Here is a 55997-nt window from a genome sequence, read left to right as displayed (position 1 = left end):
GGTTGAAGTCGATACGGAAGTAGCGAGAGATCTGCTCCCACCACTGCTTCAGGCGATTTTCCGTATCGGTGGTCGAGCGCCCTTCGGCAGCAGGTTCGGTGAGCTGATACTCCGGTGCGATAGCCGCAAGCGCCACGACCTGATCACGCAGTGCGGCCAGTTGCAGGTACAGGCCGGTGCGGTCGGGTTGCTCGGTACTGCGCAGCGCGGCAAGGCTCTTGGCCAACTGCTCACGGGCGGCGTAGGCGCCTGGGTCACTTTGTTCACGCAGAATTTCGTCGGCACCCTGCACCAGTGACTGGGCGCTGTTGATGTCCTGCAAGGCAGACAGACGCAAGCTGGCCAGGCGGATCAGGTGTTCAGCTTCGGCCAGGCGCCAGTCTTTGCGGCTGGCGCCCAGCACGGTTTCCAGGCGTTGGCTCAGGCGCTGCTGGTCACCCTGCAATTGGGCGACCAGCCGGCGGCGCTCCTCAAGCTCGTCCGCCCCAGGCAACTGCGCCAGGCGCGCCGCCAGTTGTTGCTGACTTTGCTTGAGGGATTGGGATTGATCATCAAGGGTCTGCACCTGGCCCAGCTGTTGCTGGCTGCTGGCTTGCAGGGCACGGACCTGCCAGATCCCCCAACCGCCGGCGGCAACGCCTGCAGCACCGAGCAACAGGGCCACAACCGCCAGGCCATTGCCACGGCGTGGCGCGGCGACCTGTGACTCAACCGGCGCATCAAGTGCGGGTTGGGTTTCATCTTTAGGCAAGGCTGTTTCGCTCACGTATCCGTCCTTTGCGTATCAGAGAGTGGGCGCCGCATGCCTTAAGAGGCAGCGCTGCGCAACGCCACTAACAAAGCCGCGGCACTCGCGCCGCGACAATCCACAACTTTTTCTGCACCAGCGGCCCGCGCCATGTCAGACACGCGAGGGCTGGGCACGAACAACGGCAGCTGCGCCACCTTCGGCCAATCGGGGCCGGCCAGGGCTTGCAGGTGTAAAAAACCCTGCCCACTGCTGACCACCAGGCCGTTCAAGCGTTCCAACTGGATGCGTTGCATCAGCACCCCGGCAGCGTAGGCCGGGAGGAAACGCCGATACAACTCCAGATAATCGACACTAGCACCTTGCTCACGCAAACGCTCAGCCAGCAACTCCCGGCCGCCCTCGCCACGCAGGATCAACACCCGCGCACCGGGCCGTGCGACAGCCTCGCGCAAGGCCGGCAATTGAAGCAAGGCTTCGCTGTCGTCGCCGGTTTGCGGATAGTGAACGGTGAGACCGTGATCGGCCAGAACCTGCGCGGTGGCAGCGCCCACGCTGAACCACGGCAACGATGGCCAGGGCTGCTGCAACTGCTGCACAGCCAGGCGTGCCGCCGGCTTGCTCACCACAATCACCGCGCTATAGCGGCCCAGCTCAGCAAAAACTGCCTGTTGCTCGGGCGTGACGGGCAAGGCTTCGGTATCCAGCAACGGCAAGCTGCTGCTGAAAATACCGGCTTCGGCCAACAACGCAGCCACGGCCGCCGACTCTTCGGCGGGCCGCGTCAGCAGCACGCGCCAATCCGTCACTGTGGGCCGGCCTCGCCATAGACTTTTTCCAGAATGGCGCCGGCGCCCTTGCCCAGCAGCTCCTCTGCGACCAGGATGCCCAAGGCCGTCGCGTCACGCTGAGGCCCACGCACCTCGGCGGTGAGCAGCGTGCCACCGTCCGGATCACCGACCAAGCCACGCAGCCAGAGGTTTTCACCTTCAAGCACCGCGTAGCAGGCAATCGGCACCTGGCAGCCACCGTTGAGGTGCTTGTTGAGGGCACGTTCAGCAGTGACACGCACTTCGGTGTCGTGGTGGTCGAGGGGTTTGAGCAAAGCATGTATTTCGCTGTCGGCGGTGCGGCATTCAATGCCGACTGCGCCCTGCCCGCCGGCGGGCAAGCTGTCTTCAACGCTGATGGCCGACGTAATACGGTCTTCAAAACCCAGGCGGATCAGGCCGGCAGCCGCAAGGATGATCGCGTCATATTCGCCGGCATCCAGCTTGGCCAGGCGGGTGTTGACGTTGCCGCGCAAAAAACGAATCTGCAGGTCCGGGCGACGGGTCAGCAATTGGGCCTGACGACGCAGGCTGGAGGTGCCGACGATGCTGCCCAGCGGCAGGTCATCCAGGGACGCGTAGGTGTTGGAAACAAACGCATCACGCGGGTCTTCGCGCTCGCAGATGCAAAAAAGGCCCAGGCCTTCAGGGAAGTCCATGGGCACGTCTTTCATCGAGTGCACGGCGATGTCGGCTTGGTTTTCCAGCAGCGCGGTTTCCAGCTCCTTGACGAACAAGCCCTTGCCGCCGATCTTCGACAGCGGCGAGTCGAGCAGCTTGTCGCCGCGACTGACCATGGGCACCAGGGACACTTTGAGGCCTGGGTGGGCCTGTTCAAGGCGCGCTTTGACGTATTCGGCCTGCCACAAGGCCAGGGCGCTTTTACGGGTGGCGATGCGGATTTCGCGAGAGGACATGGATCAATCCGTACTGAATAGATACGGCAGATAATAACAGCTCAGGCAAACACGCTTTGATTTGAATCAGCAAGTGCGGGGCCTCCCTGGCCACATCGCACCGGGATAAAGGAATGCAGGCCTCGCTACAGCCCTTGGGCTAAAGCTGCTGCATCATCTTGCGCACGCCGGCGACATGGCGTCGGCTGACGATCAAGGCATCGCCGTTAAGCCCTTTGAGGAACAGCTGGAAGTGCCCCAAAGGCGTGCGCTGCAGGCGTTCTATTCGCTCGCGGGCCACCAGTGCGTTGCGGTGGATGCGTACGAAGCGGTCGCCGAATTCATCTTCAAGGGCCTTGAGCGGCTCGTCGAGCAGGACTTCGCCGGCCTCGTGTCGCAGGGTCACGTACTTGTGATCGGCAATAAAGTAGACCACCTGGCCCAACGGGATCAGTTCGATGCCCTTGCGGGTCCGCGCGCTGATATGGCTGCGCGGCCCGTTGCCACTTTGGGCAGCCGGCTGGGTCAGCGCAGCGAGTTGCACGCGGTTCGGGCGCTCGGCCTTCTTGAGCGCCTTGAGCAATGCTTCACCCGTCACCGGCTTGACGATAAAGCTGACACCGCTGGCTTCCAGGGTCTCGGTGGAAAACTCTTCTTGTGCGGCGCACAACACCACGGCAGGTGGCGACTCTCGCTCACTCAAACGGGCGGCGACCTGCAGGCCATCAAGGCCCGGCAAGCGGATATCGAGCAACACCACGTCCGGCTTGAGGCTGTCGATCAGCGCCAACGCCTCTTCGCCATTGGTGGCGCTCGGTTCAAGGACTGTATAACCCTCGAGTTCACTGACCAAACGGCTCAGTCGCTCGCGGGCTTGGGGTTCGTCATCAACGATCAGGACATTCATATTGCGCTGGATTCCTGCGTGAGTCTCGCACAAGGATAGCGTAGACAGGTGCGGTGACTTGCGTCACAGCGATCCACGCTAAGACTAGCGCGAGCGGCAAAAAGTGCCCCGGCAGCGGCACCCAAATTTACCCGGACCTGTTCAATTGCGCCCAAGACCTGCTGCCTTTGGGCATCGTCGTAGGGTTTGCTGATACACAATCCGAATACCCCCCTTTTTTAATGGATAGTCTGGGCTATGACCGCATCACCCGACTTTGGTGCATTCATGCTCTATCAGTGCAACTGTAGACGCTCGCTGAGACGATATTGCTCAATCGTCAAATATCGTTTCAATTAACGCCTGCCTCCAGTCTCGTCCCGGATGCGTTCGACGGCAAGGCACTTAGCCATCCTTGGCGCAAATAAAAATGCCGATCACCCGCAGCATCGCCTCCACGGGCAACCCTGTTATTATCGGCGGCACACCTCCACGCCTCTTTTAAGCAGATCACGAGCGAATCCATGAGCACCGACAAGACCAACCAGTCCTGGGGCGGCCGCTTCAGTGAACCCGTCGACGCCTTCGTCGCGCGCTTCACCGCCTCCGTCACCTTCGACCAGCGCCTGTACCGCCACGACATCATGGGCTCGATCGCCCACGCCACGATGCTGGCCAAGGTCGGCGTGCTGACCGACGCCGAGCGCGACAGCATCATCGACGGCCTGACCACCATCCGCGGTGAGATCGAAGCCGGCACGTTCGACTGGCGCGTCGACCTGGAAGACGTGCACATGAATATCGAAGCGCGCCTCACCGATCGCATCGGTGTGACCGGCAAGAAGTTGCACACCGGTCGCAGCCGTAACGACCAGGTGGCCACCGATATCCGCCTGTGGTTGCGTGACGAGATCGACCTGATCCTGGCCGAAATCACCCGCCTGCAAAAAGGCCTGCTGGAGCAGGCCGAGCGAGAGTCCGGCACCATCATGCCCGGCTTCACCCACTTGCAAACCGCGCAGCCCGTGACCTTCGGCCATCATTTGCTGGCCTGGTTCGAAATGCTCAGCCGCGACTACGAGCGCCTGGTGGACTGCCGCAAGCGCGCCAACCGCATGCCGTTGGGCAGCGCCGCGCTGGCCGGCACCACTTACCCGATCGACCGCGAATACACCGCGCAACTGCTGGGTTTCGACGCCGTGGGCGGCAACTCTTTGGACGGTGTGTCGGATCGCGACTTCGCCATCGAATTCTGCGCCGCCGCCAGCATTGCGATGATGCACCTGTCGCGTTTCTCCGAAGAGCTGGTGCTGTGGACCAGCGCGCAATTCCAGTTCATTGACCTGCCGGATCGCTTCTGCACCGGCAGCTCGATCATGCCGCAAAAGAAAAACCCCGATGTACCGGAGCTGGTGCGTGGCAAGAGCGGCCGCGTGTTCGGCGCGCTGATGGGCCTGCTGACCTTGATGAAAGGCCAGCCTCTGGCCTACAACAAGGACAACCAGGAAGACAAAGAGCCGCTGTTCGATGCCGCCGACACCCTGCGCGACTCGTTGCGTGCGTTTGCCGACATGATCCCGGCGATCAAGCCCAAGCACGCGATCATGCGTGAAGCGGCGCTGCGCGGTTTCTCCACCGCCACCGACCTGGCGGACTACCTGGTGCGTCGTGGTCTGCCATTTCGTGACTGCCATGAAATCGTCGGCCATGCTGTTAAATACGGCGTGGACACCGGCAAGGACCTGGCGGAAATGAGCCTGGAAGAACTGCGTCAGTTCAGCGACCAGATCGAACAGGACGTGTTCGCCGTGCTGACCCTGGAAGGCTCGGTGAATGCCCGTAACCACGTGGGCGGCACTGCGCCGGCGCAGGTCAAGGCAGCCGTTGTGCGCGGCCAGGAACTGCTCGCCAGCCGGTAATCCCCTAAGACCAACTCGGTCAAAATGTGGGAGCGGGCTTGCTCGCGAATGCAGAGTGTCAGTCGCCAGAGATGTCGACTGATCTACCGCTTTCGCGAGCAAGCCCGCTCCCACATTTGATTGGGCCGTGGGCGACTACTTCTTGGCCGCAATCATCGCCATAAACGACGGCATCGCCGCCTCCCTGTCCGCCGCCACCTTCTTGGCGTTGGGCATCTCATGCAGGCGCTCGAGCAACGCCTTGGCCTTCGGCAAATCCGCCAGCAAATCCACACCAAACAGCTTCTCGCCCACCGCGCAGGCGAGGTTCACGCTGTACATGAAATACAGATCGGCAATCGTGAAACGCTCACCCGCCACATAGGGCGCGAACTTGCCGTGCCGGCCCAAAGAAGCAACCCCCAGCAGCAACTCAGTCTTGGTTTTTTCCTTGATCGCGTCCGGCACCGGCATACCAAAGAACGCCTCGGCAAAACACGCGCGGGCGGGCAACTCGATGTACAGCTCGATCTCCCGGCACAACGCCAGCACCTCGGCGCGCTGATACGGGTCGGCGGGCAGCAACGACGGGCCCTCCTGGGTTTGCTCGATGTACTCGAGGATCACGCTGGTTTCGTTGATAAAGCCTTGTTTGACCCCCAGCACCGGCACCTTGCCGCGCGGGCTGACGGCCAGGGCTTCAGGGGTTTGGCCTGCGTAAAACGGCACTTCTTCGAATGGCAGGCCTTTCTCCAGTAACGCCAGTTTGACCATGTTGTAGTAGTTGCTGACCGAAAATCCGTAAAGCTTGAGCATTGCGAATGCCTCCATGCCGGGCGTGGGGTTGGCTGCAAGCGTTATAGATCCCTGCAGCCCGCTTGACCAGCAGCATCAGTTGCCTGAATGGCGGTAGACTGGCGCCCTTTCCTTGAGGAGCCTGCCATGAGCGAGCCAACCGATATCGACAACGACGAAGAAGAATTCGCCGAAACCACCCTGATCGAAGCCATCGAGAACCAGATCGAAAGCGAAACCCCGCCAGCGGCCAAGGCCACCTTCAACAAGCTGACCCTGGTGGGCTACGAACGTGAAGAGATCCTGCAACTGATGGCCCACGTGCTTGCAGTGGAGATCGACGCCCTGCTGGAAGAGGACCGAGCCTTCAATACCGAATGGTATGAAACTGCACTGCGTGCTCTGCCGGAATTGCCGCCCGAAAAGCAATAAATCCAACAAGCGGCAACACACTGGACAGTTCGACAAAGTGCGTTCACCTTATGGCCTGCTAGCCTCTAATAAATTCTTAGAAAGTCTGGAGTCCTTATGTCGTATACCCCTGAGTTGGTTGCCGAACTGGAAATCCTTGCACTCTTCAATCTGGACAGCACCAAGGAAGGTCTGAAAGTCCACCAGACCGCCGCGTCTACTGCCATCGCCGCTGCCAAACGCCTGCATGCCAAAGGCCTTATCGACCAGCCGGACGGGGGCTACCTGACCAGCCTTGGCCGGGACGCCGCAGAACAAGCGCAAACCCTGCTGACCATCTTGACTACCGCTACCACCAAAGAAGCTGCCTGACACCTTACTTTCGCCCATGGAGTCCGTCTGCTGCGGACTCTGAGGGCGTTGCTGTGGGCGGCATAAAATTCTGACGTCAAAAAGCCACATATCATCTAAACCTCCTACGCTTCTGGCTGTAAACTCCTACACGGCCGCCCACGTCGGGCTCTGCGAGCCAACGACTCAGACATGACCCGCACCCATGAAATCCGCCCCGACCTGGACGAAGGCATCGACCGCAAGGTGCTGGCCCAGCTGCGCGCGCGCTTTATGGCCCTCAATGCAGGCCGCATGGCCCGGGCCGTCGAAGGGCTGACGCCACGCCAACAGAGCGTGCTGACCGTGCTGCCGTTGTTTTTTCACGTCAACCACCCGCTGTTGCCCGGCTATGTCTCGGGCAGCACGCCAGCGGGCCTGTCAAACTTCGAACCCGACGCCCAGGCCCTCACCGAAGCCCAGCGCCTGACCCGCTCGTTCTCCTACAAGCCGCGCCATGGCAACCCGCCGCAGCCGATCCATGGTCTGTTCCTGATGGGCAGCCTCGGCACCTTGGCCCAGGCGGACCAGAGCGACATGGACGTGTGGGTCTGCCACGCTGCGGACCTTGGCGAGAGCGAACTCGCCGAGCTGCGCAAAAAGTGCCAGTTGCTGGAAGCCTGGGCGCTGACCATGGGCGCCGAGGCGCATTTCTTCCTGATCGAGCCGACGCGCTTTGTTTCAGGCGAGCGCGACACCCAACTGAGCTCCGACGACTGCGGTACGACTCAGCATTACCTGTTGCTGGATGAGTTCTACCGCACCGCCATCTGGCTCGCCGGACGCACGCCAATCTGGTGGCTGGTACCGGTCTATGAAGAAACCCGCTACGCCGAATTCACCCACGCGCTGATCTCCAAACGTTTTATCCGCGCCGATGAAACCCTGGACCTCGGCCACCTGGCGCACATCCCGCCGGGCGAATTTATCGGCGCGGGGTTGTGGCAACTGTTCAAGGGCATCGAGTCGCCTTACAAATCGGTGCTCAAGCTGCTGCTGACCGAGGTGTACGCCAGCGAGCACCCCAACGTGCACTGCTTGAGCCTGCGCTTCAAACGTGCGGTGTTTGCCAATCAGATGGACCTGGATGAGCTGGACCCCTATATCGTGGTCTACCGCCGTATCGAGGAATACCTCAAGGCGCGCAATGAACCCGAACGCCTGGAGCTGGTGCGCCGTGCGCTGTACTTGAAGGTCAATCGCAAGCTCAGCGCCGGCCAGCGCAGCACCAGCTGGCAGCGGCTATTGTTGGAACGCCTGGCCCATGAATGGGGTTGGGACCAGCGCCAGCTGGCCTTGCTTGACAGCCGCAGCCAGTGGAAAGTGCGCCAGGTCGCCTCAGAGCGCCGCGCACTGGTCAGCGAACTCAATTACAGCTACCGCTTTCTCACCCAGTTCGCCCGCACCGAGCAGACCGTCAGCCTGATCAACAAGCGCGACCTCAATGTACTGGGTCGGCGCCTGTATGCCGCGTTTGAGCGCAAGGCCGGCAAGGTCGAGTTCATCAACCCCGGCATCGCCCCGGACTTGGCCGAAGACACCCTGACCCTGGTGCAATCGCCCAACCGCAAAGAACCCGGTCAGCACCACTGGGGCTTGTACAACGGCAACCTCACGGCGCTGGAATGGGAGCACTTCGCGCCGATCAAGCGCAGCCGCGATCTGCTGGAAATGCTCACCTGGTGCCATCGCAACGGTGTGATCGACAGCAGCACACGCCTGGCCTTGCACCCAGGCGTCAGCGACATGACCGAATTCGAGCTGTTCAACCTGCTGGGCTGCCTGCAACAGACGATCGCCCTGCCCCTGGCCAGCGTCGATGAAGACCGCCTGCTGCGCTCGGCGGTACCGGAAGAGGTGCTGTTGCTGGTCAACGTCGGCGTCGACCCGCTCAAGCATCACCGCGACTTGAATATCCTGATGACCACCGAGCGCACTGATTCCCTGAGCTACGCCGGTGTGCGCGACAACCTGGTGCTGACGCTGGATCAGGTCACGCTCAACAGTTGGAACGAGGTATTGGTCAGCCGCTACGACGGCCCTCACGCACTGCTCGACTGCCTGCGCGACTACCTCAATCAGCTGCCGCCGAACCACCTGCCACGCCTGCGGGTGCGCTGCTTCTGCCACAACCGTGCGCAGTTCATTGCTCAGCGCGTGGAAGAAATCTTCGATACCGTGCAGAACCTGCTGCTTGGCCAGTCCAATCATCGCTACCTGCTGCAGGTGCAGCAGCACTATCACGTGATGGAACTGACGCCGGGCCAGGCCACTCACGTGCCCCTACCCAACCAGGATGCGCTGATCGCCTACCTCAGCGAAGAGTTGGCCAGCTACAGCCCGTTGCACCTGGACGCCATGGCCCTGGAAGACCACGAATTGGCCCTGCTGCTGCCCATGGGCCTGGCTGATTGTGTGCAGGTGTTCTACCGGGTCAATGAAGGCTTCGCCCAGCTGTATGTGCTGGATGAGTTCAACGCGCTGTGGCAGCAACGCTTGCCGTTTCATGATGAGCAAAGCCTGCTGGCGCCACTGCAGCGCTTCCTGCAAACGATCATCTATCGCCGCGAAGCGCTGGCGCCGCTGGACGCACAACAGCCGCTGGGTGAAGTGCAGATTTTGTATTACCAACTGTTGCCGTCTGGCAATCAACGCGCGCGCGGCATTGAGCCTCGACCGGCGCCGCAGAACCCGACCAACAAGCCGTTTTATGACGTGCAAGCGATTATCGGCAAAGCCGCACCCGGCCAGGTCGGCATCACGCTGTACTGCAATCAACGGGAGTTTTCCGAGTTGGAGTTCGGCGACCAACTGTTTGCCATAGTGGCCCAGGAAATCGTCGGGCAGCGCCGGGAGACCGAGCGTTACCGCTGCTACATCACCGACCTGGACCTGTCCGGCCTGCTCGGTGATGTGCAAAGCCCGAGCAACTTGTATCTGCGTTACAAGGCCGAGCTGGAATTGTCGCTGAATGCGGCGCTGAGCCAGATTTAGAGAGGGAAGGCGCCGCCATCCTTGGGCTGGCCTTCAACGCTGAGCAGTTCAAGCTTCAGCGTCTTGCCGCCCGGCGCCGGCCAGTCGATGTGCTGGCCCACTTGCAGGCCAAGCAAGGCGCTGCCTACCGGTGCCAGGATCGAAATTTTACCTTCGTCGGCGTTGGCATCCTTGGGGTAAACCAGGGTCAGGTGGTAGTCCTTGCCGCTGCCTTGCTCACGGCAATATACGCTGGAGTTCATGGTCACGACACTTGCAGGCACTTCATCGTGGCCAACCACTTCTTCGGCACGGTCGAGCTCGGCTTGCAGCGCGACAACACCCGGTTGAGTCTCGTCCATGCGGTCGATCAGTTGCTCAAGACGCTGCACGTCAAGACGGGTAAGAATGATGGAAGGTGCGGTCATGATTCAGGCAGACTCCTTTTTTCTGCACAAAAAAGCAAAACCCCGCCAGGAAAAGGCGGGGTTCTCACGGGCCTCGATGAGTTGAGGCGTATCCGGACACTACCACAGCGTCACAAATAAACAAGACGGCCTCAGGCGCGCGCCCTGCGCTGTTCGGCCTCGGCGCAAATCACGCGGCGCCGGGCATCGTCGGCGGAGCGCCATTCACGGATGTCTTCCACGTGCCGGTAGCAGCCGAGGCAGACTTTTTGCTCGTCCAGGCGACACAAACTGATACAAGGTGACGGCACTGCCGGGCTGACATTGCTGAACAGCGGCTTGGGCGGACGTACAGGTGCAGGCTGGGTCACGATCAGATCTCGTCGAAGTCCAGCTTTTCGCCGGCCTGTTCCCAAACCAGGCGTTCAAGCATTTCGCCCAACAACTCTTCACTTTTGTCACATTGCCACTTGCCGCTCTCTTCGTCGTATTCAAAGTGAATACCACCCGAACGCGCCGCCAGCCAAAGCTGACGCAGCGGCTCCTGACGGCTGAAGATCAGTTGGGTGCCGTTTTCAAACTTGACGGTCAGCACGCCAGCCGAGTTTTCCAGGTCCACATCCAGGCCGCTGTCGTCGAAAATATCTTCCAGCGCCTGCTGGGTCGAATCCACCAGGTCGTGAAAACGGGCTTCGGTCAAACTCATTGTGGGAACCTCGAAAAGTGTCTGGTCACGCTCAAGCGGCGCACGATACGGACGCGCCATGATGATTGCAAAGGATACCGATTTCATTACCCGCAGCCGCGTGAAATATCCTCATTTAGCGTAGGCCGAATCGCGGCATGCTCGGCAAACCCCCGCCGGACGGGTATTACGGCGCATAGGCAAGCTGGCGGGTGGTCGGTATACTCGGGCGCAATTAATGCATATTCAAGGATTTCGCCATGAAGCGCCTGATCTCTTCCCTTGCTGCGCTCGTCGCGGTCGCTTGCCTCGTTAGTGCCTGTGGTCAAAAAGGCCCGCTGTACCTGCCCGATGACAGCAAAGACCCGAACGACCAGGCACAGTCGTCGCAAAAAGCTGCAAAAGCGCATAAGCACGACACTTACTAAGGGAACATCATGGACGCTTTTAACTACCGGGACGGCGAGCTGTTCGCGGAAGGCGTGGCGCTGTCCGCGATTGCCGAGCAGTTCGGCACCCCGACCTATGTGTACTCGCGTGCGCACATCGAAGCCCAATACCGCTCGTTCACCGACCCACTGCAAGGCGTTCCACACAGGGTGTGCTACGCGGTCAAGGCCAACTCCAACCTGGGTGTACTGAATGTCCTGGCGCGTCTCGGCGCTGGTTTTGACATCGTTTCCCGTGGCGAGCTGGAACGTGTTCTGGCTGCCGGCGGCCAGGCCGACAAAATCGTCTTCTCCGGCGTCGGCAAGAGCCGCGAAGACATGCGTCGCGCCCTCGAAGTGGGCGTGCATTGCTTCAACGTCGAATCCACCGACGAGCTGGAGCGCCTGCAAGTGGTCGCCGCCGAGATGGGCGTTCGCGCGCCGATCTCCCTGCGCGTCAACCCGGACGTCGATGCCGGCACGCACCCGTATATCTCCACCGGTCTCAAAGAGAACAAGTTCGGCATCGCCATTGCCGACGCCGAGGACGTGTACATCCGTGCCGCACAGCTGCCGAACCTGGAAGTGCTGGGTGTCGACTGCCATATCGGCTCGCAACTGACCACCCTGCCGCCGTTCCTCGATGCGCTCGACCGCCTGTTGGCACTGACCGAACGCCTTGGCGAGTGCGGCATCTATCTGCAACACATCGACCTTGGCGGCGGCGTGGGTGTGCGTTATCGCGATGAAGAACCGCCGCTGATCGCCGATTACATCAAGGCTGTGCGCGAGCGCACCGAAGGCCGTGGCCTCACCCTGATGTTCGAGCCGGGCCGTTATATCGTTGCCAACGCCAGCGTGCTGCTGACCCAGGTCGAATACCTCAAGCACACCGAACACAAGGATTTCGCCATCGTTGATGCGGCGATGAACGACCTGATCCGCCCGGCGCTGTACCAGGCGTGGATGGACGTCACTGCCGTAACCCCGCGCGAGGGTGAAGGCCGTGCCTACGACATCGTCGGCCCGATCTGCGAGACCGGCGACTTCCTGGCCAAGGATCGTCAGCTTGCGCTTGAGGAAGGCGACCTGCTGGCCGTGCATTCGGCCGGTGCCTACGGGTTTGTCATGAGTTCCAACTACAACACCCGCGGCCGTGCCGCCGAGGTGCTGGTGGACGGTGATCAAGCGTTTGAAGTGCGTCGCCGCGAGACGGTAGCCGAGTTGTATGCTGGCGAAAGCCTGCTGCCGGAGTAAGCCATGCTGCTGCGTTTTACCAAGATGCACGGGCTGGGTAATGATTTCATGGTCCTTGACCTGGTCAGCCAGCACGCGCACATCCTGCCCAAGCACGCCAAACAGTGGGGCGACCGTCACACCGGCATCGGTTTCGACCAGTTGCTGATCGTTGAGGCGCCGAGCAACCCGGAGGTGGATTTCCGTTACCGGATCTTCAACTCCGACGGTTCCGAAGTGGAACAATGCGGCAACGGCGCGCGCTGCTTTGCGCGCTTTGTGCTGGACAAGCGCCTGACCGCCAAGCGCCAGATTCGCGTCGAAACCAAGAGCGGCGTGATCGAGCTGGATATTCGCAGCGACGGCCAGATCAGCGTCAACATGGGCGCGCCGCGCCTGGTGCCGGCGGATATTCCGTTTCAGACCACTGAGCAGGCCGCCAGTTACGTGCTGGACGTAGAAGGCAAAGCCGTCGACATCGCAGCCGTCTCCATGGGCAACCCCCATGCCGTGCTGCGGGTCAACGACATCAATAACGCCCCGGTGCATGAGCTGGGGCCGAAGATCGAGCATCACCCGCGCTTTCCGGCACGGGTCAATGTGGGCTTTTTGCAAGTGATCGACCGTACCCGCGCGCAGCTGCGTGTGTGGGAACGCGGCGCTGGCGAAACCCAGGCGTGCGGCACCGGTGCTTGCGCCGCAGCCGTCGCCGCGATCAGCCAGGGGTGGATGGATTCGCCGCTGCTGATCGACCTGCCTGGTGGACGTCTGTCCATCGAGTGGGCAGGCCCTGGCCACCCGGTGATGATGACCGGGCCGGCCTCGCGTGTATACGAAGGACAGGTCCGTCTATGAGTGAGCCAAGCTAATGACCGATAAGCCTCAAGTACCCGCCCAAGCAACCCCAAGCGAAAGTCTGGAGGCCGCTGCTGTCGCGGCGTACCTTGAGGCTAATCCGGACTTCTTCGTCGAACACGAAGAACTGCTGCCCGCCCTGCGCATCCCCCACCAGCGTGGCGATACCGTGTCGCTGGTGGAGCGGCAGATGAAGATCCTGCGCGAGCGCAATATCGAGATGCGCCATCGGCTTTCACACCTGATGGATGTGGCCCGCGACAACGACCGCCTGTTCGACAAGACCCGCCGCCTGATCCTGACCCTGATGGACGCCAACAGCCTGGAAGAAACGGTCATCGCCGTGGACGACAGCCTGCGCCAGGACTTCCAGGTGCCGTTTGTCAGCCTGATTTTGTTCAGCGACAACCCGATGCCGGTGGGCCGCTGGGTCAGCGGCAGCGACGCGCAAACCGCAATCGGCGGCCTGCTCTCGGAAGGCAAGACCATCAGCGGCACCTTGCGTGAACACGAGCTGGATTTCCTGTTTGGCGCCGAACAGCGCAAGCAGATCGGCTCCACCGCCGTAGTCGCCCTCAGCCATCAAGGCTTGCATGGCGTGCTGGCAATTGCCAGCCGTGACCCTGCGCACTACAAAAGCTCGGTGGGCACGCTGTTCTTGACCTACATCGCCGAAGTGCTGGGCCGCGTCTTGCCGCGCCACACCACTACCCTGCGCGCGGTGCGCTAGCCATGGAACGGCAACTGGACGCTTATTGCGCTCACCTGCGCAACGAGCGCCAGGTGTCGCCCCACACCCTGGAAGCCTATCGACGGGACTTGAACAAGGTCCTGGCGTACTGCGAAAAACAACAGATCAGCAGTTGGAAGGCGCTGGATATCCAAAGCCTGCGCAGCCTGATCGCGCGGTTGCACCAGGCGGGCCAATCTTCGCGCAGCCTGTCACGCCTGCTCTCGGCGGTACGCGGCCTCTATCATTACCTTAACCGCGAAGGCCTGTGCGACCACGACCCAGCCAACGGCCTGTCGCCGCCCAAGGGCGAACGGCGCCTGCCCAAAACCCTCGACACCGACCGTGCCCTGCAATTGCTGGACGGCGCTGTTGAGGACGACTTCCTGGCCCATCGTGACCAGGCGATTCTGGAGCTGTTCTACTCCTCGGGCCTGCGCCTGTCGGAGCTGACCGGCCTGAACCTGGATCAGTTGGACCTGGCGGACGGCCTGGTGCAAGTGCTCGGCAAGGGCAGCAAGACCCGCGTGTTGCCGGTGGGCAGGAAGGCCCGCGAAGCCTTGCAGCTGTGGTTGCCGCTGCGCCTGTTGACCAACCCGGCCGACGACGCGGTGTTTGTCAGCCAGCAAGGCCGACGCCTGGGGCCACGGGCGATTCAGGTGCGGGTCAAGGCGGCCGGCGAGCGCGAACTGGGGCAAAACCTGCACCCGCATATGCTGCGCCACTCCTTTGCCAGCCATATGCTGGAGTCGTCCCAGGACCTGCGCGCCGTGCAGGAGCTGCTCGGCCACTCCGATATCAAGACCACGCAGATCTATACCCACCTCGACTTCCAGCACCTGGCGACGGTGTACGACAGCGCCCATCCACGGGCCAAACGCATCAAGGGCGGCGACTCATGAGTATCAAGCTGATCACCTTCGACCTGGACGACACGCTCTGGGACAACGTACCCGTCATCATCAACGCCGAGGCGTCGATGCGCGAATGGCTGGCGGTTAACGCCTCCAAGGTTGGCGACTTGCCCCTGGAGCATTTCGCCAGCCTTCGCCAACAGGTGTTGGAGCGCCATCCAGAGCTTAAATATCGCATCAGCGTCCTGCGTCACAAGGTCCTGACGCACGCGTTTGAAGAGGCGGGTTACCCACAGCCTGAAGCTACGCAGATGGCGGACGTGTGCTACGAAGCGTTTATTCACGCCCGTCACCAGCTCACGCCGTTCCCGGAAGCGGAGCCCATGCTGCAGGCGCTGCGCCAGCACTTCCTGCTGGGCGTGATCACCAACGGCAATGCCGACGTGCAACGCGTAGGCCTGGCGGATTACTTCCACTTTGCCCTGCGCGCCGAGGATATCGGCATCGCCAAGCCGGATGCGCGACTGTTTCAGGAAGCCTTGCAACGCGGTGGCGTGGATGCAAGTCAAGCCGTGCATATTGGCGATCATCCTGGCGATGACATCGCCGGGGCGCAGCAGGCCGGGCTTCGCGCGGTGTGGTTCAACCCGACGGGCAAGGCGTGGGAAGCGGATAAGCTGCCGGATGCCGAGATTCGCAGCCTGACGGAATTGCCGGAGCTGCTGCGCAGCTGGCAGTCACACTGAGGATCCAATGTGGGAGCTGGCTTGCCTGCGATAGCGGTGGGTCAGACAACACAGGGCTAGCTGAAAGACCGCTATCGCAGGCAAGCCAGCTCCCACAGGGCTAGGCAATGAATTTTAAGAATTTGTTTCAGGCATGAAAAAGCCCGCAGCGACGGCGGGCTTTTTCTCACAAGCAGCTGCTGACCTCAGATAGGTCGGCTGCCGTACTTGTTATCCGGCTTCTTCGGTGGGTCTGCCACCACGTTGGCCTCGACTTCCTGCACTTTGCCGCCTTTAGCGAGGAATTCTTCCATCGCACGGGCCAGCGCATCGCGCTCTTTGTTCTTGGCTTCAACGCTCGGCAGTTCGTCTACCGAGACAGCGGCCTTGGCTTTGCCTTTGGCCACCGGGGCGGGTGCATCATCGCCACCGTCGTCGTCAGCAACGTCTTCAGCTGCCGCTTCAAGGCCCTCTTCGGCCTCGTCGTCGTCACCTACTTCAAGGTCGTCGTTTTCCAGATCATCGTCGCTCATGTTCTACCTCATGACTTGCGAAAAGCAGATTAGTTATAGCCCAGCTTCACCCTCTGTCGAGGTCGCCGGAAAAAAATCAATATCCACCGGGTTTCCAGTGGCTTATGCCCCATCACCGTGCAACGTGGCGAGGACTTTACGAGCACCGCCATGATCTCGGTGCTCGCCCAGATAAACACCTTGCCAAGTCCCTATCGCCAAGCGGCCGGCCTTGACCGGCAAACTCAACTGGCAGCCCAGCAGACTGGCCTTGAAGTGCGCCGGCAGATCATCCGGACCTTCGTCGTTATGTTCGAACCCTGCACGCCCTTGCGGCACCAGCGAGTTGAAAAAACGCTCGAAGTCACGGCGAACCGCCGGGTCGGCATTCTCGTTGATGGTCAACGAGGCCGAGGTGTGCTGCAGCCACAGATGCAACAGGCCTACTCGGCAAGCCTTTAACTCAGGCACGCCGGCAAGCAACTCATCCGTTACCAGGTGAAAGCCCCGGGGCTTGGCCCGCAGGGTAATCAGGGTCTGTTGCCACATACAGTTCTCCGCCCATCGGCGCGCATTCTAGCGCGGTCTGGGAAAAAACAAAGTGTCGAATACGCCTACATGCACGTAAGACTTTCGCACCCTTAAAAGTGCCGTGTGGATCCCATCACAAACTCGGCAAAAAACCCATCCGCCTTTAGCCACAGACAAACCCCAGACAAAAAAATGCCCGGCAAGCCGGGCATCTTTTTTTCGCGTACTTACAAGTTGTAGCCGCGTTCGTTGTGTTGCGCCAGGTCGAGGCCCACCGCCTCTTCTTCTTCGGTCACCCGCAGGCCCATCACCATGTCCAGCACTTTGAGAATGATGAAGGTCACGATGGCCGTGTAGATCACGGTGAAACCCACGCCTTTGCACTGGATCCAGACTTGCGCCGCGATGTCAGTGGTGGCCGCATTGAAGCCGCCCAGCGATGGCGCTGCGAACACGCCAGTGAGGATCGCGCCGAGGATACCGCCGATACCGTGCACGCCGAAGGCGTCCAGGGAGTCGTCGTAGCCCAGTTTGCGTTTCAGGGTAGTGGCGCAGAAGAAGCACACCACGCCTGCCGCCAGGCCGATGACCAGGGCGCCCATCGGGCCTACGGTGCCGGCAGCCGGGGTGATTGCAACCAGACCGGCTACGACGCCCGAGGCAATGCCCAGTGCGCTTGGCTTACCGTGGGTGACCCACTCGGCGAACATCCAGCCCAGTGCGGCGGCAGCGGTAGCAATTTGAGTCACCAGCATCGCCATGCCGGCAGTGCCGTTGGCAGCAGCAGCAGAGCCTGCGTTGAAGCCGAACCAGCCAACCCACAGCATGGCTGCACCGACCAGGGTATAACCCAGGTTGTGAGGCGCCATTGGGGTGGTCGGGAAGCCTTTACGCTTGCCGAGTACCAGGCACGCCACCAGGCCGGCCACACCGGCGTTGATGTGCACCACGGTGCCGCCTGCAAAGTCCAGCACGCCCCAGTCGCCCAGCAACGAACCCGGACCGCCCCACACCATGTGGGCAATCGGCGCGTAGACCAGAGTGAACCAGACGCCCATGAAGATCAGCATCGCAGAGAACTTCATACGCTCGGCGAATGCACCGACGATCAGCGCAGGGGTAATGATGGCAAAGGTCATCTGGAAGGTGACGAACACCGCCTCAGGGAACAGCGCCGCAGGGCCGGTGATGCTCGCCGGTGTTACACCCGACAGGAACAGTTTGGACAGGCCGCCCACGAACGAGTTGAGGTTGACGACGCCTGCTTCCATACCGGTGGTGTCGAACGCCATGCTGTAGCCGTAAACGAACCACAGGATGGTGATCAACCCGGTGATGGCAAAGCACTGCATCATCACGGAAAGAATGTTTTTGGAGCGCACCATGCCGCCGTAGAACAGCGCCAGGCCCGGAATGGTCATGAACAGTACCAGCGCGGTGGATGTGAGCATCCATGCCGTGTCGCCGGAATTGAGGACTGGAGCAGGGGCTGGGTCCGCCGCCAATGCCAGGGCTGGCATTACGAGGGACAACAGGGCTCCTAGCCCTGCGAATTTACGCAGAGTCATATTGTTTTCTCCTGGGGCGTTGGGGGTTTGGCGGCTTAGATTGCGTCGGTATCGGTTTCGCCGGTACGGATGCGAATAGCCTGTTCCAGATTGACCACAAAGATCTTGCCGTCACCGATCTTGCCGGTGTTGGCCGCCTTGGTTATCGCCTCGATAACCCGGTCAAGATCCTTGTCGTCAATGGCGACATCAATCTTCACCTTTGGCAGGAAATCGACCACGTATTCCGCGCCGCGATACAGCTCGGTGTGACCCTTCTGCCGACCGAAGCCTTTGACCTCAGTAACGGTAATGCCCTGCACGCCGATCTCGGACAGTGACTCGCGAACATCGTCCAACTTGAACGGCTTGATGATGGCAGTGACTAGCTTCATGAAAACTCTCTCCCGAATTGGTGGACTTGCCCCAGGAAAACAAACCCGTCTCAAGTCTAAGCGCAGTGCCTGGCTTTGTAACGCGTCGTCGCCTCGGCATTTGCCGTCGCGACGCCAGCGAACCACTGGTGACGAAACCTGTACCCCTGATCCGTCGGCGCACTGCATTCGTCACAGCGACTGCATCAGTGCATGGGTCATGATCGTCTAAGCAGAAACCTTGCCAGCTCCGTAAAAATCACTGAAATCAGTCCTTTGCCCACTTATGCCCACCCGCAGGGCGTTTGCGCGACACCAATGCGCACAAAAACAGTGCGCCACCGCCCGGCCCTCTGCGCGAAAAGCGTGCGCCCGCGGCCGTAAAAAAGACTATAGACGCTGCGTGATACACTGCCGGCCAACAGTTTTCCGGAATATTTCCCATGCTCGCGCCCAAAGACCTCCTCGACGCCCTGAGCGGCCACGCCTCTCGCCTGTTCAGCGGCGAAACCCCGCTGCCCCGCAACGAAATTGAAAGCCAGTTCAAGGCCCTGCTGCAAAGCGGCTTCAGCAAGCTCGACCTGGTGAGCCGGGAAGAATTTGACAGCCAGATGGTCGTACTGGCCCGCACCCGTGCGCGGCTGGAGAGTCTGGAAGCGAAGGTAGCGGAGCTGGAAGCGCGGTTGGCACCCGCTGCCGAATAACGGTCACAACTCGGTCAAAATGTGGGAGCGGGCTTGCTCGCGAATGCAATCTGTCAGACACCTGGATGTTGGCTGACCCACCGCATTCGCGAGCAAGCCCGCTCCCACAGCTGTTTTGCATCGCTCTTTGGATACGTTCAGTAAAACCTCCCGCCCTCGAAAGCATCTCACCTCGTCTACCCTTGAAAAACCCGCAGGAAGCGGCCTCCCACTCAAGGAACGAGCATGTCCCTCGCCATCGTCCACAGCCGTGCCCAAATTGGCGTAGAAGCCCCCGCCGTTACCGTCGAAGTGCATATGGCCAATGGTCTTCCCTCGCTGACCTTGGTGGGCCTGCCGGAAACCGCCGTCAAGGAAAGCAAGGACCGCGTGCGCAGCGCCATCCTCAACTGCGCCCTGCAATACCCGGCTCGTCGTATCACCCTCAACCTCGCGCCCGCCGACCTGCCCAAGGATGGCGGGCGTTTTGATTTGGCGATTGCCTTGGGCATCCTGGCCGCCAGCGTGCAGGTGCCGGCATTGTTGCTCGATGACGTGGAATGCCTGGGGGAATTGGCGCTGTCGGGCGAGGTGCGGGCGGTCAAGGGTGTGCTGCCGGCCGCACTGGCCGCGCGCAAGGCCGGGCGCACCGTGATAGTGCCGCGGGCGAATGCCGAGGAGGCGTGCCTGGCGTCGGGGTTGAAGGTGATTGCGGTAGACCACTTGCTGCAAGTGGTGGCGCACCTGAATGGGGTTGTGCCGATTGAGCCGTATAAATCCGATGGCTTGCTGTACTTGAACAAGCCCTACCCGGACTTGAGTGAGGTGCAAGGCCAATTGGCCGCCAAGCGTGCACTGCTGATCGCGGCGGCCGGCGCGCACAACCTGCTGTTAAGCGGGCCACCCGGTACCGGCAAGACCTTGCTCGCCAGCCGCCTGCCTGGCTTGCTGCCGCCCTTGAGTGAGCAGGAAGCCCTGGAAGTGGCGGCCATTCAGTCAATGGTCAGCCTGGCGCCATTGAGCCATTGGCCGCACCGCCCATTCCGTCAGCCGCATCATTCGGCGTCGGGGCCGGCGCTGGTAGGCGGCGGGTCAAAACCGCAGCCGGGGGAAATCACCCTGGCCCATCATGGCGTGCTGTTTCTGGATGAGCTGCCGGAGTTTGATCGCAAGGTGCTGGAAGTGCTGCGCGAGCCGCTCGAATCCGGGCACATCGTGATCTCCCGCGCCCGTGACCGGGTGAGTTTCCCGGCACGGTTTCAATTGGTGGCCGCCATGAACCCCTGCCCTTGCGGCTACCTGGGCGAACCCAGCGGGCGCTGTCGGTGTACGCCGGAGCAAATCCAGCGCTACCGCAACAAACTCTCCGGGCCATTGTTGGACCGGATCGACTTGCACCTCACCGTTGCCCGGGAAGCCACCGCGCTGAACCCGCTCCCACAGGATGGCGACAATACCGCAACAGCCTCTGCGGCAGTCGCCGAGGCCCGTGAGCGCCAGCAAAAACGCCAAGGCTGCGCCAATGCTTTCCTGGACCTGCCAGGCCTGCGCAAGCACTGCCAACTGGCAAAGGCCGATGAAAGCTGGCTGGAAAGCGCCTGCGAGCGGCTGACGCTGTCACTGCGCGCGGCCCACCGTTTGCTCAAGGTGGCGCGCACCCTGGCGGACCTTGAGCGGGTGGAAAATATCGCCCGGCATCATTTGCAGGAAGCCTTGCAGTACCGGCCCGCCGCAATGAATTAAGCCTATGCGGGGAAACACAGCACACGCGGTCCTGACCTGTCTGTGGACCTTCGTCACCAGCATGGACGAGGCACCGGGGATGGTCGACCAACTGGCGCGCCTCAAGGATATCGGCAAGCGCGTGGACCCAGGCTTGGGCGAGCGTTAAGCCTTAACGAAAACGGTCGACCTCCTGCCGCAGGCCTGCCGCCAGGGTTTCCAGTTCCTTGGCGGTAATGGCCAGGTTCGACACCACTTCGCGCTGTTCGCTGTTAGCCAATGCGATGCTTTGCAAGTTGCTGCTCAGCACGTTGGCCGTGCTGCTCTGCTCCTGGGTCGCAGTGGTAATGGCAGCAAATTGCTGGCCTGCCGAACGGCTTTGCTCGTCGATGCGCGCCAGGGCCGAAGCGACGTCGGCGTTGCGCGACAGGCCTTCCTGCATCAACGCGTTGCCGTGTTCCATGGTGCTGATGGCGTTGCCGGTTTCCTGCTGGATGCTTTGGATCATCACCGAGATTTCGTCGGTGGCCTGGCGCGTGCGCGAGGCCAGGTTGCGCACTTCGTCGGCAACCACCGCAAAGCCCCGGCCTTGTTCACCGGCCCGCGCCGCCTCGATGGCGGCGTTGAGCGCCAGCAGGTTGGTTTGCTCGGCAATCGAGGTGATCACGCCGACGATCCCGCCAATTTCCTGGGAGCGCTGGCCCAAGGTGTTGATCACCGTGGCCGTGCTGTTGAGGGCGGTGGCGATATGCTCCAGCGACGACGACGCCTCTTGCATCGAGGTGCGGCCAATACGCGTCTGCTGGGCGTTTTCCTGGGCCAGTCGCTCGGTATTACCCATGTTGTCGGCGATGTTCAGCGAGGTGGCGCTGAACTCTTCTACTGCGCCGGCCATGCTGGTGATTTCGCCGGACTGCTGCTCCATGCCCTCATAGGCCCCACCCGACAGGCCGGACAACGCCTGAGCCCGGCTGTTGACCTCTTCGGCCGCTTTACGGATGTGCGAGACCATGGTCGACAGCGCCTCACCCATCTGGTTGAAGCTGCTCGCCAACTGGCCGATTTCGTCATGGCTGGACACATTCAAGCGCGCGCTCAAATCGCCGGCGCCCAAGGCTTCGGCCTGGCGTACCAAGTCGCTCAGAGGCTGCAATTTGCTGCGCAGCAACCACACCGCCGCGCCTACTGCCAGCAACATCGCCAGCACGCTGCCGATCACCAGGCGAATACCCACCGCCCAAGTGACTGCACGTATTTCGGACTTCGGCATACTCGCCACCACCGACCACGGCCCGCCGTCGAACGGCACCGCAACGCTGTAGAAATCTTCGTTCTTGTCGCTCCAGAAGCGGCCTTTGCCTGGGTTCCTGGCCAGATCAAGCATCACCGGGACCGCCTGATCCAGCGCCTGCACACCCGCCGGCGGCACCAGCCAGTGCTTCTGCTCGTCCAACAAGGCGAGCGAGCCGGTGTGGCCGATACGGAAGCGTTTGAGGTTGTCGAACTGGGCCTTTTGCTCGTCGGTGTAATCAAAGCCGATAAACAACACGGCGATCACCTTGCCGGCGGCATCGCGCACGGGGCTGTACTGGGTCATGTAGGCACGCTCAAACAACACCGCCCGCCCAATGTAATTCTGCCCGGCCAAAAGGCGCTGGTAGGCCGGATGCTGGTGATCCAGCACAGTCCCGATAGCGCGATTGCCGTCTTGTTTGGTCAGTGAGGTGCTGATGCGGATGAAGTCTTCGCCACTGCGCACAAACACCGTGGCCACCCCGCCGGACATCTGCTTGAACTCGTCCACCTCTGCGAAGTTGTTGTTCAACACCTCATCGCCCAGGAGCAGGCTTGGAGTCTGCACACCGGCCACCGCAACCTGTTGGTCCGGGCGCACGCTCAAGCCGGCGCCAAAGCGCTTTTCAAACAGCCCGCTCAATCGCTGAGTGCTCTCGCGCAAGGTGCTGTGGAAGGTGTTGAGTTGGTCGGCCAGCAAGCGGGCCTCGCTGGCCAGGTGTTCCTCGCGGGTGTCGAGGTTGGCCGAGTCGAGGGAACGCAGGGCAAATACCGTACTGCCGCTGATGACGACCGCCAAAATGACGGCCAGGGCAAGGCCTAACTGGGAGGCGATCCGAGCGCGAGGTTGAGACATGACAGCTCCTGGCCGGGGCCAGGATCATCCTGATCTCTTAGCGCAGCTCGGCAAATTATCGGGTGGGAAACGCTGGAAACGGGGGTTCCAACACACCTTCTTCGGCAAGCGCGGGCAATACTTGAGCGATACACAGGGGTATCGCGCAAACGATTGCATCGAAGGGCTAGGCAAGGCGTTCAACCTGGGGCAATTCCATGGCGTTGACTTCGCCTTGAAGAAACTCCGCCAATCGCCGCAAGCGCTCCCCACCGGGGCGGGTTTTCGGCCACACCAGGTAGTAATTTTCCCCACTGGCCACCGCCGTCGGCCACGGCAGGCTCAAGCGGCCCTGGGCCACTTCTTCGGCCACCATCAGCAAATCGCCCATGGACACGCCGTAACCCCGCGCGGCGGCGATCATGCCCAACTCCAGGGTATCGAACACCTGCCCGCCCTTGAGCGACACCTGAGACGACAAACCCATGCGCTCCAGCCAATTGCGCCAGTCACGGCGGTCGGGCGTGGGGTGCAGGAGCTCAGCGCTTGCCAGGCGCGGGATATCCCAGGGGCCGTCATTGAGCAGGTTAGGCGCGCCCACAGGGATCAGTAATTCGGGGAACAGGTAACAGGCCTCCCAATCCGCCGGGAAGTGCCCGTAGCTCAGCAATACAGCGCAGTCGAAGGGTTCCTGGTTGAAGTCCACTTCATCCACGCTCATCCATGCGCTGGTCAGTTGCACCTCATTGCCCGGCTGCAAGGCGCGGAAACGGCTGAGCCGCGCCAGCAACCAGCGCATGGTCAGGGTCGGCGGCGCCTTCATGCGCAGGATATCGTCTTCGGCGTTCAGGGTGTGGCAGGCGCGCTCCAGCGCCGCGAAACCTTCGCGCACGCCGGGCAACAGCAGACGCGCCGCTTCGGTGAGCTGCAGGTTGCGGCCACTGCGCTGGAACAGGCGGCAGGCGAAGTGTTCTTCGAGCGTGCGGATATGCCGGCTGACCGCACTTTGCGTAATGGAAAGCTCATCCGCCGCACGGGTGAATGAGTTGTGCCGGGACGCGGCTTCAAAGGCGCGCAAGGCATACAGCGGAGGCAGACGACGTGGCATGAAAGAACCTCCTCAGAGCAATACCCCACCCTAGCATGAGTTTTAATCATGCGAGTGATCGCTTTTATCCTTTTGTGTAATGCGCCAGGAGCGCCGAGAATCAACCCTTTCCCCAACCTCTGACTTTTTGAGCGTGATGATCATGCAACATCCGGTGCGTACTGAACTCTGGGCCATTCTGCGGCTGTCAGGGCCGTTGATTGCCTCACAGTTGGCGCACATGCTGATGGTGCTGACCGACACCCTGATGATGGCCCGCCTGAGCCCCGAAGCCCTGGCCGGTGGAGGCCTGGGCGCGGCGAGTTATTCGTTTGTGGCGATTTTCTGTATCGGCGTGATTGCCGCCGTCGGCACGCTGGTCGCCATCCGCCAGGGTGCCGGTGACATCGAAGGCGCCACGCGCCTGACCCAGGCCGGGCTCTGGCTCGCCTGGCTGATGGCGTTGGTGGCCGGTTTGCTGCTGTGGAACCTCAAGCCGGTGCTGCTGATGTTTGGCCAGACCGAAACCAACGTGCAGGCGGCGGGGCAATTCTTGACCATCCTGCCGTTCGCCCTGCCCGGCTACCTGAGCTTCATGGCGTTGCGCGGCTTTACCAGCGCCATCGGCAAGGCGACACCGGTGATGGTGATCAGCCTGGGCGGCACCGTCATTAACTACCTGCTCAACCATGCGCTGATCGAGGGCATGTTCGGTCTGCCGAAGCTCGGCTTGATGGGCATCGGCCTGGTCACAGCGATCGTCGCCAACTGCATGGCCCTGGCGTTGATGTGGTACATCCGCAGCAACCGCGCTTATGCGGCCTACCCGCTCGGCACGGGCCTGTTGCGCCTTAACACGCAGTATCTGCGTGAGCTGTGGCGCCTGGGCCTGCCGATTGGCGGCACCTACGCGGTGGAGGTCGGCTTGTTCGCCTTCGCGGCGCTGTGCATGGGCACCATGGGCAGTACGCAATTGGCAGCGCATCAGATTGCCCTGCAAATCGTTTCGGTGGCGTTCATGGTGCCGGCGGGGATGTCCTACGCGATCACCATGCGCATCGGCCAGCATTACGGCGCCGGGAAATTGCTGCAGGCTCGCATGGCCGGGCGGGTCGGGATCGGTTTTGGCGCATTGGTGATGTTGGGGTTTGCCGTGGTGCTGTGGCTGTTTTCCGATGCGCTTATCGGGCTGTTTCTGGACCATAACGACCCAGCTTTCCATGACGTCATCGTGCTGGCGGTCAGCCTGTTGGCCGTGGCAGCCTGGTTTGAATTGTTCGACGGCGTGCAGACCATTGCCATGGGCTGTATTCGCGGGCTGAAGGACGCCAAGACCACCTTCCTGGTCGGGCTCGGGTGTTACTGGCTGATCGGCGCGCCGTCGGCGTGGTTGATGGCGTTCACGCTGGGCTGGGGGCCAACGGGCGTGTGGTGGGGGTTGGCGCTTGGGCTGGCGTGTGCGGCCGTCAGCCTGACGTGGGCGTTTGAGGCGAAGATGAAGCGGATGATTCGGCAGGAGCCTGAAGTGCACACGCAATTTCAAGCCATGCAGCCAGACTGAAGCATGTACTCGGTCAATGTGGGAGCTGGCTTGCCTGCGATGGCGGTGTGTCAGGTGCCAAATTGGCTGGCTGGCCTACCGCTATCGCAGGCAAGCCAGCTCCCACATTTTTGATTGGGTTTACAACCCTTAGCCCAGCAGCGCCTGCTGGCTCTTGCCGAACGTCAAATACTCCACCAACTCCGGCAACGGCAACGGCTTGCTGATCAGGTAACCCTGAGCCTGATCACACCCAAACAGCCGCAACAACGCCAGCTGCTCAGGGGTTTCCACACCCTCGGCGACCACTTCCAGGTTGAGGTTGTGGGCCAGGTTGATCATGGCGTGCACCAGCTTGCGGTTTTCTTCGCGCTCTTCCATGCCGCCGACAAAGCTCTTGTCGATCTTCAGCAAGGCAATCGGCAGGCTATTGAGGTGCACGAACGAGGAAAAACCGGTGCCGAAATCGTCCAGGGAAAACCGCACACCCAGGCGGCCAAGGGCGTCCATGGTCTGCTTGACCAGGTCACTGCGGCGCATCACGGCGGTTTCGGTCAGCTCGAACTCCAGCCACTGCGCCTCCACGCCACGCTCGGCAATCAGCCGGCTCAACGTGGAAAGCAGCTGGCTGTCCTGGAACTGGCGAAACGACAGGTTGACCGCCATGTGCAACGGCGGCAGGCCGCGTTCGCGCAGGTCTTGCATGTCACGCAGGGCGCGGGAGATCACCCAGTAACCCAGCGGCACAATCAGGCCACTCTGTTCGGCCAAGGGCACGAACTCGCTGGGCGGCAACAGACCACGCTCGCCGTGGCGCCAGCGCACCAAAGCTTCCAGGCCGACGATATGCCCGTCGTCCAGGTCCAGGCGCGGCTGGTAATGCAGCTCCAGTTCGTCGCGACGCAACGCACGGCGCAGTTCACTCTCCAGGTCGGCCAGGCTGCGGGCGTTGCGGTTGATGCGTTCATTGAAGATATGAAAGGTGCAGCCCTGAGTACTTTTGGCCTGCTGCATGGCGATGTGCGCGTGCCACATCAGCGGGTCGGCCCCGGCGCGGGCACGGGCGTGTGCCACGCCCAGGCTGCAGCCGATCAGCAGGCTTTCGCCATCCACCCAATACGGCTCGGCCATGGCTTCGGTAATGCGCTCGGCCATCCACTCGGCGCGCTGGGGCGCACGGCGGGTGTCGATCAACAGGGCGAATTCGTCGCTGCCCAGGCGCGCCAGTTGGTCGCCGGCTTCGAGCTGGCTCTTGAGCCGCGAGACCACTTGCAGGATCAAGCGATCGCCAGCCTGATGGCCCAAGGCGTCGTTGGCGTGACGGAAGTTATCGAGGTCCAGATGGCCGAGGGCCAGGCCACGGCCTTCGTTTTCGGCCAGACGCGCTGCCAGCAAGGTCTGGAAACCCTGGCGGTTGGCGATACCGGTGAGCGGGTCCTGTTCGGCCAGGCGCTGCAGGGTGTTTTCCAGCACGCCGCGCTCACGCACGTGGCGCAGGCAGCGGCGCAAGGTATCGGTGCCCAATGCACCAAGGACCAGCCAATCGCTCACGCCCAGCGGTGAAACCAGCGGTTCCTGCTCCAGCAGCAATATGCACGGCAGGCTGCAACGGCCTGGGCCGGGTTGCAGGCTGGGTGTGGTCAATAACACGGCACTGTGGTCGTCATCGAACAGACGGCTCACCGAGTCCCAGTTGGGCGCGCTGACCAGCACAGCCCCATCGCCCATCGGCGCCAGGCACTCGCGCAACAACGCTGCCCACGCTGGCTCATCGGCCAGTAGCAGCAAACGCAAGGGTTCGACAGGCGTAGACAAGCTAGCTCCCTAGACTCTGCAAAATTTTTGGCGGCGGGCATTATGACGCGCGGCCTGATAATCACCAATGATAGGGGTTATCAAATACGACAGCTGCAAGCATTCGTCGTACAAGTGCCCACATCCTGCGGCAAAGTATCAAAACCGGCAAATTTAGATCGAGTGGTACGTCACACCGTCGTTCTAAAGCAGCAGAATCTTGCCAGCCTGTTAAAATGCCCGCCCTTTTGAACAACGACTCCTGAATTTTCTGTATGTCCCGACTCAATCCCCGGCAGCAAGAAGCCGTGAACTACGTCGGCGGCCCTCTATTGGTGCTCGCCGGTGCTGGCTCCGGCAAGACCAGCGTGATCACCCGCAAGATCGCGCACCTGATCCAGAACTGCGGCATCCGTGCCCAGTACATCGTCGCCATGACCTTTACCAACAAGGCCGCGCGCGAAATGAAGGAGCGTGTCGGCACGCTGCTCAAGGGCGGCGAAGGCCGTGGCCTCACGGTGTGTACCTTCCACAACCTGGGTTTGAACATTATCCGCAAGGAGCATGCGCGCCTGGGCTACAAGCCGGGTTTCTCGATCTTCGACGAGACCGATGTGAAGTCGCTGATGACTGACATCATGCAAAAGGAGTACGCAGGCGACGACGGCGTGGATGAGATCAAGAACATGATCGGCGCCTGGAAAAACGACCTGATCCTGCCGCCCCAGGCCCTGGAAAACGCGCGCAACCCCAAGGAACAGACCGCCGCCATCGTCTACACCCACTACCAGCGCACGCTCAAGGCGTTCAACGCGGTGGACTTCGACGACCTGATCCTGTTGCCGGTAAAGCTGTTCGAGGAACACGCCGACATCCTCGAAAAATGGCAGAACAAGGTCCGCTACCTGCTGGTGGACGAATACCAGGACACCAACGCCAGCCAATACCTGCTGGTGAAAATGCTGATCGGCACGCGCAACCAGTTCACCGTGGTAGGCGACGACGACCAGTCGATCTACGCCTGGCGTGGCGCGCGCCCGGAAAACCTGATGTTGCTCAAGGACGACTACCCGTCCCTGAAAGTGGTGATGCTGGAGCAGAACTACCGCTCCACCAGCCGTATCCTGCGTTGCGCCAACGTGCTTATTTCCAACAACCCCCACGAGTTTGAAAAACAACTGTGGAGTGAGATGGGTCACGGCGACGAGATCCGCGTGATCCGCTGCCGCAACGAAGACGCCGAAGCCGAGCGCGTGGCCGTGGAAATCCTCAGCCTGCACCTGCGTACCGACCGGCCCTACAGCGATTTTGCGATCCTGTATCGCGGTAACTACCAGGCCAAACTGATCGAGCTGAAGTTGCAGCACCACCAGGTGCCGTATCGCCTTTCAGGCGGCAACAGCTTTTTCGGACGCCAGGAAGTAAAAGACCTGATGGCCTACTTCCGGCTGATCGTGAACCCGGATGACGACAACGCCTTCCTGCGCGTGATCAACGTGCCGCGTCGGGAAATCGGTTCGACGACCCTGGAAAAGCTCGGTAACTACGCCACCGAACGCAAGATTTCGATGTACGCCGCCACCGACGAAATCGGTCTGGGCGAGCACCTGGACACGCGCTTTACCGATCGCCTGTCGCGCTTCAAGCGCTTCATGGACAAGGTGCGCGAGCAATGCGCCGGCGAAGACCCGATCAGCGCCCTGCGCAGCATGGTCATGGACATCGACTATGAAAACTGGCTGCGCACCAACAGTTCCAGCGACAAGGCTGCGGATTACCGCATGGGCAACGTCTGGTTCCTGATCGAAGCGTTGAAAAACACGCTGGAGAAGGACGAAGAAGGCGAGATGACCGTCGAAGACGCCATCGGCAAGCTGGTGCTGCGCGACATGCTTGAGCGCCAGCAGGAAGAAGAAGACGGCGCCGAAGGTGTGCAGATGATGACCTTGCACGCGTCCAAAGGCCTGGAATTCCCTTACGTGTTCATCATGGGCATGGAAGAGGAAATCCTCCCGCACCGTTCCAGCATTGAAGCCGACACCATCGAAGAGGAACGGCGCCTGGCCTACGTGGGCATTACCCGCGCACGTCAGACACTGGCCTTCACCTTCGCCGCCAAGCGCAAGCAATACGGCGAGATCATCGATTGTGCGCCCAGCCGGTTCCTGGATGAACTGCCGCCGGACGATCTGGCCTGGGAAGGCAATGACGACACCCCGACCGAGGTGAAGGCCGTTCGCGGCAACACCGCCCTGGCGGACATACGCGCGATGTTAAAGCGCTAGAATCGACTACTTTTTAATCTACTTTCGGCGCACACCGCGCCATTAGAGGAAGCTTTCCGTGGAAGCACTGCACAAGAAAATTCGCGAAGAAGGCATCGTGCTTTCCGATCAGGTCCTCAAGGTTGACGCCTTTTTGAACCACCAGATCGACCCGGCGCTGATGAAGTTGATCGGCGACGAATTCGCTGCGCGGTTCAAGGACTCGGGCATCACCAAGATCGTCACCATCGAAGCGTCGGGCATCGCCCCGGCGATCATGACCGGTCTGAACCTGGGTGTACCGGTGATCTTCGCCCGCAAGCAACAGTCCCTCACGTTGACCGAAAACCTGCTGTCGGCGACCGTGTATTCCTTCACCAAGAAGGTCGAAAGCACCGTGGCGATTTCCCCACGGCACCTGACCAGCAGCGACCGCGTGCTGGTGATCGATGACTTTTTGGCCAACGGCAAGGCGTCCCAGGCGCTGATTTCGATCATCAAGCAAGCCGGCGCGACCGTTGCAGGCTTGGGGATTGTGATCGAGAAGTCGTTCCAGGGTGGCCGTGCGGAGCTGGATGCGCAGGGTTATCGGGTGGAGTCGCTGGCGCGGGTGAAGTCGTTGGCCGGTGGCGTCGTCACCTTCATCGAGTAATCACTGCCTGACCTCGATTAAAAATGGGGGAGCTGGCTTGCCAGCTCCCCCATTTGATTTTTGGTGCCTGTCAGTGCGCGGTGGCCTGCAGGCCGGCGAGCAATAAGCGCTGGTACAGATCCTCTTTCAACCCCTCCGGCTGATCCAGCCGCATCCGCTTCAAATGCTCGGGAAACGCCTCCGGCTCCGGCGCATCCAGTGCCGCCCGGCCCAATTCCAGAATCTCCGTCAGCTTGAATTTGCTCTTGAGCCAGTTAAGGGCGCGCAACAGGTCCCGTTCCTCATCGGTAAAATCAGTGCCCAACGGATATTCCGGGAACAACCGGCGATGACGCGCCTGAATGCCCTTGAGCCGCTCCGGCGTATTGTCGGAAAAGCGTGGGTCCAGTTCGAAGTCCTTGGGCAGTTTGCCGGCCTTTTGCGCCTGTTCGATCAGGTCGGTCTGGAAGCGTGAGTCGGTGACCTGAAGCAGCGCCTCGATCACCTTGGCATCCGTCTGACCACGCAAATCGGCAATGCCGTATTCGGTGATGACGATATCCCGCAGGTGCCGCGGGATGGTGCAGTGCCCGTACTCCCAGACGATATTGGAACTGACCTCCCCCGCCGACTCGCGCCAGCTGCGCAGAATCAGGATCGAACGCGCGCCTTCCAGCGCATGGCCTTGCGCAACAAAGTTGTACTGCCCGCCCACGCCGCTGAGTACGCGGCCGTCTTCCAGCTGGTCGGCCACGCCTGCGCCGAGCAATGTCACCATGATCGCGCTGTTGATAAAGCGCGCATCCAGGCGTTGCAGACGCTTGAGTTCCTCCTGCCCGTACAGCTCGTTGATGTAGCTGATGCCGGTCATGTTGAATTCGAGGCGTTTGGCGTGAGTCATTTCCTGCAAACGCTGGTAAAAGCTGCGCGGTCCGAGGAAGAAACCGCCGTGAATGGAAACACCGTCGGGCTGCGCGGCGTCATCCAGGGTGCCGGCGTTGGCCTGCTGCTGGGTCGTCACATCCGGGTAGACCTTGCGCCGAATAATCCCGGCATCAGCCAGCACCAGCAGGCCGTTGACGAACATTTCGCTGCACCCATAAAGGCCGCGGGCAAAGGGCTCGACACCGCCTTCGCGGCTGATTAATGGCGCCCACTGATACACATCCAAGTCCGTCAGCAATAAGCGATAGGCTTCGTTATCGGCCTGGCGCGCCAGCAAGGCGGCGGTCAGCGCATCGCCCATCGAGCCAATGCCAATCTGCAACGTGCCGCCATCGCGCACCAGGGTGCTGGCATGCAAGCCGATAAAGTGGTCTTGAAAGCCGACCGGCATATTCGGTGTGGAGAACAGCGTGGTGCTGTCCTTCTCGTCGATCAGGTAATCGAAGGCGTCCATGCCCAGTTCGGCATCGCCGGGCATATAGGGCAAATCGCTGTGAACCTGGCCGACGACAAGGATGGTGTCGCCTGCTTCGCGGCGCTTGGCAATCATCGGCAGCAGGTCGAGGGTGATATCGGGGTTGCAGCTCAGGCTCAGCCGGTCGGGGTGCTCGGCGCTGCTGGCGACCAATTGCGCCACCAGGTTCAAGCCGGCGGCGTTGATATCGCGGGCAGCGTGGCTGTAGTTGCTGCTGACGTAGTCCTGCTGCGCCGACGTACTGTGCAGCAGGCTGCCGGGCTGCATGAAGAATTGCTGCACGCGGATGTTCTTGGGCAGGCTGTCCTTGTGCAAATCCGCTAGAAAGTCCAGCTCGGGATAATCACCAAATACCCGCTCGATAAAGGGTTCGAGAAAGCGCTTCTGCAACCCGTCACCCAGGGTCGGGCGGCCCAGGGCGAGTGCGGTGTAAATCGTCAGCTCGCGCTCCGGCAGCTTGGCAATACGCCGGTACAGCGCGTTGACGAACAGGTTGGGCTTGCCCAAACCGAGCGGCATGCCCATGTGGATATGCGCCGGCAAGCGCGCCAGTACGTCGTCAACTGCTTGCTCGATTGAACACAACTGCACCATCCGACCCTCCTGAACATTCCGTGATTAGGGGTTGGACCGAGCTTGCCGGGTCTTTGCTGCAATGAACAGCGTCGAAGTACAAATCGCGGGCACAAAAAAGCCGCTGGTCAGCGGCTTTTTGGCGAAGATCGGTTTATTTCAGACCCGACATCTTCTCGATTGCGCCTTTTAGCTCGTCATCCGAGCAGTCCGCGCAAGTGCCTTTGGGCGGCATGGCATTCAGGCCGGTGATGGCCTTGGCCAACAGGCCATCGAGGCCGCCTTGATGATCGGCGCGGTCTTTCCAGGCTGCGGTGTCACCGATTTTTGGTGCACCCAGCAAACCGGTGCCGTGGCATGCATTGCAGTGCTTGGCAATCACGTCATCCGGTGTCTTCGCGCCACCGCCGCCGCCCGCAGTCACGGCAACTTCCATCCCTTTACATTCCTGGCCCTGGACACACACCTGGCCGACAGGCTCCAGGCGCTTGGCAATCTCATCATTGGTCGCAGCTTGAGCGCTGACAGCCCATAGGGCCAGTACGGTTGCTGGTGCAGCCAGCATTTTCATAATTAGGTTCACGCGTTCACCCTCAATGGTGGCTATTCACGCCTGCGGCCACGGTTTCGCAGGCGGCGAAAGTATAACGGTTAGCCCGCCAGGCCGAAACAACCCTATTAAATAAAGGGAGATTCGGCCCCACGGTTACAGCGACGGGTGTGTCTGCAACGCTGGCAGCACGCCTCTTCTGTCAAAAGTTCGCAGGTGTGGCTGCGCTGATTAGTCGCGCAGGCACATCGAACGGGTTGCGAAAACGATGCGGCTTGGTGCTTTCAAAGTAGTAGCTATCGCCGGCTTCGAGCACAAAAGTTTCAAGACCGACCACCAACTCCAAACGACCTTCCACCAGAATCCCGGTTTCTTCGCCTTCGTGGGTGAGCATTTCTTCGCCCGTGTCGGCGCCCGGCGGGTAAATCTCGTTAAGAAACGCAATCGCCCGGCTGGGGTGCGCGCGCCCCACGAGTTTCATGGTGACGGCACCGTCCGAGATGTCGATCAGCTCATTGGCTTTATAGACGATCTGCGTCGGTTTTTCCTGGAGGATCTCCTCGGAAAAGAACTCGACCATGGACATGGGGATGCCGCCCAGCACCTTGCGCAAGGAGCTGATCGAGGGGCTGACACTGTTTTTTTCGATCATCGAAATGGTGCTGTTGGTGACACCCGCGCGCTTGGCGAGCTCACGCTGGGAAAGGCCTTTGAGTTTACGGATGGATTGCAGTCGTTCGCCGACGTCCAATGCAGGAGCCTCCTAGGATTCAGGCTTTGTTGTAATTGAGCGTTATCATGGCGACAGCGTTCAGTATTTACAACACTTGGGCCTAAATCCCGGCAGGCTCCGCTCGTAGGCGCGGCTTAAGCCCCGCAATAGAGCCTTGGCACGCGGCGCAGGTTGCAGAAAATCTGGTAGGGGATAGTCTCGGCAGCCGCCGCGACGTCACTGGCAAGGATATTTTTGCCCCACAGCTCCACGGTGGAGCCGAGCCCGGCCTGGGGAACGTCGGTGAGGTCGACGCAGAGCATGTCCATGGAGACGCGGCCCAGCAACTGGCTGCGCTGGCCTGCCACCAGCACCGGCGTGCCGGTCGGTGCATGGCGCGGGTAGCCGTCGGCATAGCCCATGGCAACCACGCCGACGCGCATCGGTTTTGGCGTGATGAACTTGGCGCCGTAACCGATCGGCTCACCGGCCGGCAGTTCACGCACGCAGATGACTTTCGATTCCAGGGTCATCACCGGCTGCAAACGTGCGGCAATGGCCTGCTCCTCACCAAACGGCGTAGCACCGTAGAGCATGATGCCTGGGCGCACCCAGTCGCTGGACATAGTCGGCCAGCCCATCACCGACGGCGAATTGCGCAGGCTCACTTCGGCCGACAACCCTTGGCGCGCCGCTTCAAACACCGCCACTTGCTCATCACTGCGCACGCAATCGAGCTCATCGGCGCGGGCGAAGTGGCTCATCAGTACGATCCTGGCCACTTTGCCGCTGGCCAGCAGGCGCTGGTACGCCTCGTGGTAATCCTTGGGGTGCAGGCCCACGCGGTGCATGCCCGAGTCGAGCTTGAGCCAAATGGTCAGCGGTTTGCTCAGCCGGGCTTGCTCGATGGCTTCCAACTGCCACAACGAATGCACCACGCACCAAAAATCATGCTCGATGATCAGCGGCAGTTCGTCAGCTTCGAAAAAACCTTCCAGCAGCAATACCGGCGCACGAATCCCGGCAGCCCGCAGCTCCAATGCCTCCTCGATGCACGCCACCGCAAAGCCATCCGCCTCGGCTTCCAGCGCCTGGGCCACACGTACGGCACCATGGCCATAGGCATCCGCCTTGACCACGGCGAGGGCCTTGGCCCCCGTGACTTCAAGGGCCAGTTGGTAGTTATGGCGCAGGGCCTGGAGGTCGATCAGGGCACGGGCAGGACGCATGGCGGCAGGCTTCTAGGCGGTAAAGTGAAGAAAAACCGGCGCCGACTATCAGCCACGGCACCGGGGGAAAAAGCTATGTTTAAGGCAGCGCCGCCACCACGGACAGCTCTACCAGAATTTCCGGTTCGCACAGCTTGGCCTCAACCGTCGCACGGGCCGGAGCCACGCCTTTGGGCAGCCACTTGTCCCACACCGCGTTCATGCCGGCGAAATCGGCGTCGATGTCTTTGAGGTAGATCGTCACCGACAGCAACTTGGTTTTGTCGGTGCCGGCCAGGTCCAGCAAGCGCTCGATATTGGCCAGGGTTTCGCGGGTCTGCTGTTCAATCCCGGCATTCATGTCGTCGCCGACTTGCCCTGCCAGATACACGGTACCGCTGTGAACAACGACCTGGCTCATGCGCTCATTGGTGAGCTGGCGCTGGATTGACATGTTTTGCGGACTCCTGGTGGTTGCTGCCGTAACGGGAAATATCGAGACCTTCGGCGCTGATCTGCGGGGTTTTTTTCGCCATCAGGTCAGCCAGCAAGCGGCCGGAGCCGCACGCCATGGTCCAGCCAAGGGTGCCGTGGCCGGTGTTCAGGAACAGGTTCTTGAACGGGGTGGCGCCGACAATCGGCGTGCCGTCGGGTGTGGTCGGGCGCAGGCCGGTCCAGAAAGTGGCCTCGGTCAAATCGCCGCCCTGAGGATAAAGGTCGTTGACGATCATCTCCAGGGTTTCACGTCGACGAGGGTTCAGCGACAGGTCAAAACCGGCTATTTCAGCCATGCCGCCGACGCGAATGCGGTTGTCGAAGCGGGTGATCGCGACCTTGTAGGTTTCATCCAGAATGGTCGAAGTCGGCGCCATCGCCGGGTTGGTGATCGGCACGGTCAGCGAGTAACCCTTGAGCGGATACACCGGCGCCTTGATCCCCAGCGGCTTGAGCAGCTTGGGCGAGTAACTGCCCAGGGCCAGTACGTAGCGGTCGGCGGTTTCCAGCTTGCCATCGATCCACACGCCATTGACGCGATCACCGGCGTAGTCGAGGCGCTGGATGTCCTGCTCGAAACGGAATTCCACGCCCAATTGCTTGCACATGTCCACCAGACGCGTGGTGAACATCTGGCAGTCGCCGGTCTGGTCGTTGGGCAGGCGCAAGGCGCCGGCGAGGATATCGGTGACGCTGGCCAGGGCTGGCTCAACGCGGGCAATGCCGGCGCGGTCGAGCAGCTCGAACGGCACGCCGGATTCTTTCAATACGGCGATGTCTTTGGCCGCGCCATCCAACTGAGCCTGGGTGCGAAACAACTGGGTAGTGCCGAGGCTGCGGCCTTCGTAGGCAATGCCGGTTTCTGCACGCAATTCGTCGAGGCAATCACGGCTGTACTCGGACAGGCGCACCATGCGCTCTTTGTTCACCGCGTAACGGCTCTGGGTGCAGTTGCGCAGCATCTGCGCCATCCACAGGTACTGATCGATATCGGCGGTGGCCTTGATCGCCAGTGGCGCGTGGCGTTGCAGCAACCACTTGATGGCCTTGAGCGGCACGCCTGGCGCGGCCCATGGCGAGGCATAACCCGGCGACACCTGGCCTGCGTTGGCGAAACTGGTTTCCATGGCAGCGGCGGGCTGACGGTCGACCACAACCACTTCAAAGCCGGCCCGCGCCAAATAGTAGGCACTGGTCACCCCAATGACGCCGCTACCCAAGACCAGAACGCGCATTTTTATATCCTCATCACGGGCTTAGCCGCTGACGTGTGTTATTCGAGCAATGATGGGCGCAGTGTAAAAAACAATGACCAGTGCATTTCACTATATAAATGCCTATATTTGGCGACAATTCTCGGCAAAAACCCTTTTCACAGAGGCGTATCCCCTATGCGTACCAACACCCAGACCAAGCGGGAGCTGGACAAGATCGACCGCAATATCCTGCGTATCCTGCAAACCGATGGGCGTATTTCGTTCACGGAGCTGGGGGAAAAGGTCGGGCTGTCGACCACGCCGTGCACCGAGCGGGTCCGCCGCCTGGAGCGCGAAGGGATCATCATGGGCTACAACGCGCGGCTCAACCCGCAGCATTTGAAGGGGAGTTTGCTGGTATTTGTCGAGATCAGCCTGGATTACAAGTCGGGCGACACCTTTGAGGAATTCCGCCGCGCCGTGCTGAAGCTGCCCCATGTGCTGGAGTGCCACTTGGTGTCAGGCGACTTCGACTACCTGGTGAAGGCGCGGATTTCCGAGATGGCCTCGTACCGCAAATTGCTCGGCGATATCTTGCTCAAACTGCCGCATGTGCGCGAGTCCAAGAGCTATATCGTGATGGAAGAGGTGAAAGAGAGCCTGAACCTGCCGATACCTGACTGACCAAATGACACAACTCGGTCAAATGTGGGAGCGGGCTTGCTCGCGAATGCGGTGTGTCAGCTAAAGCATTTTTTACTGATCCACCGCATTCGCGAGCAAGCCCGCTCCCACATTTTGACCCAGTACATCCGTCAGACCAGTACTTGCCGGGTGCTCGCCATGTACTCATGGATCTGTTTTTCCACCCGAGGGTGAATCAATTCCACCGGCCGCCGCCCATTAGGGCACGGCAAGGTCTTGGTCGTGCCGAACAACCGGCAAATCAGCGGCCGCTCGTCATACACGGTGCAGCCATTCGGCCCCAGGTGCACGCAGTTCAGCTCGTCCATGGCCGCCTCCTGCTCGGCGGCAGTCTTGCGGGGCAGGCGCGACATTTCCTCGGGCGAGGTGGTCACCGGCCCACAGCAGTCGTGGCAGCCGGGGACACACTCGAACGAAGGGATCTGCCTGCGCAGCGCGCTGATTTTCTGGCTGTTGCAACTCATCGAAACACTTACCGAACGGCGAATAGGCGTGGATTCTGACGCAAAACGTGCTGCGCAGACAGCCTCGTCCGACCGCTGTATCCTGCGTCAAATTTTCCAAACAGGGATGCTCCCCATGACCGCCAGCGCCCGGCACACCGCTTCCTACTACGCCGCCAGCAGCGTTTCACAGCCAGACTACCCGGCGTTGATGGGCGAAGTGCGCGCCGATGTGTGCGTGATTGGCGGCGGCTATTCCGGCATAAACACAGCGCTTGAGCTGGCCGAGCGCGGCTTTAGCGTGGTGCTGCTGGAAGCGCGCAAGCTCGGCTGGGGTGCCAGCGGCCGCAACGGCGGGCAGTTGATTCGCGGCGTCGGCCACGGCCTGGACCAGTTCAGCAACGTGATCGGCAGCGACGGCGTGCGCCAGATGAAGCTGATGGGCCTGGAAGCCGTCGAGATCGTGCGCGAGCGGGTCGAGCGCTATCAGATCCCCTGCGACCTGACCTGGGGTTACTGCGACCTCGCCAACAAACCCCGCGATTTGATCGGCCTGGCCGAAGACGCCGAAGAACTGCGCAACCTCGGTTATCGCCATGAAGTCCGTCTGCTGCAAGCCAACGAGATGAGCAGCGTGATCGGCTCCGAGCGCTATGTCGGGGGCATGATCGACATGGGTTCCGGCCATTTGCACCCGCTGAACCTGGCCCTCGGCGAAGCTGCCGCCGCGCAGCAGCTGGGCGTGAAGTTGTTTGAGCAGTCCGAAGTGACGCGCATCGACTACGGCCCCGAGGTCAAGGTGCACACCGCCAAAGGCAACGTGCGCGCCAACACCCTGGTGCTGGCCTGCAACGCTTATCTCAACGGCCTGAACCCGCATTTAAGCGGCAAGGTGCTGCCCGCCGGCAGCTACATCATCGCCACCGAACCCTTGAGTGAAGCCCAGGCCGCCAGCCTGCTGCCGCAGAACATGGCGGTGTGCGATCAACGCGTGACCGTGGATTACTTCCGCCTGTCCGCCGACCGCCGCCTGCTGTTCGGCGGAGCCTGCCACTATTCCGGCCGCGACCCGCAGGACATCGGCGCCTATATGCGCCCCAAAATGCTCAAGGTGTTCCCGCAACTGGCGGACGTGAAGATCGACTACCAATGGGGCGGCATGATCGGCATCGGCGCCAACCGCCTGCCGCAGATCGGCCAGCTGGCCGAACATCCCAATGTGTATTACGCCCAGGCATACGCCGGCCACGGCCTCAACGCCACCCACCTGGCAGGCAAGCTGCTGGCCGAAGCCATCAGCGGCCAACAGCAGGGGCGTTTTGATTTGTTCGCCCAAGTGCCGCACATCACCTTCCCCGGCGGCCAACATCTGCGCTCGCCGCTGTTGGCGCTGGGGATGCTCTGGCACCGCTTCAAAGAGCTGCTCTGATCAGTCGCGCCAGAACGGCTTCATGCCTTCCTGGCGCGCCTGTTCGGCGGTCAACCCGACGTCACGCAGCTGCTCACCGGTCAGGTGCAGCAAGGCTTTGCGCGTGTGGCGGCGGTGCCAGAACAGACTCCAGCGGCTGATATCGCGCGGCGCCTTCGCCCGCGCCTGCCCTGCCTGCAATTGCTGACTGTGTAACATCAGCCGCACATCGCTCATGCCGTTCATCGTGTTGCCCCTCATTTGCCTGTTGCCATGAGTGACTAGGATGGGCGCCCAGGCAAAACCATTACAGATTCAACCCGCCTTTATTAAATCCATACAGATACTGCCCATGAAGGGCTGAATCCTGTATTTTTCGCCTATCTGTACTGGTCCCCTCGGAGCGATCACCATGACCCTCTACGTCAACCTCGCCGAATTACTGGGCACGCGCATCGAGCAGGGCTTCTATCGCCCCGGCGATCGCTTGCCATCCGTGCGGGCCTTGAGCGTGGAACACGGGGTGAGCCTGAGCACAGTGCAACAAGCCTATCGCTTGCTCGAAGACAACGGCCTGGCAATGCCAAAGCCCAAGTCGGGCTACTTTGTGCCGGTCGGACGCGAGTTGCCGGCGCTGCCGGAAATCGGCCGCCCGGCACAGCGCCCGGTGGAAATCTCGCAGTGGGACCAGGTGCTGGAGCTGATTCGCGCCGTGCCGCGCAAAGACGTCATACAGATGGGCCGCGGCATGCCGGATGTATTGTCGCCGACCATGAAGCCCCTGCTGCGCAGCCTGGCCCGCGTGAGCCGACGCCAGGACCTGCCGGGGCTGTATTACGACAATATCCTTGGCTGTATGGAGTTGCGTGAGCAGATCGCCCGACTGTCTCTGGATTCCGGCTGCCAGCTGACTGCCGAAGATATCGTGATCACCACCGGCTGCCATGAGGCGCTGTCTGCCAGCATTCACGCGATTTGCGAGCCTGGGGATATTGTCGCAGTCGACTCGCCAAGCTTTCACGGCGCCATGCAGACCCTCAAAGGCCTGGGTATGAAGGCGCTGGAAATCCCCACCGACCCCATCACCGGTATCAGCCTCGAAGCACTGGAGCTGGCGTTGGAACAGTGGCCGATCAAGGTCATCCAGCTGACGCCCAACTGCAATAACCCGCTGGGCTACATCATGCCCGAGGCACGCAAACGCGCGCTGCTGACCCTGGCCCAGCGTTTTGACGTGGCGATTATTGAAGACGATGTGTATGGCGAATTGGCCTACAGCTACCCGCGCCCACGCACGATCAAATCCTTCGACGAAGATGGCCGCGTGCTGCTGTGCAGCTCGTTCTCGAAAACCCTGGCACCCGGCCTGCGCATCGGCTGGGTGGCGCCGGGGCGTTATCTGGAGCGGGTGCTGCACATGAAATACATCAGCACCGGTTCCACGGCGACGCAACCGCAGATCGCCATCGCCGAGTTTCTCAAAAACGGCCACTTCGAACCGCATTTGCGGCGCATGCGCACCCAATACCAGCGTAATCGCGACTTGATGCTCGATTGGGTCAGCCGTTATTTCCCCGCAGGCACCCGTGCCAGCCGGCCCCAAGGCAGCTTCATGCTGTGGGTGGAACTGCCGGAAGGCTTTGATACCTTGAAACTCAACCGCGTGCTGGTGGAACAAGGCGTACAGGTGGCAGTGGGCAGCATCTTTTCCGCCTCCGGCAAATACCGTAATTGCCTGCGCATGAACTACGCTGCCAAGCCAACGCCGCAGATCGAAGAGGCAGTGCGCAAGGTCGGCGCCGCCGCGATGAAGATGCTCGCCGAGGTGACCGACTGACCTTTCCCCGCAATCTACCGTCATATCCCACAACCGCCCCGACCTGGAAGCAGTGCCCTTGATGATTCGACGGCTTTTACCGTTTTTGCTGCTGAGCGCCCTGGCCCTGGCCGGCTGCGCCACGGTCGATGCACCGCGCATCCCCAGCGACGCCCTGCCTGCGGCGCAATCCTCGTTCGGCCGCTCGATCCAGGCCCAGGCGGCGCCGTACCAGGGTCGTTCGGGCTTTCGATTGCTGCCCAATAGCAGCGAAGCCTTCATGGCCCGTGCCGAGCTGATCCGCAATGCCCAGAGCAGCCTCGACCTGCAGTACTACATCGTGCACGACGGCATCAGCACGCGCATGCTCGTGGATGAACTGCTCAAGGCCGCCGACCGTGGCGTGCGCATCCGCATCCTGCTGGACGACACCACCAGCGACGGCCTCGATCAGGTTATTGCCACCCTCGCCGCCCACCCGCAGATCCAGATTCGCCTGTTCAACCCGCTGCACCTGGGCCGCAGCACCGGCGTGACACGGGCGATGGGCCGGCTGTTCAACCTGTCGCTGCAACACCGGCGCATGCACAACAAGCTGTGGCTGGCGGATAACAGCGTGGCCATTGTCGGCGGGCGCAACCTGGGCGATGAGTATTTCGATGCCGAGCCCAACCTCAACTTCACCGATATCGACATGCTCAGCGTCGGCCCGGTGGCCGAGCAGCTCGGGCACAGCTTTGATCAGTACTGGAACAGCGCGCTGAGCAAGCCCATCGACGATTTCGTCTCAAGCACCCCATCCAGGGGCGACCTGAACGCCGCACGCGCACGCCTGCAAGATTCGCTGGCCGAGTCGCGTCAGCAGAATCACGCCCTCTACAACCGCTTGCGCACTTACCAGACACAACCGCGCATGGACATCTGGCGCCGCGAGCTGATCTGGGCCTGGAACCAGGCGCTGTGGGATGCGCCGAGCAAAGTGCTGGCCAAGGCCGACCCCGATCCACGCTTGCTGTTGACCACCCAACTGGCACCGGAGCTGGAGGGCGTCAGCCATGAGCTGATGATGATTTCGGCGTATTTCGTACCGGGGCAACCCGGGCTGGTGTACCTGACCGGGCGCGCCGATGCGGGTGTATCAGTCAGCCTGCTGACCAATTCCCTCGAAGCCACCGACGTACCCGCCGTGCACGGCGGCTATGCACCCTATCGCAAGGCGTTGCTGGAACACGGCGTGAAACTCTACGAGCTGCGCCGCCAACCGGGCGATGCGGGCGGTGGCAGTGGCCCGCACCTGTTTCGCCGAGGCGCTTTCCACGGCTCGGACTCCAGCCTGCACAGCAAGGCAATGATCTTTGATCGGCAAAAGTCGTTTATCGGCTCGTTCAACTTCGACCCGCGCTCGGTGCTGTGGAACACCGAAGTCGGGGTGCTGGTGGACAGCCCCGAGCTGGCGGAACACGTGCGCAACCTGGCGCTGCAAGGCATGGCGCCGGCGTTGAGCTATGAGGCGAAGCTGCAAAATGGCCAGGTGGTGTGGGTGACCGAGGATAACGGCCAATTGCACACCCTGACACGGGAACCGGGCAGTTGGTGGCGCAGGTTTAATGCGTGGTTCGCCACCAGTGTTGGCCTGGAACGCATGCTGTAAGAACGACATGGTTCAACTGTGGGAGCCGGGCTTGCCCGCGATGGCGGAGTGTCAGGCGCCATTTGGGCAAGCTGGCACACCGCTATCGCAGGCAAGCCAGCTCCCACAGTTGATTGCATTTCAAGGTTTAAGCAGGCTGTGCGGCGCCGAATGCGCCCTGGCGCAGCAGCAACACCACCAGCCCCAGCGCCCCGGCCGCCATCAGCAACGGCAGCGCATGCCCGCTGATCCATTGGCTGCCCGCCCCGGCTACCAGCGGGCCGATCAGGCAACCGATGCCCCACAGCTGCGCCACATGGGCATTGGCGCGCACCAGCGCGTCGTCGCGATAACGCTCACCGATCAGGATCAGCGACAAGGTGAACAACCCACCGGCGCTGGCGCCAAAGATCACCCACACCGGCCATATCAATTGCGTATGCAGCAGCAATGGAATCGCCAGGCTTGAGGCCAGCAACAACACCGCGCAGCTCAAGAACAAGGTGCGGCGCGGCAGGTAGTCGGCCAAAGCACCAATGGGCAATTGCAACAGCGCATCACCGACCACCACGGTGCTGACCATGGCCAAGGCAATCTCGGCAGTGAAACCCTGCTGCAGGCAATACACCGGCAGCAGCGTCAGAATCATCGCCTCGAACGCGGCGAACAAGGCCACCGCCCAGGCAATTGCCGGCAAAGTCAGGCAGAAGCGCCACAGGTCACTGAAGGTCACGCTGAAGGACTCGGCGGTTGGAGCGCCGGAACGCCCCAGCAGCAACAGCGGCGCGACCACCAACAAGCCAACGCCCACCCAGAAGCCATAGTCATGGTCAGTGCCGAGTACGCCCAGCAGCAGCGGGCCCGACAGCTGGCTCAAGGCATAGCTGCAGCCGTACAGCGCCACCAGGCGGCCACGCCATTGCTCAACCACCAACTGGTTGATCCAGCTTTCACCCAGGATAAACACGATGGTCAGGATCACGCCGATCATCAGCCGCAGCACCAGCCACACCGGGTAGCTTGGCAGTATTGCCAGTAAGCCGATGGAGATGGCACCGGCCCACAAGCACAGGCGCATCAGGTTGGCGGTGCCCAGCCACGAGGCCATCCGGCTGGAGACCTTCGCGCCGAGCAGTACGCCAAAAGCCGGCATGGCGGCCATCACGCCAATGGCGAAGCTGCCATAGCCCCAGCCTTCGAGACGCAGGGACACCAGTGGCATGCTCACGCCCAAGGCCAGGCCGACGCTGAGGACAGAGGCCAGCACGGCGAAATAAGTCGCCCAACGCATTTCCACGCTCCTGTGGATAATTATCAAGATCACACAAAACAGTGTGGGAGCGGGCTTGCTCGCGAATGCGGTGTGTCAGTCAAAACAACTGCGACTGTCATACCGCATTCGCGAGCAAGCCCGCTCCCACATTTTTAACCGCGGTAATGCCTGAAAGTTACAGCTTGATCCAGGTCGATTTCAGCTCGGTGTACTTGTCGAACGCATGCAGCGACTTGTCGCGACCGTTACCCGACTGTTTGAAACCACCAAACGGCGCGGTCATGTCGCCGCCATCGTATTGGTTGACCCACACGCTACCGGCGCGCAAGGCTTTGGCAGTCAGGTGCGCCTTGGAAATATCAGCGGTCCACACGGCTGCGGCCAGGCCATAAACGGTGTCGTTGGCAATGGCGACTGCTTCTTCGGCGCTGTCGAAAGTGATCACCGACAGCACTGGGCCGAAGATTTCTTCCTGGGCGATCTTCATGGCGTTGGTCACGCCGTCGAAAATCGTCGGCTCCACATAGGTGCCACCGGTTTCTTGCAGGGTGCGCTTGCCGCCCGCCACCAGCTTGGCGCCGTCGGCATGGCCAGCTTCGATGTACGACAGCACGGTGTTCATCTGCTGGGTGTCCACCAAGGCACCGACGTTGGTCGCCGGGTCCAGCGGGTTGCCTGGCTTCCAGCCCTTGAGAGCCTCGATCACCAGCGGCAGGAATTTATCCTTGATGGAGCGCTCGACCAGCAGGCGCGAGCCGGCGGTGCAGACTTCACCCTGGTTGAAGGCGATGGCGCCCGCGGCAGATTCGGCGGCGGCTTGCAGGTCCGGCGCATCAGCAAACACGATATTCGGGCTCTTGCCGCCCGCTTCCAGCCACACGCGCTTCATGTTCGACTCGCCGGAGCGGATCAACAGTTGCTTGGCGATTTTTGTGGAACCGGTAAACACCAGGGTGTCGACGTCCATGTGCAGCGCCAGCGCGTTGCCGACGGTGTGACCGTAGCCCGGCAGCACGTTCAACACGCCTTTTGGAATGCCGGCTTCAACCGCCAGGGCCGCGATGCGGATGGCCGTCAGTGGGGATTTTTCGGACGGCTTGAGGATCACCGAGTTACCGGTGGACAGCGCAGGGCCGAGTTTCCAGCACGCCATCATCAGCGGGAAGTTCCACGGCACGATAGCACCCACTACGCCGACCGGCTCGCGGGTCACCAGGCCCAACTGGTTGTGCGGGGTGGCGGCGACTTCGTCGTAAATCTTGTCGATCGCCTCGCCGCTCCAGCTAAGGGCGTTGGCGGCGCCAGGCACGTCAATTCCCAGGGAGTCGGAAATCGGCTTGCCCATGTCCAGGGTTTCGAGCAGCGCCAGCTCTTCGGCATTGGCGTTGAGCAGCGCGGCGAAACGGATCATGACGGCTTTGCGCTTGGCCGGCGCCAGGCGCGACCAGACACCGGAATTGAACGTCGCGCGGGCGTTTTCGACAGCACGCTGGGCGTCGGCGGCGTCACAGCTGGCAACGGTGGTCAGCAAGCGGCCATCGACCGGGCTGATGCATTCGAACGTGTCACCGGAAACAGCAGCGGTGTACTCACCATTGATGTAGGCGCGGCCTTCGATCTTCAGATCCTTGGCGCGTTGTTCCCAATCGGCACGGGTCAGGGTGGTCATGCGAGTGTCCTCCTCTTATTGAATACAAGGGCCAGGTGATGTCCCCCGGCAGCCTCAAAGAATTCTTGCCCGGCCAGCCTGCTGTTCGGCTCAAGGCAGCTGCCACCCTAAACCAGCGGCTGGGGGTGTTTCAATATATTTGACATAACGGCGGTAAACGCCCTTGCGATGTTCATTTTAATAAACATAGACTTTGGGCTCTCCAACCGCAGGCCAGACGGGACACGCACATGAGCATCCAGGATATCGTCGACTTCAGCCAAGCCAACACCACCCCGGAACGCTATCGCCCGGCCGCCGAAAAAATCCTCAAGGGCGACCCCGAGCAGACCCTTTATAACCACTACAACAGCCCGTGCGGTCAGATGAGCGCAGGCGTGTGGGAAGGTGAAGTCGGGCAGTGGAAGGTCAATTACAGCGAGCATGAGTATTGCGAGATTGTGCAGGGGGTTTCGGTACTGCGTGATGCCGATGGCAATGCCAAGACCTTGCGTGCCGGCGACCGCTTCGTGATCCCTGCCGGGTTCAGCGGCACCTGGGAAGTGCTGGAGCCGTGCCGCAAGATCTACGTAGTGTTCGAGCAGAAAGCCTGATCAGCACATTTCAGACAAAAAAAAGCCCGTCTCGTGAGAGACGGGCTTTTTTTCACAAGGAAGAAAATCAATTACTTGATTTTGCCTTCTTTGTAGATCACGTGCTTGCGAACGCGCGGGTCGAACATTTTCTTTTCGAGCTTGTCCGGGGTAGTACGCTTGTTCTTGTCGGTAGTGTAGAAGTGACCAGTACCGGCGCTAGAGATCATTCGAATCAATTCACGCATGATAAAGCTCCTTAAATCTTGCCAGCGGCGCGGATTTCGGCCAGCACGACAGTGATGCCACGCTTGTCGATGATACGCATGCCTTTGGCAGATACACGCAGGCGAACAAAACGTTTCTCTTCTTCAACCCAGAAGCGGTGATGCTGCAGGTTCGGCAGGAAACGACGACGGGTTTTGTTATTTGCGTGGGAAATGTTATTCCCAGTCACCGGACCCTTACCGGTAACTTGACAGACTCTCGACATGCCTCAGCCCTCTAAAACCACATGCCCAACCCGGCATGGGTTGGCCGCTTAATCTCTCAGTCATTTGGCGCCAGGCGCCGCGTTTCTTTAAGGGTCTTACCGGCTACACCTACAGTGAAGGAACCGGGCCCCTAGAAAAGAGCGCTGCTTTATACCAGAAAGACCCTGATGCAACAACAGCCCGTGTGTTTTTACCGGCGTAAATCTTGGCAATAGATGCCCGAACCGTTGCCAGGAGGGGCCGCTGCAACAGCCGACCACTCGTCGCACAGAATGATTTACCGCGCCCGCCGGCACACAAAAGTGCAAGACGAAACGCGCTGAGGCGCCATCAAAACAGCATTCGCGCCAAAAGCACAGGCAAAAATGGGCTAGTCATTTATCAATCAGACCACTACGGTAGGCTTTTTCCAGACTGCACTCGCAGATGGGCCTTCGATCTGCAAAGGAAACCGAATATGCGCCTCGCTGCCCTACCCCTGTTGCTCGCCCCTCTATTTATCGCGCCGCTGGCCTCTGCGGCCACTAATTTGAGCGTTTGTACCGAGGCCAGCCCCGAAGGGTTCGATGTGGTGCAGTACAACTCGCTGACCACCACCAATGCCTCGGCCGACGTGCTGATGAACCGCCTGGTGGACTACGACGCCACCGCCGGCAAACTGGTGCCGAGCCTGGCGGACAGCTGGGAAGTGTCGCCGGACGGGCTGGTGTACACCTTCAAGCTGCACCCTGACGTGAAATTCCACCGCACCGAGTATTTCACCCCAAGCCGCACCCTGACGGCCGAAGACGTGCGCTTCAGTTTTGAGCGCATGCTCGACCCGGCCAACCCATGGCACAAGATCGCCCAGAGCGGCTTCCCCCATGCGCAGTCGCTGCAATTGCCCACACTGGTCAAGAAGATCGACGCCCTGGACCCATTGACCGTGCGCTTCACCCTGGATCACGCCGATTCCACTTTCCTCGCCGCGTTGAGCATGGGTTTTGCCTCGATCTACCCGGCCGAATACGCCGACAAGCTGCTCAAGGCCGGCACGCCCGAAAAACTCAACAGCCAGCCAATCGGCACCGGCCCGTTCGTGTTTGTACGGTTCCAGAAAGACGCCGTAGTCCGCTATAAAGCCAACCCGGATTACTTTGCCGGCAAACCGGCTGTGGATAACTTGATCTTCGCCATCACCCCGGATGCCAACGTGCGCCTGCAAAAGCTGCACCGCGATGAATGCCAGATCGCCCTGTCACCCAAGCCACTGGATGTGGGTGAGGCCGAAAAAGATCCCGCGCTCAAAGTAGAAAAAACCCCGGCCTTCATGACCGCATTCGTCGCGATCAACAGCCAGCACCCGCCGCTGGACAAGCCCGAAGTGCGCCAGGCGATCAACCTGGCTTTCGACAAAGGCAGCTACCTCAAGGCCGTATTTGAAGGCACCGCCGAAGCGGCCAATGGCATTTACCCACCCAATACCTGGAGCTACGCCAAGGACTTGCCGGGTTATCCACAGGACATCGCCAAGGCCAAAACGCTGCTGGAAAGAGCCGGACTCAAGAATGGCTTCAAGACCACCATCTGGACTCGCCCCACCGGCAGCCTGCTGAACCCCAACCCCAACCTCGGCGCTCAGTTGCTGCAAGCGGACCTGGCCAAGGTCGGCATCCAGGCCGAGATTCGCGTGATCGAGTGGGGCGAACTGATCCGCCGCGCCAAAGCCGGCGAACATGACCTGTTGTTCATGGGCTGGGCCGGTGACAATGGCGACCCGGATAACTTCCTCACCCCGCAGTTCTCGTGCGCAGCGGTAAAATCCGGCACCAACTTCGCCCGCTACTGCGACCCGACCCTGGACAAGCTGATCAGCGCCGGCAAGACCACCAGTGAACAAGGTGTGCGCAGCAAGCTCTACCAACAGGCCCAGGCACAGATTCAGCAGCAGGCCCTGTGGCTGCCATTGGCGCACCCCACTGCGTTCGCTCTGGCACGCAAGAATATCAATGGCTATCAGGTGAGCCCATTTGGGCGCCAGGACTTCTCCAAGGTCAGCGTCAAGCCTTGAGAGCCGGCCCCGTCCCAATGGGCGGGGCTATAACCACCCGTATTCCGCCATCGACAGCGGGTCGCCATCGCCCACGATGATGTGGTCGAGCACCCGCACATCCACCGACTCCAAGGCCTTCTGCAATATCTTGGTTAATTTTCGATCAGCCGCACTCGGTTCGACGCTCCCGGACGGATGGTTATGGCACAGGATCAGCGCCGCCGCGTTGTAAGCGAGCGCGCGCTTGACCACTTGTCGCGGATAAACGATGGCCGTGTCGATGGTGCCCTCAAACAGCGCCTCAAAGCCCAGCACCCGGTGCTTTGAGTCAAGAAACAGGCAGCCGAATATCTCGTGGGGCTCGTGGCGCAGCAACGCCTTAAGGTACTCACGTACGGCCAGCGGGCTTTCCAGTACCGAGTCGTCACGCAAGCGTTCGGCCATATGCCGCCGAGACATTTCCAGCACCGCCTGCAACTGGGCAAATTTCGCCGGCCCCAGCCCCAAGTGCTGGCTGAACAGGGTCTGGCTGGCCTCCAACAGCGGGCGCAGACCACCGAATTGCGCCAATAGATGGCGCGCCAGGTCGACTGCGCTTCTGCCGGAAACCCCGGTACGCAGGAAGATCGCCAACAACTCGGCATCCGAAAGACTCGCCGCGCCCCATTCCAAAAGCTTCTCCCGTGGGCGTTCCGCCACAGGCCAATCGCGAATACTCATCCCGCCTCCCTCTGCACGCGCGCCGCTGTTGCCTGGCGGTCGCTGTGTTATCTTAAGCCCTCTTTTTTGCATGTGATTTCCCCTGGGGAGGGGGCATCGCAGGCGTCACTGAACCGGCATCACTGAACTGGAAAGGCAAACCAATGCAGCGTCTGTATCGGAAACGCATCGTTCTCGGCGTCGGCGGCGGCATTGCCGCCTACAAGAGCGCAGAACTGGTTCGCAGGCTCCTGGACCAGGGCGCCGAAGTGCGCGTGGTCATGACCCGTGGTGGCAGTGAGTTCATCACCCCGCTGACCATGCAGGCCCTGTCTGGCCACCCGGTTCACCTGGACCTGTTGGACCCGGCGGCCGAAGCCGCCATGGGCCACATCGAGCTGGCCAAATGGGCCGACCTGGTGTTGATCGCCCCGGCCACCGCCGACCTGATCGCCCGCCTGGCCCAGGGCATCGCCGATGACCTGCTGACCACTCTGGTACTGGCCACCGACGCCACCGTCGCCATCGCACCGGCCATGAACCAGGCCATGTGGCGCGACCCGGCCACCCAGGCCAACACCCAACTCCTGCAAAGCCGTGGCCTCAAAGTGTTTGGCCCGGCTTCGGGCAGCCAGGCCTGTGGCGACGTGGGCATGGGCCGCATGCTTGAGGCCACCGACCTCGCGCTGTGCGCCGCCGAGTGCTTTCAGCACCTGGCTCTCACGGGCAAACATGTGCTGATTACCGCCGGCCCGACCCAGGAAAACATCGACCCGGTGCGTTACATCACCAACCATAGCTCAGGAAAAATGGGCTTTGCCTTGGCCGAAGCCGCGGTCGAGGCAGGCGCACGCGTCACCCTGATCACCGGCCCGGTGCACTTGCCAACACCCGATCGCGTCACGCGAATCGACGTAGTCAGCGCCCGGGACATGCTGGCGGCCTGTGAAGCGGCCATTCCCTGCGACCTGTTTATCGCCTCGGCAGCGGTTGCAGACTACCGCCCGGAAGTTGTCGCCCCGCAAAAGCTTAAGAAGGACCCTACAAGCGGCGACGGCCTGCTCCTGCAAATGGTGCGCAACCCGGACATCCTCGCCACCATCGCCACGCGCCCGGACCGTCCATTCAGCGTCGGTTTCGCCGCCGAAACCGAGCACTTGCTGGACTACGCCGCACGCAAGTTGAAAGACAAAAACCTCGACTTGATCGTTGCCAATGATGTCGCCAACCCGAGCATAGGCTTCAACAGCGAGGAAAACGCCTGCAGCGTGATCGACCGCGAGCTGCACGCCACCCTTTTCGCCCAGACCAGCAAGGGCAAGATTGCCCGTCAACTGATCTCATTTATCGCCCAACGGCTGAACCAGGTTTAATTTACATGCACGCTTTGCAAGCCAAGATCCTCGACCCACGCATCGGCAACGAATTTCCTCTGCCGGCCTACGCCACTCCAGGCTCCGCCGGCCTGGACCTGCGCGCCATGCTCAAGCAAGACACCGTGCTTGAGCCGGGCCAGACAATCCTGATTCCTACCGGCCTGTCGATCTACGTCGGCGACCCAGGCCTGGCGGCATTGATCCTGCCGCGCTCCGGCCTGGGCCACAAACATGGCATCGTGCTGGGCAACCTCGTAGGCCTGATCGATTCGGACTATCAGGGCGAATTGATGGTGTCGTGCTGGAACCGTGGCAACACCGCGTTCAACATCGCTGTCGGCGAGCGCATCGCCCAGTTGGTGCTGGTACCGGTGGTACAGGCACACTTCGAACTGGTGCAGGAGTTCGACGAAACTCAGCGCGGCGCAGGTGGTTTTGGGCATTCCGGCAGCCACTGACTAAGCTGAACCTTGCCGGACGCATTTGTCCGGCAAGACGCCACCGCATGGCTATTCAGGATGAAGAATGTGCGGATTTATTCAGCGAGATTTCCATAATGAAATCAATGCATTACGCATTTTCCGAAAGTGCATCGACACGCCGATGGCATTTTTGCACCACGAACTCTCTGCCGAAAACACCGTCATACCCTTCAGTTTGAGCCTGCCGGTCAGCCACTTTAAGGCCAGCTTTGCCCCCTTCAGATGGAGTTCACCCCCGCGATGAGTACCGCAGCCCGAGTAGCCCCGACATTCCCCGACAGCATCTTCCGCGCCTACGACATTCGTGGCGTCGTGCCCAAGACCCTGACCGCCGAAACCGCCTACTGGATCGGCCGCGCCATCGGTGCCCAGAGCCTGGCCCAGGGCGAGCCCAATGTCTCGGTAGGCCGTGATGGCCGCTTGTCCGGCCCGGAGTTGGTGGAACAACTGATCCAGGGCCTCGCCGACAGCGGTTGCCACGTCAGCGACGTCGGCCTGGTGCCGACACCGGCGCTGTACTACGCGGCCAACGTACTGGCCGGCAAATCAGGGGTGATGCTCACCGGCAGCCATAACCCGTCGGACTACAACGGCTTCAAGATCGTGATCGCCGGTGACACCCTGGCCAACGAACAGATCCAGGCCCTGCACGATCGCCTCAAGACCAACGACCTGACCAGCGGCAAAGGCAGTGTCACCAAAGTCGACATCCTGCAACGCTACTCTGACCAGATCACCGGCGACGTCAAACTCGCGCGCCGCCTGAAAGTGGTGGTGGACTGCGGCAACGGCGCGGCTGGCGTGATCGCTCCGCAACTGCTCGAAGCCCTCAACTGTGAAGTGATCCCGCTGTTCTGCGACGTCGACGGCAACTTCCCCAACCATCACCCGGACCCAGGCAAGCCTGAAAACCTGGTGGACTTGATCGCCAAGGTCAAGGAAACCGGCGCCGACGTGGGCCTGGCTTTCGACGGTGACGGCGACCGTGTTGGCGTGGTGACCAACACCGGCGAAAACGTGTTCGCCGACCGCCTGCTGATGCTGTTTGCCCGTGACGTGGTGGCGCGCAACGCCAACGCCGAAATCATCTTCGACGTGAAGTGCACCCGCCGCCTCACGCCGTTGATCAAGGAATATGGCGGTCGCCCGCTAATGTGGAAGACCGGTCATTCGTTGATCAAAAAGAAAATGAAGGAAACCGGCGCACTGTTGGCCGGTGAAATGAGCGGCCACGTGTTCTTCAAAGAGCGCTGGTTCGGTTTTGACGACGGCATTTACAGCGCCGCCCGCCTGCTGGAGATCCTCAGCAAGGAAAAATCCACGGCGCAGGAGCTGTTTCAGACCTTCCCGAACGATATTTCTACGCCAGAGATCAATATACATGTGACCGAGGAGAGCAAATTCAGCATCATTGACGCACTGCACGATGCGCAATGGGGCGAAGGCGCCAACCTGACCACCATTGATGGTGTGCGAGTCGATTACGCCAAAGGCTGGGGCCTGGTTCGCGCATCCAACACCACGCCGGTGCTGGTCCTGCGCTTCGAGGCGGATACCGAGGCGCAGTTGCAGCGCATCAAGGACGTGTTCCACGCCCAGTTGAAACGTGTTGCCCCTGATCTCCAATTACCGTTCTGATTTTTTACCGGAGCCCTGAATGACCCTCGAACGCGAAGCCGCTGCCAATACTGCCAAGGTCCTGTCCGAAGCGTTGCCTTACATTCGACGCTACGTCGGCAAGACGCTGGTGATCAAGTACGGCGGCAATGCCATGGAAAGCGACGAGCTGAAAACCGGTTTTGCCCGCGACATCGTGTTGATGAAAGCCGTGGGGATCAACCCGGTGGTCGTCCATGGTGGCGGCCCGCAAATCGGCGACCTGCTCAAGCGCTTGTCGATCGAGAGCCACTTCATCGATGGCATGCGCGTCACTGACGCGCAAACCATGGACGTGGTGGAAATGGTCCTGGGTGGCCAGGTCAACAAGGACATCGTCAACCTGATCAACCGCCACGGCGGCAGCGCCATCGGCCTGACCGGCAAGGACGCGGAGCTGATCCGCGCGAAAAAACTGACGGTGACCCGCCAGACGCCGGAAATGACCCAGCCGGAAATCATCGACATCGGCCAGGTAGGCGAAGTGATCGGCATCAACACCGACTTGCTCAACCTGTTGGTCAAGGGCGATTTCATTCCGGTGATCGCGCCAATCGGCGTGGGCGCCAACGGTGAGTCCTACAATATCAACGCCGATCTGGTGGCCGGTAAGGTGGCTGAAGCACTGAAAGCCGAGAAGCTGATGCTGCTGACCAACATCGCCGGCCTGATGGATAAGGAAGGCAAGGTGTTGACCGGTTTGACCACTCAACAAGTGGACGAACTGATCGCCGATGGCACCATCTACGGCGGCATGCTGCCGAAGATCCGCTGCGCGCTGGAAGCCGTGCAAGGCGGCGTGGGCAGCTCGCTGATCCTGGATGGCCGCGTGCCGAATGCGATCCTGCTGGAAATTTTCACCGATACCGGTGTGGGCACGCTGATCAGTAACCGCAAACGTCCTTAAACGGCGAAAACAAAAGGCCCCGCTCAATCCAGTTGAGCGGGGCCTTTTGTGGGTACTCGGTCCAAATGTGGGAGCGGGCTTGCTCGCGAAAGCGGTGGGTCAGTCACCGGATATGTTTCTGACCCACCGTATTCGCGAGCAAGCCCGCTCCCACACAAGCCCGCTCCCACAGGTGTTCCGTGTCAGACGCCGAATTGCTCGCGATACGCACGCACCGCCGGCAAATGCTGCTTGAGCTGCGCGTCATCTTCCAGGTATTGCAGCACCTGGTTCAGCGACACGATGCTCACCACCGGAATACCGAAATCACGCTCCACTTCCTGGATTGCCGACAGCTCACCGTTGCCGCGCTCCTGGCGGTTCAGCGCGATCAGCACGCCGGCGGCCTTGGCGCCTTCCTGGGACGCGATGATCTGCATCACTTCACGGATGGCGGTACCGGCGGTGATCACGTCATCGATGATCAGCACGTCGCCCTTGAGCGGGGCACCGACCAGGCTGCCGCCTTCGCCATGGGCCTTTGCCTCTTTGCGGTTGAAGCACCATGGCAAATCCAGCTCATGATGTTCAGCCAAAGCCACCGCCGTAGCGGCCGCCAAAGGGATGCCCTTGTAGGCTGGGCCGAACAGCACGCCGAAGGAAATACCGCTGTCGACGATGGCGGCCGCGTAGAAACGACCCAACTGAGCGAGGGCCGAACCCGAGTTGAACAAGCCTGCATTGAAGAAGTAAGGGCTGGTACGCCCGGACTTCAACGTGAACTCACCGAAGCGTAAAACGCCGCGATCGATGGCAAAACGAATGAAATCGCGTTGATACGCCTGCATGAAAAAAGCCTCAGATACCACGGATTTAGCTAATTAGGTAGACGGCGTGTATCATACACGCACGCGATTTTTGGGGCCATTTATGCGGATCATCAGTGTGAACGTCAATGGTATTCAGGCTGCAGTCGAGCGTGGTTTGCTCAGTTGGCTGCAAGCACAGAATGCCGACGTCATCTGCCTGCAGGACACCCGCGCCTCCGCCTTTGAACTGGACGACCCAGCCTTCCAACTGGATGGCTACTTCCTTTATGCCTGTGATGCCGAAGTCCCTGCCCAAGGTGGCGTGGCTCTGTACTCACGGTTGCAACCCAAGGCGGTCATCAGCGGCCTCGGCTTCGAGACAGCCGACCGCTACGGGCGCTACCTGCAAGCCGATTTCGACAAGGTCAGCATCGCGACCTTGCTGCTTCCTTCGGGGCAGAACGGCGATGAAGACTTGAACCAGAAGTTCAAGCTAATGGACGATTTCGCCCGTTATCTGGATAAACAGCGACGCAAACGTCGCGAGTACATTTACTGTGGCTCGCTGTACGTGGCGCAACAGAAGCTGGATATCAAGAACTGGCGCGACAGCCAGCAATCCCCGGGTTTCCTGGCGCCTGAACGGGCCTGGATGGACGAGATTGTCGGCAACATGGGCTATGTGGATGCCCTGCGCGAAGTCAGCCGTGAAGGCGACCAGTACAGCTGGTGGCCGGATAACGAACAGGCTGAGATGCTCAACCTGGGCTGGCGTTTCGACTACCAGTTGCTGACCCCGGGTCTGCGCCGGTTCGTTCGCAGCGCACGCCTGCCGCGCCAGCCGCGCTTCTCGCAGCATGCGCCGCTGATCGTGGACTACGACTGGACGCTGACCATCTAAGGTCTTTTTCCAGGCACAAAAAAACCGACATCGCTGTCGGTTTTTTTGTGCCTGCTCATTATTTGACCACTCGCCAGGTCAAGGGGTAGCGATAGGCAATCCCCTTGTTGGCCTTGATGCTGCCGATGATCGTCAGCACCACCGTGGCAATGGCCAGGGCGACCATCAGGAAAAACCCGATTACCGCGAAGGCCAGCACGATGCACACCATCCAGGCGATGGCCACGGTGATCTGGAAGTTCAGGGCTTCCTTGCCCTGATCATCAATGAACGGGTCCACTTCCTTCTTCATCTGCCACAGGATCAGCGGCCCCACGACACTGCCGAAGGGGAACACAAACCCCAGAAACGCCGCGAGATGACACAACATGGCTCCCTGGCGCACTTCGTAGGAAGGCGTAGGTGCGGGCAACTGGCTGTCATTCATGGCGC

Annotated in this window: 55 protein-coding genes and 2 pseudogenes (1 of these 57 only partly in view); 27 read left to right on the top strand and 30 right to left on the bottom strand. The window is 61.0% G+C overall.

Translation table 11 applies throughout. The annotated features are described in order from the left end of the window. From BLV67_RS17005 to BLV67_RS16990, 4 genes are all read right to left on the bottom strand, one after another. A protein-coding gene (locus BLV67_RS17005) for a uroporphyrinogen-III C-methyltransferase (protein WP_065931873.1) crosses the window boundary here: on the bottom strand, window positions 1–766 show its 5' portion. 350 nt of this gene lie to the left of the window's left edge; only the first 766 of its 1116 coding nucleotides appear in the window; its start codon is at window positions 764–766; its stop codon lies beyond the left edge, outside the window. A gap of 41 nt (window positions 767–807) precedes the next feature. After that, window positions 808–1557: a uroporphyrinogen-III synthase gene (locus BLV67_RS17000; RefSeq protein ID WP_065931874.1), complete on the bottom strand. Its 750-nt coding sequence runs from the start codon at window positions 1555–1557 to the stop codon at window positions 808–810. Next, the gene (gene hemC, locus BLV67_RS16995; protein ID WP_068933738.1) at window positions 1554–2495 is read right to left on the bottom strand and encodes a hydroxymethylbilane synthase; all 942 of its coding nucleotides are present in this window, start codon (window positions 2493–2495) and stop codon (window positions 1554–1556) included. Before hemC ends, BLV67_RS17000 begins: the two co-directional genes overlap by 4 nt. A gap of 139 nt (window positions 2496–2634) precedes the next feature. Then, the gene (locus BLV67_RS16990) at window positions 2635–3381 is read right to left on the bottom strand and encodes a LytR/AlgR family response regulator transcription factor (RefSeq protein WP_068933740.1); all 747 of its coding nucleotides are present in this window, start codon (window positions 3379–3381) and stop codon (window positions 2635–2637) included. A gap of 503 nt (window positions 3382–3884) precedes the next feature. Between BLV67_RS16990 and argH the strand changes: the two genes are divergently transcribed. Next, the gene (gene argH, locus BLV67_RS16985; RefSeq protein WP_065931876.1) at window positions 3885–5279 is read left to right on the top strand and encodes an argininosuccinate lyase; all 1395 of its coding nucleotides are present in this window, start codon (window positions 3885–3887) and stop codon (window positions 5277–5279) included. 135 nt (window positions 5280–5414) lie between these two features. On the opposite strand, the gene BLV67_RS16980 is transcribed toward argH, so the two are convergent. After that, the gene (locus BLV67_RS16980) at window positions 5415–6074 is read right to left on the bottom strand and encodes a glutathione S-transferase family protein (protein ID WP_069787118.1); all 660 of its coding nucleotides are present in this window, start codon (window positions 6072–6074) and stop codon (window positions 5415–5417) included. Between the two features lie 126 nt (window positions 6075–6200). Between BLV67_RS16980 and BLV67_RS16975 the strand changes: the two genes are divergently transcribed. The 3 genes from BLV67_RS16975 to BLV67_RS16965 all read left to right on the top strand — a co-directional run bounded on the left by BLV67_RS16975 (window position 6201) and on the right by BLV67_RS16965 (window position 9848). Then, a complete protein-coding gene (locus BLV67_RS16975; protein WP_056860799.1) occupies window positions 6201–6485 on the top strand; it encodes a hypothetical protein in 285 nt (94 codons plus the stop codon). Between the two features lie 96 nt (window positions 6486–6581). Beyond that, the gene (locus BLV67_RS16970) at window positions 6582–6836 is read left to right on the top strand and encodes a TIGR02647 family protein (RefSeq protein ID WP_065931878.1); all 255 of its coding nucleotides are present in this window, start codon (window positions 6582–6584) and stop codon (window positions 6834–6836) included. A 171-nt stretch (window positions 6837–7007) separates the two neighbouring features. Continuing rightward, entirely contained in the window at window positions 7008–9848 is a 2841-nt protein-coding gene (locus BLV67_RS16965) for a class I adenylate cyclase (RefSeq protein WP_065931879.1), read from the top strand. On the opposite strand, the gene rnk is transcribed toward BLV67_RS16965, so the two are convergent. From rnk to cyaY, 3 genes are all read right to left on the bottom strand, one after another. Further along, window positions 9845–10255, bottom strand: a complete 411-nt coding sequence (gene rnk, locus BLV67_RS16960; RefSeq protein ID WP_069787119.1) for a nucleoside diphosphate kinase regulator — start codon at window positions 10253–10255, stop codon at window positions 9845–9847. The two genes, BLV67_RS16965 and rnk, sit on opposite strands and share 4 nt — an antisense overlap. Before the next feature lie 131 nt (window positions 10256–10386). After that, a complete protein-coding gene (locus tag BLV67_RS16955) occupies window positions 10387–10605 on the bottom strand; it encodes a DUF1289 domain-containing protein (protein WP_056860802.1) in 219 nt (72 codons plus the stop codon). A 2-nt stretch (window positions 10606–10607) separates the two neighbouring features. Further along, on the bottom strand, window positions 10608–10940 hold the full coding sequence (cyaY, locus tag BLV67_RS16950; RefSeq protein WP_065931935.1) for an iron donor protein CyaY: 333 nt from the start codon (window positions 10938–10940) through the stop codon (window positions 10608–10610). A gap of 239 nt (window positions 10941–11179) precedes the next feature. Here cyaY and lptM point away from each other — a divergent pair, with 239 nt between their 5' ends. From lptM to BLV67_RS16920, 6 genes are read left to right on the top strand one after another with little or no spacing between them, the layout of a single operon-like run. Further along, on the top strand, window positions 11180–11347 hold the full coding sequence (lptM, locus tag BLV67_RS16945) for an LPS translocon maturation chaperone LptM (RefSeq protein ID WP_017134995.1): 168 nt from the start codon (window positions 11180–11182) through the stop codon (window positions 11345–11347). Between the two features lie 9 nt (window positions 11348–11356). Beyond that, a complete protein-coding gene (gene lysA / locus BLV67_RS16940) occupies window positions 11357–12604 on the top strand; it encodes a diaminopimelate decarboxylase (protein WP_065931881.1) in 1248 nt (415 codons plus the stop codon). Window positions 12605–12607: 3 nt separating this feature from the next. After that, window positions 12608–13438 (top strand): diaminopimelate epimerase, encoded by an 831-nt coding sequence (dapF, locus tag BLV67_RS16935; RefSeq protein WP_069787120.1) that lies wholly within the window; start codon window positions 12608–12610, stop codon window positions 13436–13438. Window positions 13439–13451: 13 nt separating this feature from the next. After that, complete coding sequence (locus BLV67_RS16930) at window positions 13452–14168, top strand: DUF484 family protein (RefSeq protein WP_069787121.1); 717 nt, start codon at window positions 13452–13454, stop codon at window positions 14166–14168. A gap of 2 nt (window positions 14169–14170) precedes the next feature. Beyond that, on the top strand, window positions 14171–15070 hold the full coding sequence (gene xerC, locus BLV67_RS16925; protein ID WP_010207453.1) for a tyrosine recombinase XerC: 900 nt from the start codon (window positions 14171–14173) through the stop codon (window positions 15068–15070). Beyond that, the gene (locus tag BLV67_RS16920; RefSeq protein WP_069787122.1) at window positions 15067–15768 is read left to right on the top strand and encodes an HAD family hydrolase; all 702 of its coding nucleotides are present in this window, start codon (window positions 15067–15069) and stop codon (window positions 15766–15768) included. Before xerC ends, BLV67_RS16920 begins: the two co-directional genes overlap by 4 nt. A 185-nt stretch (window positions 15769–15953) precedes the next feature. On the opposite strand, the gene sutA is transcribed toward BLV67_RS16920, so the two are convergent. From sutA to glnK, 4 genes are all read right to left on the bottom strand, one after another. Next, window positions 15954–16280: a transcriptional regulator SutA gene (gene sutA, locus BLV67_RS16915; RefSeq protein ID WP_056860807.1), complete on the bottom strand. Its 327-nt coding sequence runs from the start codon at window positions 16278–16280 to the stop codon at window positions 15954–15956. 102 nt (window positions 16281–16382) lie between these two features. Further along, window positions 16383–16808 carry a secondary thiamine-phosphate synthase enzyme YjbQ gene (locus BLV67_RS16910; protein WP_017135898.1) on the bottom strand — a complete coding sequence of 142 codons (426 nt, stop codon included), beginning with the start codon at window positions 16806–16808 and terminating at the stop codon, window positions 16383–16385. A 209-nt stretch (window positions 16809–17017) separates the two neighbouring features. Further along, a complete protein-coding gene (locus BLV67_RS16905) occupies window positions 17018–18358 on the bottom strand; it encodes an ammonium transporter (protein ID WP_056860809.1) in 1341 nt (446 codons plus the stop codon). 35 nt (window positions 18359–18393) lie between these two features. Further along, a complete protein-coding gene (glnK, locus tag BLV67_RS16900) occupies window positions 18394–18732 on the bottom strand; it encodes a P-II family nitrogen regulator (protein WP_002555808.1) in 339 nt (112 codons plus the stop codon). A 422-nt stretch (window positions 18733–19154) separates the two neighbouring features. Here glnK and BLV67_RS16895 point away from each other — a divergent pair, with 422 nt between their 5' ends. The 3 genes and pseudogenes from BLV67_RS16895 to BLV67_RS32965 all read left to right on the top strand — a co-directional run. Next, window positions 19155–19415 (top strand): accessory factor UbiK family protein, encoded by a 261-nt coding sequence (locus BLV67_RS16895; RefSeq protein ID WP_065931884.1) that lies wholly within the window; start codon window positions 19155–19157, stop codon window positions 19413–19415. Between the two features lie 225 nt (window positions 19416–19640). Then, the gene (locus tag BLV67_RS16890) at window positions 19641–21137 is read left to right on the top strand and encodes a YifB family Mg chelatase-like AAA ATPase (protein WP_069787123.1); all 1497 of its coding nucleotides are present in this window, start codon (window positions 19641–19643) and stop codon (window positions 21135–21137) included. A 25-nt stretch (window positions 21138–21162) separates the two neighbouring features. Next, a pseudogene (locus BLV67_RS32965) lies at window positions 21163–21285 on the top strand (ABC transporter six-transmembrane domain-containing protein); the annotation flags it as partial. 3 nt (window positions 21286–21288) lie between these two features. Here the strand turns inward: BLV67_RS32965 and BLV67_RS16885 are convergent. Both BLV67_RS16885 and BLV67_RS16880 read right to left on the bottom strand, forming a co-directional pair. After that, the gene (locus BLV67_RS16885) at window positions 21289–23265 is read right to left on the bottom strand and encodes a methyl-accepting chemotaxis protein (RefSeq protein ID WP_069787124.1); all 1977 of its coding nucleotides are present in this window, start codon (window positions 23263–23265) and stop codon (window positions 21289–21291) included. 166 nt (window positions 23266–23431) lie between these two features. After that, a complete protein-coding gene (locus BLV67_RS16880; RefSeq protein WP_065931887.1) occupies window positions 23432–24352 on the bottom strand; it encodes a LysR substrate-binding domain-containing protein in 921 nt (306 codons plus the stop codon). Window positions 24353–24488: 136 nt separating this feature from the next. Between BLV67_RS16880 and BLV67_RS16875 the strand changes: the two genes are divergently transcribed. Further along, the gene (locus BLV67_RS16875; RefSeq protein ID WP_065931888.1) at window positions 24489–25892 is read left to right on the top strand and encodes a NorM family multidrug efflux MATE transporter; all 1404 of its coding nucleotides are present in this window, start codon (window positions 24489–24491) and stop codon (window positions 25890–25892) included. 129 nt (window positions 25893–26021) lie between these two features. Here the strand turns inward: BLV67_RS16875 and BLV67_RS16870 are convergent, their stop codons facing one another. Next, window positions 26022–27686: a putative bifunctional diguanylate cyclase/phosphodiesterase gene (locus tag BLV67_RS16870; protein ID WP_065931889.1), complete on the bottom strand. Its 1665-nt coding sequence runs from the start codon at window positions 27684–27686 to the stop codon at window positions 26022–26024. Window positions 27687–27940: 254 nt separating this feature from the next. On the opposite strand from BLV67_RS16870, the gene rep reads away from it, so the two are divergent. Further along, the gene (gene rep, locus BLV67_RS16865) at window positions 27941–29950 is read left to right on the top strand and encodes a DNA helicase Rep (protein WP_056860818.1); all 2010 of its coding nucleotides are present in this window, start codon (window positions 27941–27943) and stop codon (window positions 29948–29950) included. 58 nt (window positions 29951–30008) lie between these two features. Next, window positions 30009–30581 (top strand): xanthine phosphoribosyltransferase, encoded by a 573-nt coding sequence (locus BLV67_RS16860; protein WP_053258645.1) that lies wholly within the window; start codon window positions 30009–30011, stop codon window positions 30579–30581. A 70-nt stretch (window positions 30582–30651) separates the two neighbouring features. Here the strand turns inward: BLV67_RS16860 and BLV67_RS16855 are convergent, their stop codons facing one another. The 6 genes from BLV67_RS16855 to dadA form a co-directional block, all read right to left on the bottom strand. Next, the gene (locus BLV67_RS16855; RefSeq protein ID WP_069787125.1) at window positions 30652–32574 is read right to left on the bottom strand and encodes an acetyl-CoA hydrolase/transferase C-terminal domain-containing protein; all 1923 of its coding nucleotides are present in this window, start codon (window positions 32572–32574) and stop codon (window positions 30652–30654) included. A 133-nt stretch (window positions 32575–32707) separates the two neighbouring features. After that, entirely contained in the window at window positions 32708–33124 is a 417-nt protein-coding gene (locus BLV67_RS16850; protein ID WP_069787126.1) for a c-type cytochrome, read from the bottom strand. Between the two features lie 181 nt (window positions 33125–33305). Next, window positions 33306–33854 carry a cupin domain-containing protein gene (locus BLV67_RS16845; RefSeq protein ID WP_017135864.1) on the bottom strand — a complete coding sequence of 183 codons (549 nt, stop codon included), beginning with the start codon at window positions 33852–33854 and terminating at the stop codon, window positions 33306–33308. Between the two features lie 116 nt (window positions 33855–33970). Next, on the bottom strand, window positions 33971–35044 hold the full coding sequence (gene alr, locus BLV67_RS16840; protein WP_069787127.1) for an alanine racemase: 1074 nt from the start codon (window positions 35042–35044) through the stop codon (window positions 33971–33973). Between the two features lie 79 nt (window positions 35045–35123). Further along, window positions 35124–35477: a RidA family protein gene (locus tag BLV67_RS16835; protein WP_056860823.1), complete on the bottom strand. Its 354-nt coding sequence runs from the start codon at window positions 35475–35477 to the stop codon at window positions 35124–35126. Continuing rightward, a complete protein-coding gene (gene dadA, locus BLV67_RS16830) occupies window positions 35449–36753 on the bottom strand; it encodes a D-amino acid dehydrogenase (protein ID WP_017135861.1) in 1305 nt (434 codons plus the stop codon). Before dadA ends, BLV67_RS16835 begins: the two co-directional genes overlap by 29 nt. A 156-nt stretch (window positions 36754–36909) precedes the next feature. Between dadA and BLV67_RS16825 the strand changes: the two genes are divergently transcribed. Continuing rightward, the gene (locus tag BLV67_RS16825; RefSeq protein ID WP_003176896.1) at window positions 36910–37398 is read left to right on the top strand and encodes an Lrp/AsnC ligand binding domain-containing protein; all 489 of its coding nucleotides are present in this window, start codon (window positions 36910–36912) and stop codon (window positions 37396–37398) included. A gap of 131 nt (window positions 37399–37529) precedes the next feature. On the opposite strand, the gene BLV67_RS16820 is transcribed toward BLV67_RS16825, so the two are convergent. Then, complete coding sequence (locus tag BLV67_RS16820) at window positions 37530–37883, bottom strand: YkgJ family cysteine cluster protein (RefSeq protein WP_017135860.1); 354 nt, start codon at window positions 37881–37883, stop codon at window positions 37530–37532. Window positions 37884–37998: 115 nt separating this feature from the next. Here BLV67_RS16820 and BLV67_RS16815 point away from each other — a divergent pair, with 115 nt between their 5' ends. After that, a complete protein-coding gene (locus BLV67_RS16815; protein WP_069787128.1) occupies window positions 37999–39291 on the top strand; it encodes an NAD(P)/FAD-dependent oxidoreductase in 1293 nt (430 codons plus the stop codon). Here the strand turns inward: BLV67_RS16815 and BLV67_RS16810 are convergent, their stop codons facing one another. Then, a complete protein-coding gene (locus BLV67_RS16810) occupies window positions 39292–39516 on the bottom strand; it encodes a DUF1127 domain-containing protein (RefSeq protein ID WP_069787129.1) in 225 nt (74 codons plus the stop codon). It lies immediately after the preceding gene. Window positions 39517–39682: 166 nt separating this feature from the next. Here BLV67_RS16810 and BLV67_RS16805 point away from each other — a divergent pair, with 166 nt between their 5' ends. After that, complete coding sequence (locus tag BLV67_RS16805) at window positions 39683–41107, top strand: aminotransferase-like domain-containing protein (protein WP_068933817.1); 1425 nt, start codon at window positions 39683–39685, stop codon at window positions 41105–41107. 61 nt (window positions 41108–41168) lie between these two features. Then, window positions 41169–42737, top strand: a complete 1569-nt coding sequence (locus BLV67_RS16800; protein WP_069787130.1) for a phospholipase D family protein — start codon at window positions 41169–41171, stop codon at window positions 42735–42737. Between the two features lie 127 nt (window positions 42738–42864). Here BLV67_RS16800 and BLV67_RS16795 read toward each other — a convergent pair whose 3' ends face one another. Together BLV67_RS16795 and BLV67_RS16790 are read right to left on the bottom strand one after the other, a co-directional pair. Beyond that, window positions 42865–44007: an MFS transporter gene (locus BLV67_RS16795; protein WP_058421142.1), complete on the bottom strand. Its 1143-nt coding sequence runs from the start codon at window positions 44005–44007 to the stop codon at window positions 42865–42867. A 157-nt stretch (window positions 44008–44164) separates the two neighbouring features. Beyond that, window positions 44165–45658, bottom strand: coding sequence for an aldehyde dehydrogenase (locus tag BLV67_RS16790; protein WP_065931898.1), 1494 nt, complete (start codon window positions 45656–45658; stop codon window positions 44165–44167). A 230-nt stretch (window positions 45659–45888) separates the two neighbouring features. Between BLV67_RS16790 and BLV67_RS16785 the strand changes: the two genes are divergently transcribed. Beyond that, window positions 45889–46251, top strand: coding sequence for a cupin domain-containing protein (locus BLV67_RS16785; RefSeq protein ID WP_069787131.1), 363 nt, complete (start codon window positions 45889–45891; stop codon window positions 46249–46251). Window positions 46252–46322: 71 nt separating this feature from the next. Here the strand turns inward: BLV67_RS16785 and rpmG are convergent, their stop codons facing one another. Both rpmG and rpmB read right to left on the bottom strand, forming a co-directional pair. Further along, window positions 46323–46478: a 50S ribosomal protein L33 gene (gene rpmG / locus BLV67_RS16780; RefSeq protein ID WP_003176906.1), complete on the bottom strand. Its 156-nt coding sequence runs from the start codon at window positions 46476–46478 to the stop codon at window positions 46323–46325. 11 nt (window positions 46479–46489) lie between these two features. After that, on the bottom strand, window positions 46490–46723 hold the full coding sequence (gene rpmB / locus BLV67_RS16775) for a 50S ribosomal protein L28 (protein ID WP_003176907.1): 234 nt from the start codon (window positions 46721–46723) through the stop codon (window positions 46490–46492). 458 nt (window positions 46724–47181) lie between these two features. Between rpmB and BLV67_RS16770 the strand changes: the two genes are divergently transcribed. Then, window positions 47182–48774, top strand: coding sequence for an ABC transporter substrate-binding protein (locus BLV67_RS16770; protein ID WP_056860831.1), 1593 nt, complete (start codon window positions 47182–47184; stop codon window positions 48772–48774). 27 nt (window positions 48775–48801) lie between these two features. Here the strand turns inward: BLV67_RS16770 and radC are convergent, their stop codons facing one another. Beyond that, window positions 48802–49476, bottom strand: coding sequence for a RadC family protein (gene radC, locus BLV67_RS16765; protein ID WP_056860832.1), 675 nt, complete (start codon window positions 49474–49476; stop codon window positions 48802–48804). A 143-nt stretch (window positions 49477–49619) separates the two neighbouring features. Here radC and coaBC point away from each other — a divergent pair, with 143 nt between their 5' ends. The 4 genes and pseudogenes from coaBC to argB all read left to right on the top strand — a co-directional run bounded on the left by coaBC (window position 49620) and on the right by argB (window position 53876). Next, complete coding sequence (coaBC, locus tag BLV67_RS16760; RefSeq protein WP_015886530.1) at window positions 49620–50828, top strand: bifunctional phosphopantothenoylcysteine decarboxylase/phosphopantothenate--cysteine ligase CoaBC; 1209 nt, start codon at window positions 49620–49622, stop codon at window positions 50826–50828. 5 nt (window positions 50829–50833) lie between these two features. Then, window positions 50834–51289, top strand: coding sequence for a dUTP diphosphatase (gene dut, locus BLV67_RS16755; protein WP_056860833.1), 456 nt, complete (start codon window positions 50834–50836; stop codon window positions 51287–51289). 240 nt (window positions 51290–51529) lie between these two features. Then, window positions 51530–52951 (top strand): annotated as a pseudogene (locus BLV67_RS16745) (phosphomannomutase/phosphoglucomutase); the annotation flags it as partial. Between the two features lie 19 nt (window positions 52952–52970). Beyond that, window positions 52971–53876 carry an acetylglutamate kinase gene (gene argB / locus BLV67_RS16740; protein WP_015886532.1) on the top strand — a complete coding sequence of 302 codons (906 nt, stop codon included), beginning with the start codon at window positions 52971–52973 and terminating at the stop codon, window positions 53874–53876. Window positions 53877–54058: 182 nt separating this feature from the next. Here the strand turns inward: argB and pyrE are convergent, their stop codons facing one another. Next, a complete protein-coding gene (gene pyrE / locus BLV67_RS16735; protein ID WP_069787132.1) occupies window positions 54059–54703 on the bottom strand; it encodes an orotate phosphoribosyltransferase in 645 nt (214 codons plus the stop codon). 82 nt (window positions 54704–54785) lie between these two features. Here pyrE and BLV67_RS16730 point away from each other — a divergent pair, with 82 nt between their 5' ends. Next, the gene (locus BLV67_RS16730; protein WP_003176915.1) at window positions 54786–55565 is read left to right on the top strand and encodes an exodeoxyribonuclease III; all 780 of its coding nucleotides are present in this window, start codon (window positions 54786–54788) and stop codon (window positions 55563–55565) included. Window positions 55566–55623: 58 nt separating this feature from the next. On the opposite strand, the gene BLV67_RS16725 is transcribed toward BLV67_RS16730, so the two are convergent. Further along, window positions 55624–55992 (bottom strand): DUF4870 domain-containing protein, encoded by a 369-nt coding sequence (locus BLV67_RS16725; protein ID WP_065931900.1) that lies wholly within the window; start codon window positions 55990–55992, stop codon window positions 55624–55626. Between the last annotated feature and the right edge of the window lie 5 nt (window positions 55993–55997).

The sequence above is a fragment of the Pseudomonas salomonii genome (assembly GCF_900107155.1).
Lineage (GTDB): Bacteria > Pseudomonadota > Gammaproteobacteria > Pseudomonadales > Pseudomonadaceae > Aquipseudomonas > Aquipseudomonas salomonii.
The sequence above is the reverse complement of the archived record's forward strand: the minus strand, read 5'-3'. Positions and strand labels throughout refer to the sequence as shown.

Bases quoted from the DNA above. Each gene is read 5' to 3' on its own strand.
- BLV67_RS16855 (WP_069787125.1), bottom strand. From the start codon at position 32,574: ATGGTGCAGTTGTGTTCAATCGAGCAAGCAGTTGACGACGTACTGGCG.
- BLV67_RS16885 (WP_069787124.1), bottom strand. From the start codon at position 23,265: ATGTCTCAACCTCGCGCTCGGATCGCCTCCCAGTTAGGCCTTGCCCTG.
- cyaY (WP_065931935.1), bottom strand. From the start codon at position 10,940: ATGAGTTTGACCGAAGCCCGTTTTCACGACCTGGTGGATTCGACCCAG.
- dadA (WP_017135861.1), bottom strand. From the start codon at position 36,753: ATGCGCGTTCTGGTCTTGGGTAGCGGCGTCATTGGGGTGACCAGTGCC.
- xerC (WP_010207453.1), top strand. From the start codon at position 14,171: ATGGAACGGCAACTGGACGCTTATTGCGCTCACCTGCGCAACGAGCGC.
- BLV67_RS16850 (WP_069787126.1), bottom strand. From the start codon at position 33,124: ATGAAAATGCTGGCTGCACCAGCAACCGTACTGGCCCTATGGGCTGTC.
- BLV67_RS16790 (WP_065931898.1), bottom strand. From the start codon at position 45,658: ATGACCACCCTGACCCGTGCCGATTGGGAACAACGCGCCAAGGATCTG.
- BLV67_RS16905 (WP_056860809.1), bottom strand. From the start codon at position 18,358: ATGACTCTGCGTAAATTCGCAGGGCTAGGAGCCCTGTTGTCCCTCGTA.
- BLV67_RS16880 (WP_065931887.1), bottom strand. From the start codon at position 24,352: ATGCCACGTCGTCTGCCTCCGCTGTATGCCTTGCGCGCCTTTGAAGCC.
- pyrE (WP_069787132.1), bottom strand. From the start codon at position 54,703: ATGCAGGCGTATCAACGCGATTTCATTCGTTTTGCCATCGATCGCGGC.
- BLV67_RS16810 (WP_069787129.1), bottom strand. From the start codon at position 39,516: ATGAACGGCATGAGCGATGTGCGGCTGATGTTACACAGTCAGCAATTG.
- BLV67_RS16990 (WP_068933740.1), bottom strand. From the start codon at position 3,381: ATGAATGTCCTGATCGTTGATGACGAACCCCAAGCCCGCGAGCGACTG.
- BLV67_RS16815 (WP_069787128.1), top strand. From the start codon at position 37,999: ATGACCGCCAGCGCCCGGCACACCGCTTCCTACTACGCCGCCAGCAGC.
- argH (WP_065931876.1), top strand. From the start codon at position 3,885: ATGAGCACCGACAAGACCAACCAGTCCTGGGGCGGCCGCTTCAGTGAA.
- dapF (WP_069787120.1), top strand. From the start codon at position 12,608: ATGCTGCTGCGTTTTACCAAGATGCACGGGCTGGGTAATGATTTCATG.
- rnk (WP_069787119.1), bottom strand. From the start codon at position 10,255: ATGACCGCACCTTCCATCATTCTTACCCGTCTTGACGTGCAGCGTCTT.
- BLV67_RS16820 (WP_017135860.1), bottom strand. From the start codon at position 37,883: ATGAGTTGCAACAGCCAGAAAATCAGCGCGCTGCGCAGGCAGATCCCT.
- argB (WP_015886532.1), top strand. From the start codon at position 52,971: ATGACCCTCGAACGCGAAGCCGCTGCCAATACTGCCAAGGTCCTGTCC.
- BLV67_RS16970 (WP_065931878.1), top strand. From the start codon at position 6,582: ATGTCGTATACCCCTGAGTTGGTTGCCGAACTGGAAATCCTTGCACTC.
- alr (WP_069787127.1), bottom strand. From the start codon at position 35,044: ATGCGTCCTGCCCGTGCCCTGATCGACCTCCAGGCCCTGCGCCATAAC.
- BLV67_RS16730 (WP_003176915.1), top strand. From the start codon at position 54,786: ATGCGGATCATCAGTGTGAACGTCAATGGTATTCAGGCTGCAGTCGAG.
- BLV67_RS16895 (WP_065931884.1), top strand. From the start codon at position 19,155: ATGCTCGCGCCCAAAGACCTCCTCGACGCCCTGAGCGGCCACGCCTCT.
- lysA (WP_065931881.1), top strand. From the start codon at position 11,357: ATGGACGCTTTTAACTACCGGGACGGCGAGCTGTTCGCGGAAGGCGTG.
- BLV67_RS16835 (WP_056860823.1), bottom strand. From the start codon at position 35,477: ATGTCAATCCAGCGCCAGCTCACCAATGAGCGCATGAGCCAGGTCGTT.
- BLV67_RS16825 (WP_003176896.1), top strand. From the start codon at position 36,910: ATGCGTACCAACACCCAGACCAAGCGGGAGCTGGACAAGATCGACCGC.
- glnK (WP_002555808.1), bottom strand. From the start codon at position 18,732: ATGAAGCTAGTCACTGCCATCATCAAGCCGTTCAAGTTGGACGATGTT.
- BLV67_RS16920 (WP_069787122.1), top strand. From the start codon at position 15,067: ATGAGTATCAAGCTGATCACCTTCGACCTGGACGACACGCTCTGGGAC.
- coaBC (WP_015886530.1), top strand. From the start codon at position 49,620: ATGCAGCGTCTGTATCGGAAACGCATCGTTCTCGGCGTCGGCGGCGGC.
- hemC (WP_068933738.1), bottom strand. From the start codon at position 2,495: ATGTCCTCTCGCGAAATCCGCATCGCCACCCGTAAAAGCGCCCTGGCC.
- BLV67_RS16785 (WP_069787131.1), top strand. From the start codon at position 45,889: ATGAGCATCCAGGATATCGTCGACTTCAGCCAAGCCAACACCACCCCG.
- BLV67_RS16975 (WP_056860799.1), top strand. From the start codon at position 6,201: ATGAGCGAGCCAACCGATATCGACAACGACGAAGAAGAATTCGCCGAA.
- BLV67_RS16965 (WP_065931879.1), top strand. From the start codon at position 7,008: ATGACCCGCACCCATGAAATCCGCCCCGACCTGGACGAAGGCATCGAC.
- sutA (WP_056860807.1), bottom strand. From the start codon at position 16,280: ATGAGCGACGATGATCTGGAAAACGACGACCTTGAAGTAGGTGACGAC.
- lptM (WP_017134995.1), top strand. From the start codon at position 11,180: ATGAAGCGCCTGATCTCTTCCCTTGCTGCGCTCGTCGCGGTCGCTTGC.
- BLV67_RS16770 (WP_056860831.1), top strand. From the start codon at position 47,182: ATGCGCCTCGCTGCCCTACCCCTGTTGCTCGCCCCTCTATTTATCGCG.
- rpmB (WP_003176907.1), bottom strand. From the start codon at position 46,723: ATGTCGAGAGTCTGTCAAGTTACCGGTAAGGGTCCGGTGACTGGGAAT.
- rep (WP_056860818.1), top strand. From the start codon at position 27,941: ATGTCCCGACTCAATCCCCGGCAGCAAGAAGCCGTGAACTACGTCGGC.
- BLV67_RS16890 (WP_069787123.1), top strand. From the start codon at position 19,641: ATGTCCCTCGCCATCGTCCACAGCCGTGCCCAAATTGGCGTAGAAGCC.
- BLV67_RS16725 (WP_065931900.1), bottom strand. From the start codon at position 55,992: ATGAATGACAGCCAGTTGCCCGCACCTACGCCTTCCTACGAAGTGCGC.
- BLV67_RS16795 (WP_058421142.1), bottom strand. From the start codon at position 44,007: ATGCGTTGGGCGACTTATTTCGCCGTGCTGGCCTCTGTCCTCAGCGTC.
- BLV67_RS16805 (WP_068933817.1), top strand. From the start codon at position 39,683: ATGACCCTCTACGTCAACCTCGCCGAATTACTGGGCACGCGCATCGAG.
- BLV67_RS16875 (WP_065931888.1), top strand. From the start codon at position 24,489: ATGATCATGCAACATCCGGTGCGTACTGAACTCTGGGCCATTCTGCGG.
- radC (WP_056860832.1), bottom strand. From the start codon at position 49,476: ATGAGTATTCGCGATTGGCCTGTGGCGGAACGCCCACGGGAGAAGCTT.
- BLV67_RS16800 (WP_069787130.1), top strand. From the start codon at position 41,169: ATGATTCGACGGCTTTTACCGTTTTTGCTGCTGAGCGCCCTGGCCCTG.
- rpmG (WP_003176906.1), bottom strand. From the start codon at position 46,478: ATGCGTGAATTGATTCGAATGATCTCTAGCGCCGGTACTGGTCACTTC.
- BLV67_RS16930 (WP_069787121.1), top strand. From the start codon at position 13,452: ATGACCGATAAGCCTCAAGTACCCGCCCAAGCAACCCCAAGCGAAAGT.
- BLV67_RS16980 (WP_069787118.1), bottom strand. From the start codon at position 6,074: ATGCTCAAGCTTTACGGATTTTCGGTCAGCAACTACTACAACATGGTC.
- BLV67_RS16910 (WP_017135898.1), bottom strand. From the start codon at position 16,808: ATGTGGCAACAGACCCTGATTACCCTGCGGGCCAAGCCCCGGGGCTTT.
- dut (WP_056860833.1), top strand. From the start codon at position 50,834: ATGCACGCTTTGCAAGCCAAGATCCTCGACCCACGCATCGGCAACGAA.